The 57,671-nt window shown below is 53.1% G+C and carries 44 protein-coding genes and 6 pseudogenes (2 of these 50 only partly in view); 33 read left to right on the top strand and 17 right to left on the bottom strand.

All coding sequences use genetic code 11. The features are described from left to right. The 3 genes and pseudogenes from hydA to JI735_RS06865 form a co-directional block, all read left to right on the top strand. Positions 1–703, top strand: a pseudogene (gene hydA / locus JI735_RS06875) (dihydropyrimidinase); it begins 724 nt to the left of the window's first position. Further along, positions 704–946 (top strand): hypothetical protein, encoded by a 243-nt coding sequence (locus JI735_RS06870; protein WP_051052254.1) that lies wholly within the window; start codon positions 704–706, stop codon positions 944–946. Between the two features lie 193 nt (positions 947–1,139). Continuing rightward, the gene (locus JI735_RS06865) at positions 1,140–1,853 is read left to right on the top strand and encodes a TVP38/TMEM64 family protein (RefSeq protein WP_411830066.1); all 714 of its coding nucleotides are present in this window, start codon (positions 1,140–1,142) and stop codon (positions 1,851–1,853) included. Here JI735_RS06865 and JI735_RS06860 read toward each other — a convergent pair. From JI735_RS06860 to JI735_RS06850, 3 genes and pseudogenes are all read right to left on the bottom strand, one after another. Continuing rightward, a pseudogene (locus JI735_RS06860) lies at positions 1,769–3,279 on the bottom strand (aminotransferase class V-fold PLP-dependent enzyme). The gene JI735_RS06865 and the pseudogene JI735_RS06860 overlap by 85 nt on opposite strands. A gap of 190 nt (positions 3,280–3,469) precedes the next feature. Next, positions 3,470–3,946, bottom strand: coding sequence for a DsrE/DsrF/DrsH-like family protein (locus tag JI735_RS06855; protein ID WP_020426973.1), 477 nt, complete (start codon positions 3,944–3,946; stop codon positions 3,470–3,472). A 670-nt stretch (positions 3,947–4,616) separates the two neighbouring features. Further along, positions 4,617–5,498, bottom strand: a complete 882-nt coding sequence (locus tag JI735_RS06850; protein WP_039838791.1) for a helix-turn-helix transcriptional regulator — start codon at positions 5,496–5,498, stop codon at positions 4,617–4,619. A gap of 264 nt (positions 5,499–5,762) precedes the next feature. Here JI735_RS06850 and JI735_RS06845 point away from each other — a divergent pair, with 264 nt between their 5' ends. Next, positions 5,763–6,212, top strand: coding sequence for a VOC family protein (locus tag JI735_RS06845; RefSeq protein WP_039838792.1), 450 nt, complete (start codon positions 5,763–5,765; stop codon positions 6,210–6,212). A 552-nt stretch (positions 6,213–6,764) separates the two neighbouring features. Here JI735_RS06845 and JI735_RS06840 read toward each other — a convergent pair. From JI735_RS06840 to JI735_RS06825, 4 genes are all read right to left on the bottom strand, one after another. Continuing rightward, positions 6,765–7,088, bottom strand: coding sequence for a hypothetical protein (locus JI735_RS06840; protein ID WP_039838793.1), 324 nt, complete (start codon positions 7,086–7,088; stop codon positions 6,765–6,767). Between the two features lie 123 nt (positions 7,089–7,211). Further along, complete coding sequence (locus JI735_RS06835) at positions 7,212–9,356, bottom strand: bifunctional diguanylate cyclase/phosphodiesterase (protein ID WP_202677218.1); 2,145 nt, start codon at positions 9,354–9,356, stop codon at positions 7,212–7,214. Positions 9,357–9,579: 223 nt separating this feature from the next. After that, the gene (locus tag JI735_RS06830) at positions 9,580–10,203 is read right to left on the bottom strand and encodes an acetate uptake transporter (RefSeq protein WP_039838794.1); all 624 of its coding nucleotides are present in this window, start codon (positions 10,201–10,203) and stop codon (positions 9,580–9,582) included. Positions 10,204–10,323: 120 nt separating this feature from the next. Continuing rightward, positions 10,324–12,690, bottom strand: coding sequence for an EAL domain-containing protein (locus JI735_RS06825; protein ID WP_202677216.1), 2,367 nt, complete (start codon positions 12,688–12,690; stop codon positions 10,324–10,326). A gap of 196 nt (positions 12,691–12,886) precedes the next feature. On the opposite strand from JI735_RS06825, the gene JI735_RS06820 reads away from it, so the two are divergent. After that, complete coding sequence (locus tag JI735_RS06820) at positions 12,887–13,840, top strand: 1,4-dihydroxy-2-naphthoate polyprenyltransferase (RefSeq protein ID WP_039838798.1); 954 nt, start codon at positions 12,887–12,889, stop codon at positions 13,838–13,840. Between the two features lie 94 nt (positions 13,841–13,934). Then, positions 13,935–14,936 (top strand): Gfo/Idh/MocA family protein, encoded by a 1,002-nt coding sequence (locus tag JI735_RS06815; protein ID WP_039838799.1) that lies wholly within the window; start codon positions 13,935–13,937, stop codon positions 14,934–14,936. A 529-nt stretch (positions 14,937–15,465) separates the two neighbouring features. On the opposite strand, the gene JI735_RS06810 is transcribed toward JI735_RS06815, so the two are convergent. Next, the gene (locus JI735_RS06810; protein ID WP_202677214.1) at positions 15,466–16,833 is read right to left on the bottom strand and encodes a dicarboxylate/amino acid:cation symporter; all 1,368 of its coding nucleotides are present in this window, start codon (positions 16,831–16,833) and stop codon (positions 15,466–15,468) included. Positions 16,834–17,096: 263 nt separating this feature from the next. On the opposite strand from JI735_RS06810, the pseudogene JI735_RS06805 reads away from it, so the two are divergent. From JI735_RS06805 to JI735_RS06795, 3 genes and pseudogenes are all read left to right on the top strand, one after another. After that, a pseudogene (locus JI735_RS06805) lies at positions 17,097–17,315 on the top strand (ATP-binding cassette domain-containing protein); the annotation flags it as partial. A 37-nt stretch (positions 17,316–17,352) separates the two neighbouring features. Next, a complete protein-coding gene (locus JI735_RS06800; RefSeq protein WP_039838801.1) occupies positions 17,353–17,901 on the top strand; it encodes a hypothetical protein in 549 nt (182 codons plus the stop codon). 230 nt (positions 17,902–18,131) lie between these two features. Further along, positions 18,132–20,141: a bifunctional diguanylate cyclase/phosphodiesterase gene (locus JI735_RS06795; RefSeq protein ID WP_202677213.1), complete on the top strand. Its 2,010-nt coding sequence runs from the start codon at positions 18,132–18,134 to the stop codon at positions 20,139–20,141. A gap of 220 nt (positions 20,142–20,361) precedes the next feature. Here JI735_RS06795 and JI735_RS06790 read toward each other — a convergent pair whose 3' ends face one another. Continuing rightward, a complete protein-coding gene (locus JI735_RS06790) occupies positions 20,362–21,684 on the bottom strand; it encodes a methyl-accepting chemotaxis protein (protein WP_233476286.1) in 1,323 nt (440 codons plus the stop codon). After that, positions 21,681–22,055, bottom strand: a complete 375-nt coding sequence (locus JI735_RS35395) for a hypothetical protein (RefSeq protein WP_233476285.1) — start codon at positions 22,053–22,055, stop codon at positions 21,681–21,683. Before JI735_RS35395 ends, JI735_RS06790 begins: the two co-directional genes overlap by 4 nt. A 210-nt stretch (positions 22,056–22,265) precedes the next feature. Here JI735_RS35395 and JI735_RS06785 point away from each other — a divergent pair, with 210 nt between their 5' ends. Then, positions 22,266–22,697, top strand: a complete 432-nt coding sequence (locus JI735_RS06785) for a MarR family winged helix-turn-helix transcriptional regulator (RefSeq protein ID WP_020425687.1) — start codon at positions 22,266–22,268, stop codon at positions 22,695–22,697. Positions 22,698–22,775: 78 nt separating this feature from the next. On the opposite strand, the gene JI735_RS06780 is transcribed toward JI735_RS06785, so the two are convergent. Beyond that, positions 22,776–24,662 (bottom strand): LTA synthase family protein, encoded by a 1,887-nt coding sequence (locus JI735_RS06780; protein ID WP_051052258.1) that lies wholly within the window; start codon positions 24,660–24,662, stop codon positions 22,776–22,778. Between the two features lie 256 nt (positions 24,663–24,918). Here JI735_RS06780 and JI735_RS06775 point away from each other — a divergent pair, with 256 nt between their 5' ends. Together JI735_RS06775 and JI735_RS06770 are read left to right on the top strand one after the other, a co-directional pair. Beyond that, positions 24,919–27,228 (top strand): ATP-dependent DNA helicase, encoded by a 2,310-nt coding sequence (locus tag JI735_RS06775; RefSeq protein WP_039838804.1) that lies wholly within the window; start codon positions 24,919–24,921, stop codon positions 27,226–27,228. Between the two features lie 53 nt (positions 27,229–27,281). Further along, complete coding sequence (locus tag JI735_RS06770; protein ID WP_039838805.1) at positions 27,282–28,250, top strand: Gfo/Idh/MocA family protein; 969 nt, start codon at positions 27,282–27,284, stop codon at positions 28,248–28,250. Between the two features lie 87 nt (positions 28,251–28,337). On the opposite strand, the gene JI735_RS06765 is transcribed toward JI735_RS06770, so the two are convergent. Continuing rightward, entirely contained in the window at positions 28,338–29,018 is a 681-nt protein-coding gene (locus JI735_RS06765) for a CidB/LrgB family autolysis modulator (protein WP_039838818.1), read from the bottom strand. Further along, positions 29,018–29,389 carry a CidA/LrgA family protein gene (locus JI735_RS06760; protein ID WP_039838806.1) on the bottom strand — a complete coding sequence of 124 codons (372 nt, stop codon included), beginning with the start codon at positions 29,387–29,389 and terminating at the stop codon, positions 29,018–29,020. Before JI735_RS06760 ends, JI735_RS06765 begins: the two co-directional genes overlap by 1 nt. Positions 29,390–29,586: 197 nt before the next feature. Here JI735_RS06760 and cidR point away from each other — a divergent pair, with 197 nt between their 5' ends. The 8 genes and pseudogenes from cidR to JI735_RS06720 all read left to right on the top strand — a co-directional run bounded on the left by cidR (position 29,587) and on the right by JI735_RS06720 (position 39,747). After that, a complete protein-coding gene (cidR, locus tag JI735_RS06755; RefSeq protein WP_020425693.1) occupies positions 29,587–30,510 on the top strand; it encodes a cidABC operon transcriptional activator CidR in 924 nt (307 codons plus the stop codon). A 110-nt stretch (positions 30,511–30,620) separates the two neighbouring features. After that, positions 30,621–30,908: an aspartyl-phosphate phosphatase Spo0E family protein gene (locus JI735_RS06750; protein ID WP_039838807.1), complete on the top strand. Its 288-nt coding sequence runs from the start codon at positions 30,621–30,623 to the stop codon at positions 30,906–30,908. A 134-nt stretch (positions 30,909–31,042) separates the two neighbouring features. Next, on the top strand, positions 31,043–32,443 hold the full coding sequence (locus JI735_RS06745) for a hypothetical protein (RefSeq protein WP_039838808.1): 1,401 nt from the start codon (positions 31,043–31,045) through the stop codon (positions 32,441–32,443). Between the two features lie 371 nt (positions 32,444–32,814). Further along, a complete protein-coding gene (locus JI735_RS06740; RefSeq protein ID WP_202677212.1) occupies positions 32,815–33,099 on the top strand; it encodes a MarR family winged helix-turn-helix transcriptional regulator in 285 nt (94 codons plus the stop codon). Continuing rightward, positions 33,096–33,251 carry a hypothetical protein gene (locus tag JI735_RS06735; protein WP_202677211.1) on the top strand — a complete coding sequence of 52 codons (156 nt, stop codon included), beginning with the start codon at positions 33,096–33,098 and terminating at the stop codon, positions 33,249–33,251. The genes JI735_RS06740 and JI735_RS06735 overlap by 4 nt, the downstream gene beginning before the upstream one ends. Further along, entirely contained in the window at positions 33,244–35,004 is a 1,761-nt protein-coding gene (locus JI735_RS06730) for an ABC transporter ATP-binding protein (RefSeq protein ID WP_039838810.1), read from the top strand. The genes JI735_RS06735 and JI735_RS06730 overlap by 8 nt, the downstream gene beginning before the upstream one ends. After that, a complete protein-coding gene (locus JI735_RS06725) occupies positions 35,001–36,905 on the top strand; it encodes an ABC transporter ATP-binding protein (protein WP_039838811.1) in 1,905 nt (634 codons plus the stop codon). Before JI735_RS06730 ends, JI735_RS06725 begins: the two co-directional genes overlap by 4 nt. A 617-nt stretch (positions 36,906–37,522) precedes the next feature. Then, positions 37,523–39,747, top strand: a pseudogene (locus tag JI735_RS06720) (MMPL family transporter). Between the two features lie 313 nt (positions 39,748–40,060). Here the strand turns inward: JI735_RS06720 and JI735_RS06715 are convergent. From JI735_RS06715 to JI735_RS06705, 3 genes are all read right to left on the bottom strand, one after another. After that, a complete protein-coding gene (locus tag JI735_RS06715) occupies positions 40,061–40,372 on the bottom strand; it encodes an antibiotic biosynthesis monooxygenase (RefSeq protein ID WP_039838812.1) in 312 nt (103 codons plus the stop codon). A gap of 82 nt (positions 40,373–40,454) precedes the next feature. Further along, a complete protein-coding gene (locus JI735_RS06710; RefSeq protein WP_202677210.1) occupies positions 40,455–41,186 on the bottom strand; it encodes a 3-ketoacyl-ACP reductase in 732 nt (243 codons plus the stop codon). A 105-nt stretch (positions 41,187–41,291) separates the two neighbouring features. Further along, the gene (locus JI735_RS06705) at positions 41,292–42,860 is read right to left on the bottom strand and encodes an FAD-dependent oxidoreductase (RefSeq protein ID WP_233476284.1); all 1,569 of its coding nucleotides are present in this window, start codon (positions 42,858–42,860) and stop codon (positions 41,292–41,294) included. A gap of 217 nt (positions 42,861–43,077) precedes the next feature. Between JI735_RS06705 and JI735_RS06700 the strand changes: the two genes are divergently transcribed. The 8 genes and pseudogenes from JI735_RS06700 to JI735_RS06665 all read left to right on the top strand — a co-directional run bounded on the left by JI735_RS06700 (position 43,078) and on the right by JI735_RS06665 (position 52,892). Further along, positions 43,078–43,479 carry a Fur family transcriptional regulator gene (locus JI735_RS06700; protein WP_039838814.1) on the top strand — a complete coding sequence of 134 codons (402 nt, stop codon included), beginning with the start codon at positions 43,078–43,080 and terminating at the stop codon, positions 43,477–43,479. A gap of 311 nt (positions 43,480–43,790) precedes the next feature. After that, complete coding sequence (locus JI735_RS06695; protein ID WP_233476283.1) at positions 43,791–45,746, top strand: methyl-accepting chemotaxis protein; 1,956 nt, start codon at positions 43,791–43,793, stop codon at positions 45,744–45,746. 92 nt (positions 45,747–45,838) lie between these two features. Next, positions 45,839–46,651, top strand: coding sequence for a uroporphyrinogen-III synthase (locus tag JI735_RS06690; RefSeq protein WP_039838822.1), 813 nt, complete (start codon positions 45,839–45,841; stop codon positions 46,649–46,651). A 130-nt stretch (positions 46,652–46,781) separates the two neighbouring features. After that, positions 46,782–47,413, top strand: a pseudogene (locus tag JI735_RS06685) (ThuA domain-containing protein). Between the two features lie 100 nt (positions 47,414–47,513). Next, a complete protein-coding gene (locus JI735_RS06680; RefSeq protein ID WP_039838824.1) occupies positions 47,514–47,852 on the top strand; it encodes a phasin family protein in 339 nt (112 codons plus the stop codon). After that, positions 47,853–49,523, top strand: a complete 1,671-nt coding sequence (locus JI735_RS06675; protein ID WP_039838825.1) for an ABC1 kinase family protein — start codon at positions 47,853–47,855, stop codon at positions 49,521–49,523. It abuts the gene before it with no gap. 349 nt (positions 49,524–49,872) lie between these two features. Further along, a complete protein-coding gene (locus tag JI735_RS06670) occupies positions 49,873–51,738 on the top strand; it encodes a DEAD/DEAH box helicase (RefSeq protein ID WP_202677208.1) in 1,866 nt (621 codons plus the stop codon). Between the two features lie 398 nt (positions 51,739–52,136). Continuing rightward, on the top strand, positions 52,137–52,892 hold the full coding sequence (locus JI735_RS06665; protein ID WP_233476282.1) for a M15 family metallopeptidase: 756 nt from the start codon (positions 52,137–52,139) through the stop codon (positions 52,890–52,892). A 323-nt stretch (positions 52,893–53,215) separates the two neighbouring features. Here JI735_RS06665 and JI735_RS06660 read toward each other — a convergent pair whose 3' ends face one another. After that, complete coding sequence (locus JI735_RS06660) at positions 53,216–53,353, bottom strand: hypothetical protein (protein ID WP_157771476.1); 138 nt, start codon at positions 53,351–53,353, stop codon at positions 53,216–53,218. Positions 53,354–53,553: 200 nt separating this feature from the next. Between JI735_RS06660 and JI735_RS06655 the strand changes: the two are divergent. The 5 genes and pseudogenes from JI735_RS06655 to JI735_RS06640 form a co-directional block, all read left to right on the top strand. Beyond that, positions 53,554–55,124: pseudogene (locus JI735_RS06655) on the top strand (FAD-dependent oxidoreductase). Between the two features lie 186 nt (positions 55,125–55,310). Beyond that, positions 55,311–55,649, top strand: a complete 339-nt coding sequence (locus JI735_RS06650) for a DUF3243 domain-containing protein (RefSeq protein ID WP_039838447.1) — start codon at positions 55,311–55,313, stop codon at positions 55,647–55,649. A gap of 195 nt (positions 55,650–55,844) precedes the next feature. Beyond that, complete coding sequence (locus JI735_RS06645) at positions 55,845–56,867, top strand: LLM class flavin-dependent oxidoreductase (RefSeq protein ID WP_083886911.1); 1,023 nt, start codon at positions 55,845–55,847, stop codon at positions 56,865–56,867. A gap of 8 nt (positions 56,868–56,875) precedes the next feature. After that, complete coding sequence (locus JI735_RS35390; RefSeq protein ID WP_233476281.1) at positions 56,876–57,013, top strand: hypothetical protein; 138 nt, start codon at positions 56,876–56,878, stop codon at positions 57,011–57,013. 268 nt (positions 57,014–57,281) lie between these two features. Continuing rightward, a protein-coding gene (locus JI735_RS06640; RefSeq protein WP_039838449.1) for a formate--tetrahydrofolate ligase crosses the window boundary here: on the top strand, positions 57,282–57,671 show its start. The gene runs 1,251 nt beyond the window's last position; the window shows 390 of its 1,641 coding nt (coding positions 1–390); it begins with the start codon at positions 57,282–57,284; its stop codon lies beyond the right edge, outside the window.

Here is a 57,671-nt window from a genome sequence, read left to right as displayed (position 1 = left end):
GTGCGGAAGCCGCCTGGAAGATCGCAGAAGCGCGCCGGAAAGGGCTGCGTGTCTACGGCGAGACCTGTCCGCAGTATCTGGTACTCGATCAGACGGCGCTGGAGAAGCCGGACTTCGAAGGTGCCAAATATGTCTGGTCCCCGCCGCTGCGCGAAGAGTGGAACCAGGCTGTGCTGTGGGATGCGCTCTGGAGCGGCGCGCTGCAGACAATCGGCTCCGACCAGTGTTCCTTTAATTTCAAGGGACAGAAGGACCTTGGGCTAGGCGATTTCTCGAAGATTCCGAACGGCGGACCGACCATTGAAGACCGGTTCAGTGTGCTCTACTCCGAAGGCGTGCAGAAAGGCCGCATTTCCCTGAATAAATTTGTTGATATTATTTCCACATCGAGCGCCAAGCTGTTTGGGCTTTTTCCTCAGAAGGGCACCATTGCGGTAGGCAGTGATGCAGATATCGTGATTTTCGATCCATCCGCCGAACGAACCCTTTCCGCTGAAACCCACCATATGAACGTAGACTACAATCCCTTCGAAGGCATGGAGGTCAAAGGCGAGCCGGTCTCCGTGCTTAGCCGGGGGGATTTGTCATTCGCGACAAGCAGTTTGTCGGCCAAGCGGGGTCCGGGAAATATCTGCACCGCAAACGGTTCGAAGCGGAAGCCCCGCGTCCCTTGCAAGCCAAAGTAAGCGGAGGGGTGGTCTGAATGTCTGCATATGCCGAGTTCGACAAGGAGCGGAAAGAGATTGACGCTCTGCTGCGGCAGGGCTACGTCGTCACGGGTATCCATGAGGACCTGGATGGAGCGAGAGTAAAATTCGCCAACAGCAAACCGGGTGTGAGTTCTGTAGAGCTGCTGCTGCTGACTGCAGATAGCCGCAAGTATGTGACTACGTTGGTTTTTGCCGCCGGAGTGAGGCCAGTCGCTCCAATAGAAACACATATATAAGCTGTCATAAGCAGTTGATTGATGTGAATTTTGGAGACCAAGCCTATTCCGTCTTTATACGGTATGGGCTTGGCCTTTTTTTGAATCTAGGGAAGTGGGATGTATGGGAAGGAACGCATCCGGAGAAAAGTATTGTATAATTGAGGCTCAGTGCCTGCAATTTCAACTTATGGATGAGGAGAGCGGATTTCCTATGTTTTTTTTAGATAGTATGTCATGGCTGACGGAGGAGCGTCTTCTGCAGCTGCTGGAGCAATACCGCTCACTGGGTCCTCTGCCCGGGATCGGGCTGACTTTCATGAAATCCTTCGTACCGCCGTTGCCGACGATTGCGATAGTAGGGCTTAACGGGGCGGTGTACGGGCTGTGGCTTGGTTTTTTGTATTCCTGGCTCGGGCTGGTTGCGGGCTGTGTGACCACGTTCCTGATTATCCGCCAAATCGCCTCGCACCCTTACTTGCGCAAGTGGGCGCTGCGGCCCAAAGTTGCGAGAGGTATGCAGTGGGTCCGCAATAGCGGCTTCAGCTATGTTTTTCTGCTTAGCCTGTTCCCGGTTGGACCCTTTGTTGTAATCAATATGGCTGCCGGGCTTGCGCAAATGCGGCTGCGCTCGTATCTGCTTGCATTGTGTGCGGGCAAAGCGATCATGGTGTTTGCGGTTTCCTATATTGGTAATGATGTGGACCGGTTCATCCGCCATCCCGTAGAAATCATCTATGTGCTGCTCTTTATCGGGGGTTCACTCTGGGGGTTAAGGCCATTGAGGCCCGGTTCACCCGGGCCGCGCAGGCGCGGGAGAAGCAGCTTCCGGCAGACGAATCGCTACAACGTAAATAATCCGCTGACAGCAGCCTTATTCCCGGCTGCATCGGCCGGGTGCACCCAGCTGTTCGTGCTGCAGTTATAACGGTAATCCTGTCTCCACACACTGATGTGGCGGACGATGCTGTGGACGGCGTGGATCATGAACTCAACCTCACTGTCGGTCATAATGGGATGCAGCGAAAGGCGGACCCACCCGGGCTTGAGGGACTGGTCACCGGCATGAATGGCCTGGATAAATTCCCGGGAGAGCTCCCGGTCCAGTCCGAGCAGATGATGGCCGTAAGGTCCTGCGCAGGAACAGCCGCCGCGCGCCTGAATGCCAAACCGGTCATTGAGCAGCCTGACCACGAGATTATAATGAATATCTTCAAGATTGAAAGATACAATGCCATGACGCCTGGTGTGTTCGCCCGCAAGTATCTTGCAGCCTGGAATGGAGTGAAGCCCGGTGAGCAGCCTGCCGCACAGCTGCTGATCTCTGGCAAGCATGAATCCGCCGTCCCCGTTCATCGCCTCCTTCAGCTTGAGGCACAGCGCTGTGCGGAAGGCCTGCAGAAATCCGGGAGTCCCGCTGTCCTCGCGTACTTCGACTGAATGAATATACCGGCGTCCGCCCCAGGCATCGACCCAGACCACAGTTCCGCCGCCCGGTTCATCCGGCAATTGGCCTCTGCTAAGGCCCAAATCGAAGACCAGCACTCCCCCTGTGCCGGGGCCGCCGAGAAATTTATGCGGTGAGAAAAAGATAGCATCCAGCTTCTCCAGCGGATCTGCCGGATGCATGTTGATAGATACATACGGGGCGCAGGCGGCAAAATCCACAAAGCAAACCCCGCCGTGGCGGTGCATGGCGGCGGCGAGCCTGTGATAGGGGGTATGGATGCCTGTAACATTGGAGCAGGCTGTGAAGGAACCGATTTTGAAGCGGCGGTTCCGGTAGAGTATCAGCAGGCGCTCCAGCTCCTTAAGATCAGCAGTTCCGTCCGCCCCGGCAGGGACGGTAACTACATCGCCGATGCCTTCCTGCCAGGGCAGCAGATTGGAGTGATGCTCCATGTGGCTGACAAAAATAACCGGACGTTCCTCCGGGACGCATAGATAATCCTCCTGGAGCCATTCGGGAAGCTTCAGGCCCATCAGCCGCTGCAGCTTGTTGATTGCGCCGGTGGTGCCGTTGCCGCAGAAGAGCAGAACATCATCCGGCCCGGCGTTCACATGGTCCCTGATAATCTTCCGCGCTTCATTATAGGCGAGGGTCATGGTCAGACCGGTTGTGTTCGATTCTGTATGCGGATTGCTGACATAAGGCCCGAAGCTCTCCTGGATTTTGCGTTCAATGGGTTCATACAGCCTCCCGCTGGCTGTCCAGTCAGCATACAGCAGCGGCTGACGGCCATAGGGAGTGGAGATCACATGCCGCCCCCAATAGTATGCTCGCGAAAAGCTGCGAAATGCTCCAGCAGTGAAACGGGCTCCTCTGCCGTAGAAGCGCGGTTGATACTCAGCACGGGTAATCCCTCCAGCCAGTAGTTACTTTAAAATATAGGGATAAATGGGTTCAAGTCATCAATCATCCTTATATTTTGCCGAAACAGATGCCGTCCTTTACTGGACGGCGAAGCTGTTTCTCCTTATGGCCCAGTATATGCCCGCCGGAGGAAATAGGTTAAAGCCCAGAAGCAGCCGTCCGCAAGCAGGCTAGATGAACAACTGCATATCGCTTTCCAGAGCGTCCTTCAGATAGGCGGCGGCATCAATAATCTCGACCTCGGGAAGGAGTTCCTCCGGCTTGAAGCCCATGATGTCGACGGAGAGCTTGCAGGCGTAGAACTTGATGTTTTTTTTGCGGGCCCCCTTCAAAAAATGAATCAGCTTCGGCGCTCCCTGATCTTCGATCATTTCCTCCAGCATCAGCTTCCCGAGACCGCTGAAATTCATCCGCGAGAGCGGCAGCTGCTCCGGTCCTTTCGGTGTAATAACGTCCATCAGCTTTTCATAGATCGTTTTGTCCTCCAGTGTCATTTTGTCCGGATCACGGACAAGGAATAATCCCCAGAACGAGAAGAACATCGTGACCTCCACGTCGATATCCCGGGCGGTATTGGCCAGAATCAGCGCCGCCATCGCCTTGTCATACTCCCCGCTGAACATCAGCAGATTCATTCGTTTACCCATCTTACTTATCCCTCCATTGAAACCCAGAATGTCATTAGTATGGTTGTGGAGGGAAGAAGTATGCTTCCGGTCACAGGATGTCCGCACATAAGAGGTGAATTGGCGGGAGGCGAAGGGATGGAGGGGGAGGGGCAAGTGGCGAAGAGGTGGAGGGGCAAAGTGGCGAGGGCAAAGTGACGAGGGGCGAAATGTCGAAGGGCAAAGTAGTGAAAGGGCGAAGTGTCGAAGTGGTGAGGTTTCGAAGGGGTGAAGTGGCGAGGAGCGAAGTGTCGAAGGGCGAAGTGGTGAAGGGACGAAAGGGCGAAAAGACTAAAGGCCAGCCGGTTGGCCTCAGTTTGCGGGGAAGCTAGTTGTGTCAGTTGGCGTATTCGTTGATCAAGTTCAGCGCATCTGTTGTATTTTGTACAGCGGATTACGGCTCCAAACGCCAGTTTTGGCAATTCTAATGTATTTTGTGCAGCAGATTTTCGATTTTTTGCTCTATTTGGGCGATAGCTGCAATTTCTGTTGCACAGAATACAGCAGAATCCCGTTTCGGGATACCTTACTCCCTAATCTGCTGCACAGAATACAATTGAAATGAACTGGCCTCCACTTCAGGAATAACGGGAGAGCCCACAAATAGGATTGGCCTCCCTCGCCTGCAATACCAGCCTTTCCGGGGAAATGTTCAGAAAAAAAGCCGGCTGTAATTCAAGCTGCCGCTGCCGGAGCGGAAAGAGCCGGGAGTCTGTCCCGTCAGTTTTTGGAAGACCTTAATGAAATAGCTGCCGCTGGAATACCCTACCTGGGATGCAATGGCTTCAATACTCAAGTCAGTGGCAGTCAGAAGTTCTATAGCACGTTCAATTCGGGTCCGGTTCAGGTATTCATTTGGGGTTAGGCCAACGTATTTGCTGAAGGTGCGCAGCAGGTGGAATTTGGAGAGTCCCATTTGTTCGGCAAGCTGCTCCTGGCCGATCATGGAACTGTACCGCTCTTCGATGAATTGGACGGAATCCCTTACTGCCGTTGGCCATTCTGCTGCGTCCCTTGGTCCGCTGGAGGAGAGCCTCCCCAGTTCCATCATGAACTGGTGCAGCAGGGAGGAGGCGATGTAGGGATCGGAAATTCTGCCTGAATATGCTTCATGGACAATATCGCGCAGGATACGGATCGGTCTGCTGCCGGGGACAATGGCTGGAGCGGTCCCAAGCTTGGCTTTGATGTCCTCCCACAGGGGGAGCAGCGGCTGCGGCCGGAAGAGCAGGAAATAAAATTCCCACGGCACTGCATCGCCGGGATGATAATAGCGGTGGCTGCCGGGGATCTCAGCCAGAAATGCCCGCCCGGTGCCGATGCGGAACGTCTCCTGCTCCGTTTCGAATATTCCGCTGCCTTCTGCTGTGTACTGAAACAGCAGCAGAGGCCCATCTGTACGGTCCATGCCATTCCAGTGATAAGAAGCATCCGTCACAACTTCATGTCCGACCGCGAAAAGGTTGCAGAGCGGCAGGTGGTCCGGCTCGCTGAAACGGAAGCCATAGACCCCGTGGCTGCTTGGGTTGTTCACAGAATCCCTCCTTGCAGATTTCCTTTATAGTATCAAAAAAGCCCCCACAGGGGGAGCTTATCTAAAAATATGGCTAGGTTAAACTTTGTTGTTGATATTTGATATGAATGAACTAATGTTCTGTAATTAGGGTAATGTCACTGTTCGGACGTATCCGAAAACCACATTTTACATTTCACTATACTGTGACTTATCTTTGTTATCATGAACTGTGAATATGAAGATGATCAGGTAATAAATTTGTACACTTAAGGAGATAAAACTATGGCAAAAAACAAATTACTAAGAATGGACAATGTTGGCATCGTTGTAGAATCCCTTGATGACGCAATCTCTTTCTTCGGGGAGATTGGCTTGAGGCTCGAAGGGCGGGCTACTGTCGAAGGTGAATGGGCTGGCCGCGTAACCGGGCTGGGTTCACAATGTGTAGAGATTGCTATGATGGTTACCCCAGATGGCCACAGCCGGCTTGAACTTTCGCGATTTCTCACCCCGCCTACTATATCAGATCACCGAACTGCTCCTGTAAATGCACTCGGTTATCTACGCGTCATGTTCGCCGTTGAAGACATTGACGAAATGGTAGCCAGACTCACTAAGCATGGTGCTCAGCTCGTTGGCGAAGTGGTCCAGTACGGGGACTCGTACCGGCTCTGCTACATTCGTGGAATTGAAGGACTTCTAATCGGTTTGGCGGAACAACTCGGTAACTGAAATATACATTATATAAATTAAACTTGTGACTTTTCTATTTGGGATTGGTCGCGACTCCAGAGAATGTTCGGACTTCCGGCCGCTGTTGTCTACAGATTTCTTGATTGTAACCCGCTGTTCGCGGTTGAAATCCGCAGACAAAGGCGGACGCTACCGCTCCTACAGTTCCAAACTTCTCCTCCGCCACTTTTCCCTTATTTGTAATATTTTCAAGTTCAATTTATATAGAAGGGTTGGGCTCCATCCGCAGACTGAAGCGGACAGAGGAGCCCTTATTTTGCCAAAAATCTTACTTTTTCAGCAGTTACGGACCCAGGAGCCGTTATATCGTTCGATGGAGCCTGGAACAAAGGGGAAAGGGGACAAATAGAGTCATCTCAGTCCGTTGCCCTGCGGAATAGACGAATCTTCTATCCATAACGGCTTTCCTGTCCGTAACGGCTGCGGATCGATCGCGAAGGAATAGGGCGATCCGTCTTCAGCATGTCCCCGTTAATTTTGGAGCGGTTGGGAATCCCTGCGGCTTTATCGCCAAAAATACAAGAAAACCGGCTATTTTTTGCCTGTTTCCTGATCTGCCGGGTCTGCGGCCTCAGGACGGCGCAGGTCATAATAACGGGCGGCCAGCCAAACGCTGCCCGTGAACAGCACAATCAGGCCAAGGATGATGCCAAATCGCCAGTCCCCTGCCTTGAAATTGAGCTGGAGAACCGCAAGCACAAGCGCAACCTGCGTCCAGACTAAGGTTCTCTTGCGGAAAGCTGTAATATTTCCGGCCATATTCGGCATGCTGCGGATTACGCGGTAGGCGATGATTGCCAGAATCAGCGCGAAGGCAAGCGTAGCAGTCCATTCGGGTGTTGATAGCGTATTCATTATTCTCAGAATCCTTTCGGCTTAACTTCAAAGCTGCTGCCGTCCTAAAAAGGACGGCACAGTTTTTATTATACTGACCCGGAGAGCTTTTACCAAGCGGAAGAACCGGAGGGCTGCAATTCTTCAGGAGGCCAGCTTATGGATGTCTTCGGCAGGCAGCGGCGGAAAGAATAAGAAGCCTTGAATATGCGGACAGTTATGCTTAATCAGGAAATCAAGCTGTTCCTGGGTCTCCACGCCTTCCGCAATCAGATCATACCCGAGCTGCGAGGCGACGTATACGATGGATTTAATAATCGTCTCGTCAATGGAGCTGACGCCGATGCCGGTGATGAAGGTGCGGTCGATTTTGATTTTGTTGACGGGAAAATGCTTCAGGTAATTCAGTGAAGAATACTTGGTGCCGAAGTCATCGATGGAGACGACGATGCCATGATCGCGCATCTGCTGCAGCAGAGGATAATGCTCTTCCAGAAGCGCGGTGCTCTCCGTAATTTCGAACTCCAGCATACTGGTCTCCAGTCCATATTGGTCCAGCACCGCAAGCAGGTTCTCGATCAGGTTGCGGTTGTAGAACCAGCTGTTGGAGATATTGATCGAGGTCCGAAGCAGCGGCAGGCCCATCGTTCTCCATTCACAGAGCTGGCGGCAGACCTCACGGAGCACCCAGTCCGTAAGCTGAATCATCAGCCCGGCTTCCTCTACGGCGGTAATGAAGGTGCCGGGGCCGATCAGGCCCTTTTCGGGATGGTTCCAGCGGACAAGCGCCTCCATGCCGATCATTTTACCGGTAACGGCGTTGATCTGCGGCTGGTAGTGAAGCACAAATTCTTCGCGCTCCAGTGCGGAATGCAGATATTTGGCGATCATCGTCTTCTGCTCCAGCTTCTCGCGCAGCCCCCAATCAAAGATGAAGTAATTGGCATCCTCCTGGCTTTTAGCCTGATACATCGACATGTCCGCGAACTTCAGCAGATCATCCTTGTTCAGCGAGTGCTCCGGATACAGCGAGACGCCTATACTGGTCGATAAGCTCAGATGCGCGCCGGAAATCAGCAGCGTTTCCGAAATCAGTCCGCTGATGTGTTCGGCGATAGCGGGGATATGCTCCCGGGGCAGGTCGGGGAATACCATCACGAACTCATCGCCGCCGGTGCGTGCGAACAGCTTGAAGGGCACTTTGCCATTTTTCAGCCGATTGGCAAGTGTCTTGATGACCTGGTCCCCGATGGAGTGACCCAGTGTATCATTGATTTCCTTGAAACGGTTGAGATCGAAAAAGAACAGTGTGTAGGTCTGGGTCGGCTCTGCCGATTGCAGAAGGCGTTCGAACTCGTCCATAAAATACAGCCGGTTGGGTATTCCCGTCAGGCTGTCGTAATGCGCGAGCTTTTCATAGAGACGCTTGGACACGCGGAGATCACGTGTGCGGATGCTGACCACCCGCTCCAGTTCACGGTTGAAGCGGCTCTGATGCCAGAAAATGTAGAGGATAAAGGCAATGATAAGCAGGATGGCCATATCGATCCAGAGAACGCTGCGCAGCATCTCCCATTTCTTATGCGAAGGCATGGGGATGCCCATCAGCCAGTGCTGATTGTAGACGGTAACGGGAACTATTAACTGCTTGTCTTCCTGATCGGCAGGGGTGCCGAATAGAAAAGTATGGTCTTCTGTTTTCACAAAAATTCGGGTGTCCTTCAGCAAAAGCTGGTCCACAATATTCTCAATCTTCAGTGTTACAGAAACGATGCCTGTAAAGGAATTGTTATGGTAGATGGCTTGTCTGATCACCATGCCGTATTCACCCTGGGCGAGAGTCCGGGGCCCGTCTATTGTAATGCCGCCGGAGCGGATGGTTTCTTGGACCATGCCGGGTGAGGACAGTGCTGAATCCAGCAGCAGGCTTTTGCCCAGAATCGCTGTGTTGCCTGAGAGAGGATATAAGTAACGGATGAGGCCGTCCGGAGCGATCATGATATTCATAACGTTGCTTGAATTATTGTTGTATGCGGTGTGCAGATACTCATTAATCAGGTTTGGATCAGCATCAAAGCCGACCGTTTGTATAAAGGAACTGACGCCTTTGACAATCGAGACTCTCTCTTCAATGTTTGAGGTTAGCATGACTGCTTGTGAGGACAGGTCGGCTTTTTCAGCCCGGTACTCCCGGTCTACTGATAAAGAGTAATAGTAAAATAGAGAGAGCTGAAGAACGACGACAAAGCCGAGGATGATCGTTAAAGGCTTTTTATTAATGAAAGCCATGGAGTGCCTCCGATATCAAAAAAATTCAACATTATTTTTACCATTCATTTCGAAGCGGTTCCCGCCCACAGGAAAATGTCGATATATGTCGTAGATGTCTCTATAGCATGTCATCTTTATCGCCTTTGCGCAAGGGAAAAGCTTACAGTGGTCCTACAAAATTAAAAAAAGGATAAACACGTCCCGCCGGAAGGCGGCTGTATTTATCCGTTGCAGTTGAAAGCTATTTTTTGAAGATCCCGAGCGGAGCCCCGACCGGAAGGAACTGGCGTCCAAAATGAGCGTTGAGCACTGACGCGCCACAGCCGTAAAGAGAAACGATGCCAATGGCCAGTTCTGAGCAGGCAGCCAGCTTATGGAAAAACTCAGCGGCGACTCCAAAGGAATCCATCGTAAGCCCGAGGAACAGGAAATCAATTAATACAAAGATGACTAGCAGCACCCGGTTTGCTTCTACAGCGCCGAGGGTCATGAAGAGGGTGAAGACCAGATATCCCAGAAAAACAAATCCCAGCTGTTTGGGGTCTACGCCTTCCGCCAAAGCTGTTCCGAATACCCCGAGCTTGATCAGCCAGCTTGCCGCCATGCCGAACCAGAAGAACGCATAAGCGCCGAAGGCGGTCATTCCGAAGGTATTGTTGTGTTTGGCATCCTGAATGGATGCGAACAGCTGGGCAAAGGCTCCGAGGAAAATAGCCCAAGGTATGCAGTAGCTGAGACCTGTTGTAATTTCAAGCTTTTGTGAAGAAGCGACCAGGGTGACGATAGCCAATCCGAACAGGCCGATGGCGCTAGGGTCGGCGGTGACGATTTTGACGGATTGGGTGTTTGGCGATTGCGCTGACATAACAATAAATGCCTCCAATTTTCATAAGTGTTCGCATAGGATAACAGCACCCGGAGCGGGTGCTGTTATCAGCTTGCCTATCATATCATATCGCCTGAACCTTGCCTATAAAGGAACTGTTCATTTTTCGCCCAAAAACGATTTTTTCCGGGATAAAAAGGAGCGGATTTCGCCGGCTCTAACCGGTTTGCTGATGTAGAATCCCTGCAACTCGTCGCTGCCCAGGCTGCGGAGCATATCGAACTGCTCCTGCAGCTCGATACCCTCGGACACTACACTCAGCCCGAGATTGTGGCTGAGCTCGATAATGGCTTTGACCAGCATATCACCCTGCGGGTGAGGGGTCATTTCAGAGACGAAGGAGCGGTCAATTTTGATTACATCGACAGGGAACCGCCGCAGATAGCTCAAAGAAGAAAAGCCGGTGCCGAAGTCGTCCAGTGAAATGCGGAATCCGTGTGCTCTAAGCTGCTGCAGCGACTCCAATATGCTGTCTCCGTTGACCAGCACGCTCTCCGTAATCTCAAGTTCCAGGCTGGAGGGCGGCAGTTCATATTCATGCAGCAGCTTGAGCAACAGCTCCAGCAGGCCAGGCTGCATCAGCTGCAGCGCTGAAATATTGACCGCAGCGGTAAGAAATAATCCGCTCTCCCGAAACCTCCGCATATCCGCGCAGACTTGCCGCAGCACCCAGCCCCCGATACTTACAATGGAGCCGCTGGTCTCCGCGAGCGGAATGAACTCTGCCGGAGATACAGGCCCGTAGATAGGGCTGGTCCAGCGCAAAAGCGCTTCCACCTTATGCACCTGCAGCCGCTCAGCATTGAGAATTGGCTGGTAATGCACTTCAAACTCAGCATTGGCTGCCGCAGAGAGCAGCTGCTGTGACAACACCTTTTTGCGCCGGATGCTCTCTTCCAGGTCCTCGGAATATTGAAAGATATTGTTTCGTCCCGTCCCTTTGACATGGAGCATCGCCAGATCGGCTTGTTTGACCAGATAGTCGGCGTCATCCCCGTTCTGGGGATAAATGCTGATGCCTATGCTGGCCGTGCAATAGAAGAGATGCCCCTGGATTTGATGCGGCATGGAGAGAGCGTCCTGAATGCTTGACAGCCGGGCCGAAATCGCGGCGGAATCGGGGATGTCGGAGAGCAGAATGGTGAATTCATCGCCGCCAAGGCGTGACACTACATCATGTGTCCCGACGGCCTGTGTGAGCCGGAAGGCAATTTCTTGGAGCATGGCATCGCCGAAATCATGGCCCAGCGTATCATTGACAGTCTTGAAGTGATCCAGATCGATGAAGACAAGGGCAATCTGCCGGTTGCTGCCCTTGGCTGCGCCAATCGCTGCATTGAGCTTTGCGAAAAAGAGCGAGCGGTTAGGCAGCTGAGTCAGCGGATCAAGCATGGATTGCTGCTGAAGCTCCTCCTGGGCCTGCTCCAGGGAATTGATCATCCGGTTGAATTCATGCTCCACATCACTGAACTCATCCCTTCCGGTACTGATGATGCGAATGGATAAATCCTTGCTGCTGCCGATAGCCCGGATATTTTTGATTAAGGAAGACATTCTTCCCAGGATGGAGCGGTTCACAAAGAGCATGCTTCCTATGCAGCTCAATATGGTGACAGTAAAGAAGACTAACCGGAAGCTGTAGACCGATTCCTGCCCGCTCTCATAGATCTGCCGGGGCTGCTTCACGGTGAAAACGACGCCGGGGTTGCCGAACAGATCGTTCACAACGGTGTGAACCGACATCATGCTGCCGGAGACTGGACTCATCCAGCGATCCTTCCCGCCGCTCTGTGCCAGCATTTCTGAGGTGGCTCTGGTGATTTGGATACTGGCGGGGCCGTCCTCCCGGACATGGGTGACTTCCTCCTGCTGAAGCATTCTTCCGGCAACGGCGGTGCCGATCACCGGCTTGTCTGTGCTGCTGCCGGCAATAGGCGTGAGCGTAATCAGCATCGGACCCCGATCGAGAAGCACAATCCCGGTTTGGCTGTCATTTGCACTTGAAAAGGCAGGCAGCCTGCTGTTCATCAGCTTGAACAGTGTATACAGCTCCGGTGTCAGCGGGGACATGCTCCTGCGGGCAGTATCATATGTCCCGCCATATAGAGGCTGCCCCGATTTGTCCAGCAGAGCCATCATATCCAGATGATTGACTTCAAAGGTTGCTCTATTAAAGGTGCTGCGGATAAACCCGTCATCTGCAGCAGGGGGACGATCTGCTGAGCGGCTTGCCTCTACGAACCGGTAGGTTTCGTCCCGGAGCGAGTAGTTCAGCATTCCGGTCCTCATATCCAGCAGTTCCTCCTGATAGGAAGTGAGCGCATCGTCCAGACTGTGTTTCAGCGCGGCTTCATCCAGCTTCTCAAAACGGTTCAGCATGATGAGATGCAGAAGCAGGTAGTTGATCCCCAAGGTAACCAGGGCAACAACACAGGTGAAGATGATCATTTTTTTGCGCAGCTTCATGATGCTCCCCTTTTATAAATTTCATATGAATAGGAAATAAGTACCATACTATAGAGTGTACCACGAATAGGGAATATTTTGCAGGGCTTTTCTCCACAATGTGTCGAAATTTGATGTATAATAATTCAATCCCCGATCACCATCGCCACTGCCGGCACGTAAGCACGCTTTATTTGACAGATAAGGATGAATGCCCGTGAATGTAAAAAGCTTTTTGCAATTTGTCGAGCTGCCGACAAAGGTGGCGAGCATGCTGCCTTTTCTACTGGGGACATTGTATGCCCTGTACCGGTTCGAGGATTTCTATGTTCTGCGTTTTGCCTTGATGTTCGTGTCCCTGCTGAGCTTTGACATGGCGACAACGGCGATCAACAACTATTATGATTATAAAAAAGCGGCCAAAACCCACGGCTACGGCTATGAAACGCATAATGCCATTGTTCACTACAAGCTGAAGGAGAGTACGGTGGTGGCTGTTATTGCTGTCCTGCTCGCGCTTGCCGTGGGCGGCGGGATTGCGCTTGTTGCCGAGACGGGGCTGCTGGTGTTTCTGCTGGGCGGCTTGTCCTTCCTGATCGGCATTCTGTACTCGTTCGGTCCGATACCGATTTCACGGATGCCGCTCGGCGAGCTGTTTTCCGGGCTGTTTATGGGGTTTGTCATCATCTTTATCTCAGCGTATATTCACTCGGACCAGACTGTGGTGACGCTGCTGTTCTCCGAAGGCTGGGCCAGCCTGCATATCCATATCTCTGAGGTGCTGTATCTCTTCTGGTTTTCCGTGCCGGCGATTCTTGGAATTGCCGGAATTATGCTGGCCAACAATATCTGCGACATCGAGGATGACATGGACAACCGGCGGTATACACTGCCAGTGTATATAGGACGGAAGAATGCTTTGCTGCTGTTCAGGCTGCTGTATTATGTCTCTTTTGCCGATCTTGCCGTGCTGCTGCTGCTGGGAGTAAACCCTGTGCTGGCGGCGCTGCTGCTGTTGATACTGATTCCGCTCCGCCGCAATATCGCCCGCTTTGAGGAGAAGCAGGAGAAGGCGACCACCTTCATTCTGTCCGTCAAAAATTTCATGCTGATGAGCGTGGCCCGGATTGCGGTGCTGGGTGCGGCTATCCTGCTGAAGGTTCTGCTATGATTGCAGCTTCCATTCATAGAGATATGCCGGATTCTGTGATATTGTTTCAATGAGAGACAGCCAGGAAATCTATGACAAGGGAAGGTGTACACCGATGACACAAAAGCTGCGTTGGGGAATTATGGGCTGTGCGCAAATCGCAACAGGCTCGGTTATGCCGGCCATCCAGGAATCGGAGACGGGAATCATTCAGGCGGTGGCGAGCCGGGGGCTGGACAAGAGCAGCGCCGTCGCTGAGGAATTCGGCGTGGCACAGGCCTACGGCAGCTATGAGGAGCTGCTGGCTGATCCGGATGTTGATGCGGTATATATTCCGCTACCGAACCATCTGCACCGCGAATGGGTCATCCGCGCGGCAGAAGCAGGTAAGCATGTGCTGTGTGAAAAGCCGATTGCCCTGAACAGCCAGGAGGCGGCAGAGATGGTGGAAGCCTGCCGGAAGGCGGGCGTGCATCTGGCCGAAGCTTATATGTACCGGCATCACCCGCGGATTGCCGAAGTGCAGGAGATTATCGCCAGCGGCGAGATCGGCGATCTGCGGTCCATCCGGGGGACTTTTACATATAACGATGCCGGAGATACGTCTAACATCCGCTTCAAATCGGCTTGGGGCGGAGGCTCCCTGTACGATGTCGGCTGTTACCCGCTCAGTGCGGCGCGGCTGTTGTTCGGAACGGAGCCGGAAGCGGCAACCGTACAGGCGATCTTTTCCCCTGAGCATGACAATGTGGATATGATGGCCTCCGGACTGGTTGAGTTTCCCGGCGGTGTCAGCCTGATCTTCGACTGCGGCATGTGGGCCTACAACCGGCAGCTGCTGGAGGTGCTCGGGACGGAAGGGCGGATTGAGCTTCCGATGCCGTTTAACGCCAGATTCGATGATGCCGAATTTTTTGTATATTCCGGCGGGGAAGTCAGACGCGCCCGGGCAACGGGAGCCAATCCGTATGTCTGCCAGGCGGATAATTTCGCCGCCGCTGTCTTCGGCGCAGCACCTGTGGTTGCTGCGGAGGACCCGGTGCTGAACATGGCGCTGATTGAGACCTGCCTGGCATCGGCACGGACACGGCAGCGAATCAGCCTGAAGCAGGGATGACAAGGAGTCGGGAATAAGGGATTAGGTGGAAAAAGGGAACCTATTTCCCTCCAAAATCAACAATCGTGAGATTTAGGTGGAAAAAGGGAACTTAATTGGGTCATTTTACCCTGTCAGGAGCGAAATGAGCTGGATTAGTGATCCTTTTTCCACTTCACTTCCGGATAGCATGGTGTTAGAGCAAATTAGTGATCCTTTTTCCACTTGAAGCTGCCGCAGGGTTCATGGAGCATCCTCCAGGCACCGCGGAACTGAAATGCAGAACGGCTGCGTTGTCCAGTGATGGATGGCGCAGCCGTTTTCTGCTTGAAATATAAGAATTTATATGCTTCACGTAATAAATTATCCTTATATTTCTCGCTGAAACGATACCGTCCTGTAAAAGGACGGCGTAGTCGTTTCTACTTGTATACACGCATACCGCATTTTTGTTGCCTGCCAGGCTCCAAATTTGGGTACATAACTTACTTTACGCCATTAGGAAATGCTGTCGCTGCTTAATTGGAACATAAGGGAGCCGGCATTCCAGTTACACAGCATTCAGCAGGATTTCTTCATCATCATCTCCCCGGTTGAAGGCCTCGCGGTCAAATTCACCTTCCGAGTTGGCCACCAGAAGTGCGGTGACGGTTGTTCCTGTCGCATTTACAGCAGTACGCCCCATATCAATGAGAGCTTCTACCCCCGCCACAATGGCAATGCCTTCAAGAGGCAGTCCCAGTGCGGTCAATACAACTGTTGTAGAAATAACTGCCGGACCGGGTACACCCGCCACACCTATGGAAGAAATGATGCTCACCAGTACAAGGGTCACATAGTCGGTTACGGTCAAGTGGATGCCAAACACCTGGGCTGTAAAAACAGCCACGATCGCAGGCCAGATTCCGCCGCAGCCATTAAAGTTGACAGAAGCCCCCAGAGGCGCGACAAAGCTGGCAATGCGCGGGGAGACATGCAGCCGCTTCGTGATGACCTCCAGGTTAACCGGCAGCGTTGCATAGCTGCTTCTGGTGGTGAAGGCCACGGTGAGGGTAGGATATATCTTGCGGAAAAAGCGCAAGGGATTGACTTTGGCAACAAGCAGCACCAGCCCTCCAAAAATGAGGACAAAATGAATGATAAGCGCAACATAGGAGGTGATGATGACGCTGCCCAACTCCTGCAGGGTCTCCCAGCCATACCGTGCTGTAATTCCCGCGATCAGCGCAAAGACTCCATATGGAGTCAGGCGGATGACAAACTTGACTACCTGATGCAGGACAGTGGTCAATGATTCAATGAGATCGCGGACCGGCTTGACGGCCTCCGGTTTTTTGGAGCCGACCTTGATAATCGCTACAGCCAGGAAGATAGCAAAGATCAGAAGGGGGACGACCTTGCCGGTTGCGGCCTCATTGACGGGATTAGAGGGCACCAGATCCAGTATGACCTGTGAGAAGGTAGGGATTTCACGGGCCTTGAACCCTTCCGGCACCGCTTGCTGAATGCCCTTCCCGGGATTGAACAGCAGGGCTACCGACAAGCCGATAATCGAAGCGACACCGGTTGTCCCCAGGAACCAGGCGAAGGTTTTTATACCTATTTTGCGCAAATACTCCAGATTGGTTAAAGATGAAATACTGTTCAGGACCAGGATGAATACCAGGGGAATCACGAGCATCCGGATCAAACTGACATAAATGCTGCCAAACGTCTTAATGGCCTCAGTCTCCAAATCAAAATATTGAAAGAAAATGCCGGCTATCAGACCGATGCCGAGACCCAGAAGAACACGGGTACCAAATCCGATCCGTTTACGCGCCAATAGAAATAGAATGCCAAACACAAAAATGGAAATCACGAAACCTTGCCAGTTCGTCTCAATAGCAGACAACAGGTTGTTATCAATATTGTTCATTGGCTTTGCAAAACCTCCCTAAACCTACTTATTTGGTGTGAATAATGAGAATAATGTACAGAGTATGTTTATGATTGTCAATATAAGAATATGTTACAAAATTTAGCCGTGAATTGTTCAGCAATCCATTGGACCGCATTTGTGTACAACCGGACATGGGCATTTCTAATAGGTTGTTGATCTATAATTTGGTAGAACAGGAGTTGAATTTGGAATTACATAAAATTGGGATTGCCTAGCGGATTTCTGAGAGGGAACGGGTTATGGGACTCACAGAAGAACCGGTCATTTCAATATCAGGACTATGGATGAATTACAGTGACCGGATGGTGCTGCGGGGCATCGACCTCGAAGTATACAGGGGAAAGATTATCGGCTACATTGGCCCGAATGGGGCAGGCAAGAGCACTACGGTAAAAATTATGCTGGGGCTGGTGGAAGGCTACACGGGTACGGTACGGATTTTTGGCAGGGATATCGCCGGCGAGTTTGTCGCTGTACTTGGAGAAGGTGCTCCGCATGAATGATTTTTGGGTATTGAAGCTGCTTGACCGGCTTCAGGGCGGATTCCGGAGGGCCGGGGTGGATTATAAGATGCTGCGCAGCATTCTGCAGGTGAAGCTCACGATGGATGGAAGGCGGATACCGACAGTGCTTGGAACACAGAAGGGCAGCCGGGGAACCGAGGGCTCGCCGCTGCGGGTACAGTGGATCTATCTATTGCTTGGACTGATGCTGATCCTCTTTGTTGGGCGTATACTTCCCGGTCTGGCTGCAGTAATGCTTGCCTTGCCGCTGTATGCGGTCATCTGTTTCCGGGTGCTGCCGCGGGCCCTGCCTTTTTCAGAGAAGTATGAAGCGGCGAAGCAGAGGGATTTCTCGGTGAGCGGGTTTGTGCTGCTCTTTATCCTGATGGGACTGGCGGGTCTGCATTACATAGTTTCTCTGTTCCCGTCCGGCACTTACATCTATTTGGTAATTTTGGCAGCGGCAAATGTCTGGGCTTGGCGTGCGGCCTTTTCGCATGAAGGTTCACGGCCCGGGCAAATTCCAACCCTCGGCGCATGAGGCTGACACGCAAATGTGGACATTTTTTGCCGACACTAAAAAAGGGTCTGAGTTCCAGTATTTACTTAGACAGTGTACTAAATACAGGTTAGAATACAGCTAAAGTTTACTTTCAGGGATGGCCTATAATCTTTATGCACTCTTCCATTTATCTGATATTCGTATATTGATTTTGACTTAGCAAATGTACTGCGGCGACGATGATAATTATATTGGTGAAGAGGTCAACTATGGATCAAATGGGAATCCACTATAACCTATGGATTGTTTTACTGTCTTTTGCGCTTGCTGCCACCGCAGCTTATTCAGCGCTTAATTTAATTTTACAGGTTTTCCATTCTGCTGGAAGGGTAAGACGCTTATGGCTGTTGTCCAGCGCCTGTGTGCTGGGCAGCGGAATATGGGCTATGCACTTCGTGGGAGTTATGGCGAGCTATCTGCCTTTTAAGGTAAGCTATCATCCGGGAATAGCCGGTTGCTCACTGCTGATCAGCATGTGTGCGTGTTATCTATCGTTATGGGTCGCTACAATATCTCCCCTGAGAACAGGGCGTCTGCTGCTCAGCGGCCTGATTCTCGGCAGCGGGATTTCCATGATGCATTATATGGGCATGTACTCCATGAAGCTGCAGGCGGAGATTCATTATGAGACGCTGACCCAGGGGCTGTCCGTTGTCGTCGCTTGTGTGGCTTCGTATGCCGCCGTATTTCTTTTTCACAAATTCAAGGACTATGCCGGTTTCAGCCGCTGGAAGCTGTACTCCGCGGTGTTCATTGGGCTTGCAGTTACCGGAATGCACTATATCAGCCTGCGGGCCAGCATTTTGGAGGTTGACAACTGGACTGGCACGAGACCTCTTCTAATGGAGAGTGATGTGGTTCTGCTGACGGGAGTTTCTCTTGTCACTCTGTTTATGCTTGCGGTATCTTGCGGCGCGGTATTTCTGGACCGGCATGTGCTGGAGCGTATGGCCTATCATGATCCCCTGACAGAGCTGCCGAACCGGCACGGGCTGGAACGTTACTTCAAAGGCGAATTTTTTGGCGGGCACTCGGGTGCGGTGTTTTTTGTCGATCTGGACCGGTTCAAATCGATTAATGATACCTTGGGACATGATATCGGGGACATGCTGCTCCAGGAAGTTGCGGGGAGATTGCGGTGTGTGATCAGCGCCAAGGGCAAAGTTTTCCGGCTGGGCGGGGATGAATTTCTGATTGCCCTGCCGGTCTGCACCATGGAAGATGCCCGGGAGGAAGCACAGCATATTCTGCGGGAATTGAAGAAGGCCTACAGCATTGAGGGCAATGAACTGTATGTTACAGCGAGTGTCGGCATCAGTATGACTCCGCTGCACGGAACAGACCGCTCTGCGCTGATGAAGGCGGCGGACACCGCGCTGTATACCTCCAAGGACTCCGGCAAAAATAAATTCAGTGTGTTCGATCAGGAAATGAACCGCCACCAGCTCCGGCGGATGTCGCTGGAGAAGGATCTGCGGAAGGCGCTGGCCCGTTCAGAATTCATGGTCGTCTACCAGCCGAAATGGGATTCGCTCATGAATGTAACCGTCGGGCTGGAGGCGCTGCTGCGCTGGAGGCATCCGGAACATGGCATTATTTCGCCTGCCGAATTCATTCCCATCGCCGAGGAGACCGGACTTATTGTCCCGATCACGTATTGGATGCTGCATGATGTATGCGGCCAGAATAAGCTCTGGCACAAAGCCTGCGTAGCCAACGTTGCCGTCTCCATTAACATGTCGGCCCGGATGTTTGAGGGCGGCAGCCTCTATGATGTGGTCGAAGAGGCGCTGGTCCGCTCCGGCCTGGAGCCGCATTTCCTGGAGCTGGAGATTACGGAGTCCATCGCCATGAACAATATGGAAGAGACGGTAGCGCAGCTCTCCAAGCTGCGGAATCTCGGAGTCAGGGTATCGCTGGACGACTTCGGCACCGGCTTCTCCTCCCTCGGGAACCTGGATGAAATTCCGGTGAACACGCTGAAGATTGACCAGGTATTCATCCGCAAGAGCAAGATGCATTCCAAGAAGGCCATCATCAGCAATATTATTGCCATCGCCAGCAACCTCAACATGGAGGTTGTCGCCGAAGGTGTAGAAACACCTGAGCAGATTGAACTGTTGCAGTCCCTGGGCTGCCGGGTAATGCAGGGCTTTTATTACGGGAGGCCCATGCCTGTCAGTGAGCTGGGGCAGTGGTTCATAGAGAATACGGCGTGATGAACTAGATAGGGTATATAACCTGTCTCAATATAACCTGCCTCAGGCAGCAAACAGCGCAGAACCTCCCAAGAGATTCTGCGCTGTTTGCTTACATTAAAGCCTATATAGATTGAACTTGAAAATGAAAAAAAGGGGAAAGTGACGGAGGGGAAGTTTGGAACTGCAGGAGCGAACGCGTCCGCCTTTGTCTGCGGATTTCCACCGTGATCCGTGCCCCCTACACCTTGAACCTCTCGACCAGAACCTGCAGCTTCTCTGCCAGAGATGAGAGGAACCCCGCTGAGGATTGTACTTCTTCCATCGCTGCCAGCTGCTCCTGGGAAGTGGCAGAGAGGGTCATGGCGCCTTCTGCCGTATAATTGGACACAGTGACGATTTTCTGAATCGACTCCACAAGTCCGCCTGCTATCAGGCCCAGTTCACGGACGGTCTCGGAGATCTGCTGGCTCTGTGAAGACATGTCGGAGACGGAGGTTTCGATCTCGGAGAAGGAGCGTCCGGCGGACAGGATCAGCTCCTTGCCCTGCTCCATCTCTTCCGTTGAACGTTTCATGGTTTCACCGGCGTTGTCCATCTGACTGATGATCAGGCTGACCAGCTCGCCAATCTGGCCGGCTGATGCGGCTGAACGCTCGGCAAGTTTGCGGACAGAGCCGGCAACGACGGCGAAGCCCCGGCCCTCTTCTCCGGCACGTGCAGCTTCTATCGCCGCATTCAAGGCCAGCAGATTGGTTTCTTCAGCGATGCTGGAAATCGTACCTACGATGTTCTCAATCTCTTTGGAGTGGCTGCCCAGCGTAGCGATAATGTCCGAAAGGTCATGGATGCTTTCGCTCACAATCCCGATCTGGGAGGTCGTAGAGTCCAGCGATTGCCGGCCGAGGCGGGCCTTTTGGGCGTTATTTGCAGCGGTATCCTTCGCGCTGTCGGCATTCCCGGCAATCTCGGTAATGAAGCGGGACATGTCCTGCACAGCCTGATAGCTTCCTTCCAGGTCCTTCAGCTGGGTACCCGCACCCTCAGCCAGCTCAATGGTAACATTCGCGCTATGCTCTCCGGCACGGTTCGTCTCCTGGGCACTTGCAGACAGCTCTTGGGAGGAAGAGGCGACCAGCATGGAGGTGTCATTCACCTGGGTGATAATGTCGCGCAGATTCAGGGTCATGTCATTGAAGTCGCGGGCCAGTGTCCCGATTTCATCTTTGCTGTTGAAGAGCAGCGGTTCATGGGTAAGGTCGCCTCTCGCAATAGTGTTTACCGAGGCGGACAGCTTGGTGAGCGGGCTTACCATACGGCGGATCATCAGGTAGGCGGCGAGTATGGCTACGATCAGAATGGAGCCGCCGATGATGAAAGGCTGAACAATAATATCCATCGTCCGTTCTTGAATTAAGGGTCCGTCAAAATTGATAGCCATCAGGGCAATAATAGGTTTGGTGGGATCATGATCCTGATAAATGGGGCCATACCCGGTTTTGAGCGAGGTTCCTTGATATGTATAAACTTTGGAGTATGCGGAATGCTTCATGGTAGTAATCATGGCTTTATCTTCTTCTGTAAAATAGAAGTCATCACCGGCTTTATAGCCTCTTTTTTCAAGCTGGCGTCGGCAGCGAGTATTTTACCGTCCAGTGACAGGATGAATGCTTCCTTGAAAATGGGTTTGTGTGCCACAATCCAGCCGATCCGTTCTTCAATGGCAGGCACTTTGCTGCTATCCCCGTTGACAAGTGCTGTGATGTCGGCGGGATCAATCAGGCCGGTTGTAATATTGGCGCAGCCCACCAGCTCAATTCCCGCAGCCTCATCTACCTGATGATAGGCGGCACGGTAACCAAAGAATCCGATGGAGGACCCTACAAGGAGCAATACAATAAGGATCATCCAAGTTAATTTTGTAGCCAATTTCATTTTTTAGTACCACCAACCCTGCTTCTAATGTTTTCAGTAATACCGTTGTATCACTGCTACGATTATAGCGCATCAATGCCAGCGCAAATATAATATTTTTGTGTCGGAACATGACGTATTATGTAAAAATGTATCCAGATAAAAGCATTGAATCAAGGCCCGTGATAATGTTACGCTTGAATCAGGACAAACGGACTGGAGCTGAAAGAAATGTCGCAACAAATCGATCCGCTGGTAGAACGTTTAGGGTTATCCATGTGGAAGGTACAGCGCAAAATTGCCTCACAAATGTCCCTGCACCGGGAAATCGGACTTACCGTGCCGCAATTCGGCCTGCTTCGTATGATCGCCCAGGAGCAGAATGCGCGGGTGATCCAGCTTGCGGACAAAATGGAGGTCAAATCCAGTGCGGTAACGGTGATGCTGGACCGACTGGAGCTGCTGGGGCTAAGCGCGCGCGAGCAGGATGAACACGACCGCAGAGCCGTCATTGTAACCCTTACCGACAAGGGGGAGAAGCTGCTTGAAGAAGGGAAAAACCGCTTCCTGCTTCTGCTTAGTGAATATTTGGCCATCCTGCAACCGGAAGAGCTGCAAAATTTCGCTGACTATTATCAGATGCTGGACCAGCAGGAACGTTAACGATTAATATATGTACTCGCACAAAGCCGCGCTCCGGTAACCGGAAGCGCGGCTTTGTTTGTCTGCTATGGGGGTTAGTTATTCTGCATCTTTCACTTTATCCGGGAGCTGCGTTACGTAGCTGTCTGAGAGCTGGCGCAAACGCAGCGCGCGGTTGTACTCATCCTCAGTTCCGGCAGGCGCCTTGCCTCCCGATGCCAGAGTGAACTGTGTGTTATCCTCGAAGCTGTTGCCGGGGATCAGCAGACCGGAGCTGGCAATAAAGGACCCGGTAGGCAGATAATAACGCTGTGGCAGCAGGTTGTATGACTGGCTTGTCAGGTCCTGGCCGAAGTGAATGTTGTTATCCATCGAAACGCCCAGCAGGCTGGCCGCCGTTGGCATAATATCCACTTCACCGCCGACATGATCAAGGGTTTGCGTCCCGATCTTGCCTTCCGCGTGAATGATCAGCGGGATATTAAGCATATCGGCATATTCATATTCATGACCGTAGATTTCCTTCATCAATGCCTTGTCGTCATGATCCAGGGAATAGATCGGCAGTCCCATATGGTCTCCATAGACCATGATCAGGCTGTTGTCCCATACCCCGTTTGCCTTAAGCTCATCTACGAATTGTCCAAACGCATAGTCGGCATAATTCTGCGACCGGATATAATCACCGACAAAAGTTCCCTCATACCGTTCCGGCAGCTTCATCTTGTATTTTTCTTCAGGAATGGTGAACGGATGATGGGCAGACATCGAAATGACCTGGGCGTAGAATGGTTTGCCGTCCGCTTCCATTTCCTTCAGCTTATCTGAAGTCTTGCGGTAGAGCGCCTCGTCGGAAGGCCCGAAGAAAAAGGTATCCTCGTCCCCGAAAAACTTATGGTCGTAATAATGATCCCAGCCGAGAGAGCTGTACAGCTCCCCGCGGTTCCAGAACTCCACATCATTGGTATGGAAGGTAGCTGTCTGGTAGCCGTTTTCCTTCAAAAGACGCGGCAGGCTGGGCAGCTCCTTGTCGACATACGCCATGGTAGCCGCACCCTGCGGCGGAATGTAGAAGGAAGAGTTGACCACGAACTCGGCATCGGATGTGTTCCCCTGACCAACCATTTGATAAAAATTAGGGAGATACAGACTGCTCTCCATCAAATGGTTCAGATTGGGCGTAATCTCGTGGCCGTCTACCTTAAGTCCAAGCAGGAAGCTTTGGAATGATTCCAATTGAATAATGATCAGATTCTTGCCCTTGGCTGCTCCCTGAAGCGGCGAGACCGCAGCAGGATCGATTCCCTTGAGCTTGTTGATGGCATCCTGCGTGATTTCGCTGGCATTCACAAGCTCAGGTTTGTCTTTGGCAAAAATCGTGTACGCCTCATAATTCAGGATGCCCATCTCCTGCGCCTTCTTGATTTCGTTCATGCTGGCCTTGTTGGGCAGGATATTGAACAGGCAAAGGGCCAGTGAGACTGCAAACAGAAGACTGTGCGAGAGTTTTCCGCCGCGGTGATTAATGTTATCCTTCTTGTAGGCCCGGCCCTTCTTATTGAAAAAGAAGTAGATGCCGAGGACGATAATGTCGGCAAAAATCAGCAGATAATACGGGTCCATCAGGGAGAATACGCTGTTGCGTACTGCGGTAACCTGATTCACCTGCTCTGCCGCATGGTAAGTGACGATAACCCCATAATATTTAAAGTACATAATGGCGGCAAAAAAGATTGCGGTGACGAGCAGATTGACTGTCATGTAATAGCCAAGCTTCCGTTTGGAAGCAAAGCGTTCGATAAGGGCGAACAAGGCCCAGACAAAAGGAATCTCCGTTAATAGTGTTTTCCAGGAGAGGAGATCTCCAAAAATTACGCCCCAGGCGAGAAAACTCTTCAGGACAAAAAGAATAGAGAAAAATACGAATGGTTTGATCAGCCATCGTTTTACATTTAAGGATGACACAGCTTCGCCTTCTTTCTGCATAATAAAAACCAATTCCCGGCTAGCAGGAAGCAGCGCAAGACACAACAATACCATTATCAATAGTCCTTATTATGCAGCGCTGGGTGACGATTGTCAAAAGTCAGAAATGCCGTATACCCACCCGGTAAAGCGCAATTTGAAATGCTGCCTTGTGAGGCCGGGAATATCAACTCTTAATGAGGCTAAACCGGGGAAAAGGACGGAAATGGCCTCTTCAGGCAAAAAAAGGCGCGGGCAATGGGAAGGAGGACGAAGCATGGACAATGCAGAGATATTTCTTTCGGTAAGAACGCTGGTGGAGTATGCCTTCAGCAGCGGCAGTCTGGAGCCGGGGTTCCGGAGCGGGGCGGCGATGGCGGAAGGCACGCGTATTCATCAGCATATCCAGAAGCAATATAAAGAAGGGGACCGCAAGGAGGTCTACCTCAAGGCAGAAATGCCGTATGAGGGACTTCTCTTTATCATCGACGGACGCTGTGACGGTTTGCTGGCCGGAGAGGATGGCAGGCTGATTGTAGAGGAAATCAAGTCCATAGCCGGGCCCCTGGATTCCACGATGGAAGGGAAAGAGGTCCATTGGGCGCAGGCGCTTATGTATGCCTATATGATCGTAATCGATCAGGAGCTTCCTTCTATTGAAGTTAAGCTGACGTATGTGCTGAGGGGCAGTGATGAGCAGCACAGCCTGTACAGGACAGCCGGGCGGGAGGAGCTTGAGGCCTTTGCCTCCGAAACGGTGGCCCGGTATGCGCCCTTTGCGAAGTTGAAGGTACGTCATAAGGCCCGGAGGGAAGAGAGTATCCGGAGTCTGGACTTTCCGTTCCGGGATTACCGGCAGGGCCAGCGGCATTTTGCCGCTGCTGTGTACAAAACAACGGTTGAAGGTGTTAATCTGTTCGCCCAAGCCCCTACAGGCATCGGCAAAACAATGTCGACCCTGTTCCCGGCGGTAAAAGCACTGGGCGAAGGGGTAGTCGCAGGGATCTTCTATTTGACCGCCAAGACAGTTACCCGGTATGCGGCGCAGGAAGCGGTTCTGCTGCTGCTTGCAGGCGGGCTTCATCTCCATGCCATCACGCTGACGGCTAAGGAGAAGGCCTGCTTCCGTGAGGAGGGGCTCTGCGGCAAGGAGGGCTGCCCTTACGCCGAGGGCTATTATGACCGGGTGAATGCTGCTGTGCTGGACATGCTGGAGCATGAAACATTGATGACGCAGGAGATTATCGCCGTCTATGCCCGGCGGCATGAGGTGTGTCCATTTGAATTCTCGCTGGACGCCGCCTATGCCTGCGACATGGTCATTTGTGATTACAACTATATCTATGACCCCCGGATCAGTCTGAAACGGCTGCCGGAGGAACGCAAAAAGAAGACGGTGCTGCTGGTGGATGAGGCCCATAACCTGGTGGACCGGGGCAGGGAAATGTTCTCTGCCTCGCTGACCAAGGCGCCGTTCCTGAACCTGCAGCGGCAGTATAAGACGGTTAACCGCAAGCTTGGCGCCGCGGCCAAAGCGGTGAATGCTTTTTTCATCGCGTTGCGCAAAAGCTGTAATGAGGACGGTGAAGGACATTGGGCTGAATATCCCGGGGAATTGCCGCAGCTGCTGGAGGCTTTTGCCGCCGAAGCGGAACTGGAGCTGTCAAGTCCGTCCTCCGCTCTCATTACTCTGGCCGGGGATGGGGAAGACGGCCTGCTGGATACCTATTATGCGGTCCAGGGTATGCTGCGCACCATCAAAACCTATGATGAACGGTATGTCACCTACGCAGAGGTACGGCGCGGCGATGTGTTCCTGAAGCTGTTCAATCTGGACCCCTCGCATCTGCTGCAGCAGATGGCCAAAGGCTTCCGCAGCCAGATTCTCTTCTCAGCGACTCTCTCGCCGATGTCCTATTACCGGGACATGATTGGTGCAGCAGAAGAGGATTACAGCCTGCGTGTAGCTTCTCCGTTCCACAAAGAGCAGTGGGAGGTGTCCGTGCTTCCGGTATCCACCCGTTATCGTGACCGTGCCGATTCCCTGATCCCCTTGAGCGACGCGCTGCGCGGGATGGTTGCAAGGAAAGGGAATTATCTTGTGTTTTTCCCTTCCTACGCTTATTTGCAGAGTGTCTTCGAGGTATTCACGGACAAGTATCCGGAGATCACAACCCTGGTGCAGGGCAGCGGAATGGGTGAGCAGGCGCGGGAGGAGTTCCTCGCTTCCTTCCGTCCGGACAATCCGCAGACGCTGCTTGGCTTCGCGGTGCTTGGCGGGATTTTTTCGGAGGGGGTTGATTTGCCCGGGGACCGCTTGAATGGTGTGATGATTGTTGGTGTCGGTCTGCCGCAGGTGGGATTGGAGCGCAATCTGCTGCGCGGATATTTTGGGTCCCAGGGCAAGAACGGCTTTGATTATGCCTATGTCTATCCGGGCATGTGCAAAGTGCAGCAGGCGGGCGGAAGGCTGATCCGCAGTGAGAGTGACAGCGGAATCATTGTGCTGGCCGATGACCGTTTTTTACAGCAGCCTTATGCGGGCCTGCTCCCTGAGGAATGGCGGGACTACCTTATCCGGACCTAAGCGGGTATAATCTTTGAAAAGGTATACAATCGAGAACTCCAGGAGGTAAGAGGATGACACTCAATATAGGAATTGTAGGAACCGGCTGGTTTTCCAAGGTGCATGCCGATTTGCTGGCGGGAATGGAGGATGTGAAGCTCCAGGCGGTCTGCGGCAGCAGCAAGCAAAAGGGTGAAGACATGGCTAGTCCCTACGGCGCTGAAGGGTATGGGGACATTACAGAGATGCTGGATGCCCGCAAGCTGGATGCCGTATATATTTGTGTGCCTCCGCAGTCGCATGGGGCAATTGAGCGGGCGCTGATCCGCAGGGAGATCCCCTTTTTCGTGGAGAAGCCGCTGGGTTCAAGCACGGAGATCCCGGCAAGCCTGCTGCAGGATATCAAGGAGCATGGGCTCCTGACCTCGGTTGGCTACCACTTCCGGTATCAGGAGAATATCGCACGCCTGAAGAAATTACTCAGCGGAGACAAGGTAGGCATGATCGTGGGACAGTGGATGGGCAGCATGCCGGGCGTTGCCTGGTGGCGTGATCAGGAGCAGTCCGGCGGACAATTTACCGAACAGACCACCCATATCGTCGATCTGCTGCGTTATCTGGGCGGTGAGGTCACGGAGGTGTACGGCATGTTCGGCAACCGGGTTGTGCATGAGCAGCATGAAGGTGTAACGGTAGCTGATGTGGGCACGGTCTCGCTCAAGCTGGACAATGGCATTGTGGCGAATATCTCAAATACTTGTGTGCTGCCGGGAGAGGTTGGACAAGTGGGTCTTAGCTTCTATAATGACAAAGGGCTGCTGGATTGGAATCCGGACCGGCTGATGGAGGTGCGCAGCGGCGACAGCAAGGAATACGTCAATTCCGGCAATCCTTATGCAGCCGAGAGCGAGGCTTTCCTGTATGCAGTGCGGACCGGTGACCGTTCGCGCATTCTCAGCGACTACGAAGACGGCTATAAGACGCTGAAGGTAACCTGTGCTGCCTATGAATCCGCGAAAAGCGGATTGCCGGTGAAGCTATAGGGACAACGAATCAGCAAGGGTCATATGCGAAAAAGAGACCTGACCGCTCTGCTGAGCGGTCAGGTCTCTGGCCCAAGCCGGGACGGCCTAGTGGAGGAAAACCGCGAGAAGTGCCGGCGCAAGCCCAATAGAGAGCAGGGCCGTCAGAATCATCGCGATACTGGAGATGGTGCCGGTCAGCGAACTCAGCTCGAAGGCTTTGGAGGTGCCCGTACCGTGCGCGGCGGTTCCCAGCGATACACCGCGCGCAATTTCGTTGTCAATGCGGAAGAGGCGCAGCACAGAAGGCCCCATCAGCGTACCGAGCACTCCGGTCAGAATTACGAATACTGCCGTAATGCTCGGAACGCCCCCAATGCTTTGCGAGATGCTCATGGCGATCGGTGTGGTGACCGAACGAGGTACCAGGCTGGTTGCCAGATCGCCGCTCAGATGCAGCCATTTGGCCAGCAGCATCGAGGAGAGTACAGCCATAACCGTCCCTGACAGTACGCCTGCCGCAATTTCGGCAGCATGTTTTTTCAGTACCTTGAAGTTTTTATGAAGAGGGATTGCAAAGGCAATGGTTGCCGGCTGCAGCAAATCCGTAAGCCATTTGCCTCCCGCATTGTAGGATTCATAAGGAATTCCCGTTAAGAGCAGAAAACTGATAATCAGCAGCGGTGTAATGATAAGCGGTGAAGCATACATCTTGCTGCTGGAAGCATAGATTCGCTTGGCCAGCAGATACACAGCAACAGTCAGTACAAGCAGCAACAGTCCAGTCATCATGATTCTCTACGCTCCTTTGCTTTTGATATAGCTCCCGTAAGCAGCCCTGAGCTGGCCATTACAGCGAAGGTGCCGACAATCACAACTGCCAGCACTTGAAGGCCGTCTGATTCGAGCAGCTTGGAATATTTCATAACACCTATAGCTGAAGGGATAAAGAACAGCAGCAGTTCGGCGAGCAGCCAGGAAGCTCCGGCTTCAACCCAGTTCAGACGGATGATTCCGGATTCCAGCAGCAGGAACAAAAGGATCATGCCGATGATGCTTCCGGGAATGGGAATATGAAGGAATGGGGTCAATACATTAATGAGCATCGAGAACACGGTGAGTCCAGCTACCTGCAGCAAGCCTAGACCTAGCTTTTTCATAAGGCTTCGTTCCTTTCATGAAATAGAAGAACACTTCCGTTGACCTTCTATTTTTGAAAAAACGGAAGCCGCCTTCTTGCAAAGGACGGCGCTGCCGTTTTTCTTATTACTGAAAGTTTACATCCTTTTCTTTCATAGGTAAAATGAATAGATCGAATATGTGACATTCTATTCATCTATACATGGAGGCGAGAAAATTGGATATCCGGCAGCTGCAGTATTTCGTCCAGGTGGCCAGGCTGAACAGCTTTTCCAGAGCGGCGGAATCCCTGTACATCTCCCAGCCTACCATCAGCAAAATGATCCGCAATTTGGAGGTTGAGCTGGGGGCTGACCTCTTTTACCGTGAAGGAAAAAGCATCCGGCTGACAGATGCCGGAGAGATTCTGCTGACCAAAGCACAGAATATTGTGGAATCTTTCGTGAGCCTGTCTTCGGAGCTGGACAGTCTGCGCAATCTGAAGCAGGGGCATATCCGCATCGGGCTGCCGCCCATGGTGGGGGCAAGCTTCTTCCCGGCAGTCATCGGCGAATTTCACCGCCGCTACCCGGATGTGACCATCCGTCTGCACGAAGACGGGGCCAAAAAGGTGGAGGATGACGTGGAAACCGGACTGCTCGATATCGGGGCCATCGTCCTGCCGGTGAATACAGCCATATTCCATTGCTTCACCTTTGTGGAAGAGAAGCTTGAGCTTCTGGTGCCGGCAGGCCACCGTCTGGCGGGCCGGGCCTCCGTACCGCTGAGGGAGCTGGCTGAAGAGGAGTTCGTGTTGTTCCGGGAGGATTTTGCGCTGCATGACCGGATTATTACGGAGTGTGTCAAGACGGGATTTCAGCCGAAGGTCGTATATGAGAGCTCGCAGTGGGATTTAATCAGCCGGATGGTGGAGGCGGGAATGGGGATTGCCCTGCTTCCGGAGACCATCTGCCGGGACATTGACCGCACGCGGATATCCGTGGTTTCGCTGACTGAGCCTGTAATCCCCTGGCAGCTGGGCATGATCTGGCGCAGAGACCGCTATTTGTCTTTTGCCGCACGTGAGTGGATTCATTTTGCCATGGGGGTGCTGGGCGAGCGTTACCTCCCGTCCGGCGAGGCCGGACAGCCTGAATTGTGAAAATGGGTTTGGATGATGATCGACATTTTTTTCTTTTTTTTCAAAATATGTTTTTTGGCATCATGACTTATGATAGGGGAGAAGTTGATCAGGAGAGAAGGTGAGTAACCGTGAGCCTGTACCAGAATTCATCCGCTGAACTTGGAAAAGAGTATAGAGAAGATGAGCTGTACGTAACTATAGAGAGTCTTAGATGTGAACTGTTGGAGGTTGCACAGGAGCGCAGTCTCAGCGACCATGCGGTCCTGGAGCTCAGTCAGCGGCTGGACGGTTATATCGTGCTCGCCCAGAACAAAATGATGGAAAGTCTGCGCAGCCGCAAGAACGCTGCGGCGGCCGCTTACGGAAAGAAAACCAAGAGCCAGAGAATTCGCAATAATGCTGCGCTGCAGCAGTAGCCTATCCTCGGACATAAACTTGTTACAAATAAAGGCCCCACTTTGTGGGGTCATTTTGTTGTACTTTCTATAGTCATCACCTATAATGTCAATTAATAGAAGGTTAAGCTTGAAATTAACGGAGGAGGTGCCGGGTGGAGGCAAAGTTGACAACCATACGCTCAGAAATTGAGAAGCATCTGTCCCGCTCGGGCCATAATCTCGCTTCGTTTGCCAAGGTTTCCGGTCTGAACCGCGGCAGTCTCAGTGCGATTCTCCACGGGAATCCGCCTAAACCAATGTCTTTGGGACAACTGGATGCGGTCACCAGAGCCTTCGGGTTTCCGGAAGGATGGCTGTATCCGCTGTATGTGGATGAATGCTTCAGCGAGGAGCGGATCTCCCGCCGGAGGATTGAACCATTTTTGATCCGCTGTGCCGAAATCGGCAAGCAGCATTGCATAGAAGATGTCCTGAACCGGATCATGGAGTACCCGAAGCCGCTGGGGATCTTGTATTCGGTGGCGGAGAAGCTTTTTGTAAACGGAAAGATTCAGGAATCGCTGGTATTTTATAAAATTATTGTGGACAACGAAATGGACAGCTATTCTGAACGCATGGCGATTTGCCAATACCGTATCTTCAAGTCGCTGGAATCGTTGGTGGACAAGGAAGAGCAGCTGCGCGCAGTCATAACCTTTGAGCCCTATCGCGGCCGTCTTCCGGAGAACATGCAGCTGGATGGCCTGCTTAAGCTGGCTAATGTCTGCTTCACACTGCAGAGGTGGAAGGATATGGGCAAGTACGCAGATGAGCTTAGGGCTTTGGCTAACGCCATCTACCGGCAGGAGCTGCGCAGGAAGAATAACCGCAGGGATGAAGAATTAGACTTGTCCCGGCCGTTGGTTCTATATTATGCACAAGGTTATTTACTCAAGGCAACTGCGCTTACCAAGTTAGAAAGATATGAGGAAGCGAAGAAATACACTGCTGGATATGCCGATCTGAACTGGTTTGAGATTTTGGATGAAGAGGGAAGGGAGGTTGTAAAAGACTTCAGTCTTTTTGCGGTAGCCAACGGTTTTACGCTTGAGATGCTGATGGGCAACAAAGCAGCGCTTCCGGCATATTCCGCCTTCTTGGCCAACAATCCCGGTGAAATCCTGCCAGGGCTGGTAGTTATTGTTGAGTCCGCCAACCGCTATGGTTTCTCTGTCGATAAGGTGTTAGCGCAGTTCTCCCGCGAAATGGTCCGTTTTGAACAATTCATGGACCCTATCAATATTGACCGGTTATACCGCCTGCGCTACCAGATTTCAATGTACCTTCTGGACCGGGGGCAGTATAATCAAGGAGTAGAGACTATTCTGCAGTCTCTGCAATTGGCCATTCGGCTGAATGGTGCGGGCAACATCATTGATTGTGTGACGCTTTTTGAGACGTACAGGCATTTTGCAACCGAGCAGCAACAGAAGAAATATGGGGAAACCCTAAAGGAGCTGAGGAAAAATGAAGAAAACCCTGTTAACGGCATTCAGCGCTCTGGCATTATTTAGCTTTATTCTGATCGGCCCGAGAGTACCTGCAGAAAACTCCGGATCAGCTGGTGGATCTTTTACGACAATGGAGCATGGAATAGGTTACTAAGATCCGGTGCAAGGTGGACGAGCCCCATGGCAAGCCACACCAAAAACCCCGCTTACTGGCGGGGTTTTTGTGTTTCCGGCACGGTTAGGCAGTGTTCTTCATTCCGTAATAATTGATAACGGATTCAAGAATTGACAAAGCATCAGGCCGGAAATATAATTAGGTATCCTAATTAATATAGTATTTAATAATTTGTATACCTAAATAAAATCGAGGTGGAAGCATTGGGATAAATCATGAAAATCCAGTCGCGCACAAGCTTTTTGCCGCACTCCGGCAGTTGCGTAAAACACACTGGCAGCATACGGTGGAGGGCCATAAGCCTAGTGAGATGACTTTATTAATAACGATCGCAAGACGATCACGTGAGGGGGAGGAAGGGCTGAAGGTTTCCGAAATCAGCCGTTTCATGGGACTCACGCCTCCAACCGTTACCCAGCTTATTAACAGTCTTGAAGCCAAGCAAATGGTGGAAAGACTGCCGGATGCAAACGACCGTAGGGTCGTGCGTATCAGGCTGACAGAGCAGGGGGGATTATTACCCGCAGGGCAAAAGAACATATGAATGCATCGCTTAACAAATTGGTGGAGTATCTGGGTGAAGCCGAGAGCGACCAGCTGGCTGAACTGCTGCTGAAGGTGCACAGATTTGTAGAAGATAATCCGCCGCCTAATTTGGACCGGTTACAAATGAACGGAGATGAGAATCGTGATTAAACTAATGAAACAATTGAAGCCCTTTAAGCTGGCTATTGCAGCCGTACTGATCCTCGTATTTCTGCAGTCCATGGGCGACCTGTATCTTCCTACCCTGATGAGCGACATTGTCGACAAAGGGATTGTCCAGGGAGACCGCAGTTATATCTGGAGAATCGGCGGATTCATGCTGCTGGTTGCCGCCGGAGGAGCCTTATGTTCAATTATAGCCAGCTACCTGTCGGCCAAAATTGCCGCCGGCTTCGGCAAGAATACCCGGTCCCGGATGTTCAATCATGTAGAGAATTTCACCCTGCATGAATTCGACAAGCTGGGAACAGCATCGCTGATTACACGTACCACCAACGATATTACACAAGTACAAACCGTGCTTACAATGATGCTGCGCATGATGATCGGAGCGCCGATGATGATGATCGGCGGTATTATTATGGCTATATCGGAGGATGCCAAGCTTTCCCTGATTTTTGTTGTGGTGATTCCGCTGCTGGTGGGCGCGATTCTCTTCATCGGGATGAAGGGCCTCCCGTTGTTCAAGGCGATTCAGGTCAAGCTGGACAAATTGAACCGTGTGCTGCGCGAGCATCTGACGGGTATTCGCGTCATCCGTTCCTTCAACCGGATCAGCCATGAGAATGAACGGTTTACCGAAGCCAACAAAGATCTCACGGATACAGCCATCAAGGTCAACAAGATTATGGCCGGTCTGATGCCGCTGATGATGATTGTTATGAACTTTTCGATGATTGCCATTCTGTATTACGGCGGCATCCGGATCGGCGACGGGGATTTGCAGGTCGGCTCGCTGATGGCTTTTATTCAATATGCAATGCAGATTATGTTCTCCCTGATCATGGTATCCATGATGTTCGTATTGATTCCCCGGGCCTCCGCCTCCGCGCTGCGGATTAATGAGGTGCTGGACATGCAGCCTGAAATTACAGATCCAACCGCCGGACAGCTCCAGACTACAGCTGCAGCGACCCGTAAGGACGGCCGCGGCAATATGCACGGGTTCGTCGAATTCGATAATGTGTCCTTCTCCTATCCCGGTGCAGAACAGCCTGCATTGGCAGGAATCAGCTTCAGTGCCAAGCCCGGTGAGATCACAGCGATTATCGGCGGTACAGGTTCAGGCAAATCCACTCTGCTCAGCATGATTCCGCGATTCTATGATGTCAGCGAAGGTGCTGTGCGTGTAGACGGAGTCGATGTGCGGGAGATGACACAGGAAAAGCTGCGGAGCAAGATTGGCTATATTCCGCAAAAAGCCGTGCTGTTCACGGGTACAATCAATGAGAATATCCGCTACGGCAAAGAAGAGGCCACGGAAGAAGAAGTCATCCATGCGGCCAAGATTGCCCAGGCTTACGATTTCGTCACCGCCATGAAAGACGGCTTCAATTCAGAAATCTCCCAGGGCGGGGGCAATGTCTCCGGCGGCCAGAAGCAGCGTCTTTCGATTGCCCGTGCGCTGGTAAGAAAACCGGAGGTCTATTTGTTCGACGACAGCTTCTCTGCCCTGGACTTCAAGACCGACGCCAAGCTGCGGGCTGCACTTAAGGGCGAAACTACGGAATCGACTGTAATCATTGTAGCCCAGCGGGTCAGTACCGTTATGGATGCCGACCGGATTATTGTGCTTGATGAAGGACAGATTGCCGGAATGGGCACCCACCGCGAGTTGATGGACAACAGTGAAGTGTACCGCGAGATCGTATCCTCGCAGCTGTCAGAGGAGGAAATAGCATGAGTGAACAGAATAATGCAGGTAAATCGGCTCCCCGCCGCCAAGGCGGATTTGGAGGCGGCCGCGGACCCGGTGGTCCGGGCATGGGCCTGCCCCCTGAGAAGGCCAAGGATTTTAAAGGCACGCTGCGCCGTCTGATCCGCTATCTGCGGCCGCGCCAGATGCAGCTCATTATTGTTTTTATTATGGCAATTGCCAGTACCGTATTCAGTATCTTCAGCCCTAAGATTATGGGTAAAGCAACTACCAAGTTGTTCGAGGGCGCTTTTGGCATAATGAAGGGTGTGCCTGGCGCTGCGATTGATTTTGGCTATATTAATGATATTTTAATTATTCTGGGCGCTCTGTACCTGCTCAGCTCATTGTTCAGTTATGTGCAGCAGTATGTAATGTCCGGTGTTGCGCAGAAGGTTGTTTTTGATATGCGTGAGCAGATCAACAGCAAGCTGGAGCGGCTGCCGCTGAAATATTTTGACTCCCGGACCCATGGAGAAATCCTCAGCCGGGCCACCAATGATGTGGACAATATCAGCACTACGCTGCAGCAGAGTTTGACACAGCTCATAACTTCCATCGTGACCATTATCGGTGTGATTATCATGATGCTGACCATTAGCCCTTGGCTTACTCTGATCACGATTATTACACTGCCGCTGAGCTTTGTGGTCATTATGGGGATCACCAAACGTTCCCAGACTTATTTCATCGGGCAGCAGAAATCTTTGGGCCAGTTGAACGGGCATGTTGAAGAAATGTACACCGGTCACCGCATTGTCAAAGCTTTTGGCCGCGAAAAGCACTCGCTGGGCGAGTTTGATAAAATCAATGACTCGCTTTACGATTCCGGCTGGCGGGCGCAGTTCATTTCCGGTATCATCATGCCGCTGATGATGTTCATCGGGAACCTGGGTTATGTGCTGGTCTGTGTGGTTGGCGGTATTTTCGTCACCAAAAAAATTATTGATGTCGGGGACATTCAGGCTTTTATCCAGTATTCGCGCCAGTTCACTATGCCGATTACGCAAACGGCCAATATTGCCAACATCATTCAATCGACGATTGCTTCGGCAGAACGTGTATTTGAGCTTTTGGATGAAGAAGAGGAAGTTCCTGAAGTCAGTACGTCCCTGGCCAAACGCCCAGTGGATGCAGAAGAAGGTTCGGTTGAATTCCGTCATGTGAAATTCGGCTACAAGGAAGATGCTATTCTGATTGAAGACATGAACATTGAGGTCAGCCCCGGACAGACCATTGCCATTGTAGGGCCAACCGGTGCCGGCAAAACGACGCTGATCAACCTGCTGATGCGCTTCTATGAAATCAGCGGCGGGGAGATTATCATCGACGGTGTCAATATTACCGATATGAAGCGCAGCGAGCTGCGCAGCAAATTCGGCATGGTGCTTCAGGATACCTGGCTGTTCAACGGAACCATCCGTGACAATATCGCCTATGGCCGCGAGGGCGCTACAGAAGCCGATGTGGTGCGGGCCGCCAAAGCTGCTCATGCCGATCACTTTATCCGCACACTGCCGCTTGGCTATAACACGATTCTGAACGAGGAAGCCTCCAATATTTCGCAGGGGCAGAAGCAGCTGCTTACTATTGCCCGGGCAATTCTGGCCGATCCTACCATTCTGATTCTGGATGAAGCGACAAGCAGCGTCGATACACGGACTGAAGTCCAAATCCAGAAGGCGATGAACACGCTGATGAATGGCAGAACAAGCTTTGTTATCGCCCACCGTTTATCCACCATCCGGGACGCCGATTTGATTCTCGTGATGAACAAGGGCAGCGTCATTGAAAAAGGCACCCACGAGGAACTGCTGGAAGCTGGCGGATTCTATGCGGATCTGTACAACAGCCAGTTCTCCGATGGGGATCTGCCGGATGTAGGCTAAAAGAATATAATGAATCCCAATGGATAGTTATTCCATGCGGCATATCGCCGCTTAAATAGTCCCCCTGTTCACAGCAGTCCGTACATGCTGTGGACAGGGGGCTTTTTTCAAAATATAAGAATTTATATGCTTCACGCTATAAATTATCCTTTCTCGCTGAAACGGGTACCGTCCCAATAAGGACGGCGTAGCCGTTTCTACTTGTATAAGCCCCTTCGGTTTCCCGCCGCTTAGAATAAAGTCCGCAAGCAAACTGAAGCTGTTGCCTTGGAGTAGACTGCCCTGGAAGCTGCGGTGAAACAAAATCTGATGCAGTTTGTGCAGCAGATTCTGTGAAAAATGGGCTTTTGGCCCCTAGTTGCACAAATCAATTGCACCAAATACAGCAGAATGCGATTTTGCCGTGTGCCTCATATTGAACATGTTCCAGCCAAACAAATTTCAGCGTTATGGTGTATTGCATAAGAATCTGCACTAACCCTAAGATCTTCGGCATATAAACCTATGGATATCACGATCTTTTGTAAAAAAGGTTTGATTAAAATTTTTAGGGTATATATGATAAGAGTATGAAAATGACCCACGGTTCATTTTGGGCCGAAGGGTACGAAGAGAGGATGAACGGAATGTCAGGCTACGGAAATTGGGTGGCAGGCAGTAAAACAAAGTGGGTTACCCTAATCGTCTGGATAGCAGTTGTGGGAGCGCTCACCATGTTATGGCCTTCAGTGAATTCGCAGGAGCTGAACAATGCATCCAACCTCCCTGAAGATTCGCAGTCGGTCCGGGCTTCAGCCGTTGCTGAAAGGGAGTTTCCGGCTGGCAGCGGCGTCCCTGCCTTGCTCGTATGGCATAGGGAAGGCGGAATGTCCGGGGAGGATCTGGCACACATCATCGCTGTGTACAGCAAGCTGGAGCAGCAGCCATTGGCACATCAGAACTATGTTCCCCCGCTCGGGAAGCCGCCGCCGCAGGCGCTTCAGGCTTCGTTGTCGGGGGATGGCAGCACACTGGTTACCCCGGTGCTTTTTGACAAGACGGCGGACAGCAGCCAGCTCGGCGAAGCATTAACGGAAATGAAAAAAATAATAAAAACGGAGACAGGCGGCGACCCTTCCGCAGCGAAGACAGAGAGTAATGATCTGAGCCTTCGGGTATCCGGGCCGGTAGGGATTTCCGTTGATGCCACCGGACTGTTCCAGAATGCGGATGTCTCCCTGCTGATCGCAACAGTTGTGCTGGTGCTTGTGTTCCTGCTGTTGATCTACCGCTCGCCGATTCTGGCTTTGATTCCACTGGCAGCGGTAGGTTTTGCCTATGGTGTTACCAGCCCTGTGCTCGGAAAAATGGCCCAGGAAGGCTGGATCACCGTAGACTCCCAGGCCATTTCCATTATGACCGTGCTGCTGTTCGGTGCGGGTACGGACTATTGTCTGTTCCTGATTTCCCGGTTCCGTCAGATGCTGAAGGTGGAGAAGCATAAGGGGCACGCATTATTGCTAGCAATCACACATTCTTCCGGTGCTATTGCCATGAGCGGATTTACAGTTGTATTGGCGTTGTTTGCGCTGCTGCTGGCCAAATACGGTGCGTACCACCGTTTCGCCGTTCCGTTCAGTGTCTCGATTCTGATTATGGGGATCGCCAGCTTGACGCTGGTGCCTGCGCTGCTGGCGATTTTTGGCCGCACCTCCTTTTTCCCGTTCATTCCGCGTACTCCGCAGATGGAAGCCGACCGGGCCAAAGCGAAGGGCAAACCGGCACCGCAGCCTAAACCCGTACACAAAAAAGGAATCGGTGATTTCGTGGTAGCCCGCCCTTGGGCGATTGTAGGTATTACGGTGGTTCTTCTCGGTGTGCTCGCCTCCTTTTCCGGCGGGATCAAATTTACTTATGATATTCTCTCGTCCTTTCCGGAGGACATGGAGTCGCGCGAGGGCTTTGACCTTATCGGCACCCAATTCTCTCCAGGCGGGCTGGCTCCGGCCAAGCTGATGATTGATACACAGGGTAAGGTGAACGGGGAGGATATCAAGGTAGTTCTCAGCGGAATTTCTTATATTGATACGGTGTCTGATCCCCAGCAGGGTGCGGTCAGCCATAATATCCTCGGGTATGATGTAGAATTCAAAAGCAATCCATATTCTCTGGAGGCCATGAATCACATTCCAGCGCTTCAGGCAACCGTAGAACAGGCGCTGGCAGAATCGGGCCTGGACAACGTCAAGGATAGTGTGTGGATCAGCGGACAGACTGCGGCCCAGTACGATACCAAGGAGCTCGGGAGAGAGATACGGCTCTGATTATTCCGGTCGTTATCGGGTTGATTACCGTGCTGCTGCTGATTTATCTGCGTTCTGTGGTAGCGACGGTTTATCTGGTGGCAACCGTAATCCTGTCGTTCTTTTCAGCGCTTGGGCTGGGTTGGATTATTATTCATTATCTTATGGGAGCAGACGCCATTCAGGGCGCTATTCCGCTGTATTCCTTCGTGTTCCTGGTTGCTCTTGGGGAGGACTACAACATCTTCATGATCTCGAACATCTGGAAAAAACGCAAAGTTATGCCGCTGAAGCAGGCCATTGCTGAGGGGGTAAATGAGACTGGCTCGGTCATCACCTCCGCCGGGCTCATACTGGCCGGAACCTTCGCGGTGCTGGCCAGCCTGCCGATTCAAGTGCTGGTGCAGTTCGGCATTATCACCGCCATTGGGGTGCTGCTGGACACCTTCGTAGTCCGCCCTTTCCTGGTGCCGGCAATTACCGTACTCTTGGGCCGCTGGTCCTTCTGGCCGGGTAAGCATCAGGAGCAGGAGCGAGCGCTGTTAGTGAGCGAGGATTAATTGGGGAGAGGGCCAATACAATAAAGAGGTGCGGACGGGCTGGGCGAGAACATGAGGAGTATTGAGCAGGGAGCTTCACGACGCCCCCGTTGCTGTATTATGCGGCTGCCCAGTAATATAACAACAGGGATGCCTCGCTGTGCCGCATAGGTCAGCAGGGCATCCCTGTTTAGGTTAGTAAAGCAATCAACGGCAGTAATGCCGCAATAAGCGGGCTACTTGGCGAAATGAAAGGTAAAAATACCTTTTGCCTATACAAAGCGAACTTGAAAAAGTAACAAAAGGGGAAAGGTCACAACCTGCGCCTGATAGCCTACTCCCCTGGCGTACGGCTGACAAGCAGTTCATACTTGTCCAGCGACGCGCCAAGAATCGCTTCATTCCCGCCTGCGCCGCGATGTGACTGACGGAAGGCGTCGCTGGAAGTCCAGCCCTTAAAAGCTTCCTCATTCTCCCATACGGTGCAAATTTTCAGTTCCTCTGCACCGTCCTTGGGACTGCCGTGCCATACCTCCATACGGACGAAGCCGGGCATGTCCTGTACCCCGTTCGATGCTCCGAAACGCTGGGCTATGGCCTCAGCATGGCCTTCCTTGATCTTGATAGTATTGGTAACTACAAGCATTCCAAAGACCTCCTTCATGCTAGAGTATCCTATCCGTACCCGTTCTGTAAGGCCGCCGCAGAGGGGCGGCGGCCTTAACCGCTTATTGCGGATTGGTTGTCCAGATACCTGCAGTTTTCAGGAAGACGCGGTCGGGAAGCTTCAGGGCGGCCAGGGCCAGCTCAGCCACATCCTCAGGCTGCATCATCCGGTCCTCATCGCCAATCTTCAGGCCGGCATTCTCCGCAAGGCCGGTGTTGACGGTGCTCGGTGTCAGTGCGACCACGCGGATGTTGTGCTTGCGGACTTCCTGCGCCAGCGCCTCGGTCATGCCCATCAGCGCGAACTTGGAAGCGCAGTAAGCAGAGCCGGTGGCAAAGCCCCTTTCTCCGGCTGTAGAAGAAATATTGATAATATTGCCGCTGCTGCGCTCAATCATTGCAGGCAAGGCTGCCCGGGTGACATAGTAGGTCCCGAACAAATTGATCTGCATATGGCGTTCCCAATCCGCAGGGTCCATTTCCAGAAAAGTGCCGAATTTGGCGATTCCGGCATTGTTAATCAACGCGTCGAACGCGCCGAGGTCCTTCTGCAGGGAAACGACGGCCCGTTCAGCGTCCTCGCGGACAGCAATATCCGCCACCGCGATGCTTACCTTGATATCGTACACTTCGGTCAGCGCCGACTTGAGCGCCTCCAGATCAGCCGCTGTTCTGGAGATCAGCCCCAGATTTGCACCTTCCTTGGCCAGCGCCATGGCCAGAGCTTTGCCGATCCCTTTGCCGGCACCGGTGATGACAATACTTTTCCTCTCAAATCCATAACCTAACGTCACGCTCCTTTTTACAAATGCTTAGTAATGAGGCTGCTATTCAGCTCCCATTATACCTGAGCGGGAAAAGAGAAGCACGCGAAGGGAAGGAGAGTTCAGCTTCCTGTCTTATTCTTTAACTTCCAGCTTGGTCAGCGGAACAGTTGCCGGACCCTCCAGCACCTCTCCATCAAAAGAATAACGGGAGCCGTGGCAAGGGCAGTCCCAGGAGCGTTCACCATTGTTCCACTCGGTTTCGCAGCCCATATGGGTGCAGGTTCTGTCCACCAGATGCAGCTTTCCTTCGGGATCGCGGTAGGCTCCAACGCGCTGGCCGTCGTGGAAGACCACCGCCCCTTGATCCGGCTCCAGTTCATGCGTCCTCTTATGCACAATCTCCAGCTTGCCTGCAACCAGTTCTTTTGCAACGTTGGCGTTTTGGGCAATGAAGGTTTTAATCGCAGGCACGGTTTTGAAGCGTGAAGGGTCATAAAGCTCCGTATAAGGATTGCTGCGCCGCTGGATGCCATCCGCTATCATGTGTGCTGCCAGGGTTCCGTTCGTCATGCCCCATTTGCGAAAGCCGGTGGCGATATAAATTTCCTCATCCTCGGCTGTTTTGGCGATGTAAGGAACACGGTCCAGAGTAATGAGGTCCTGGGTCGACCACCGGAAGGGAATGCCCCGAATGCCCAGCAGTTCCCCGGCGAATTTCTCCAGATTCTCATAATGGCCATGGGTGCAGATGCCTTGCCCCGTCTTATGGTTGTCCCCTCCGACAATGACCAGCTTCTTGCCGTTCCATTCCACGGCCCGCAGCGAACGGGTAGGGTCACCCGCACTTAAATACATTCCGCCCTCATAATCGGTTTCCGGGTCAATGGCCAGACAATAGGAACGCTCCGCATGCAGACGGGCGAAATATAAGGCACCGCCGTCATAAAAAGGATAGTGGGAAGCCGATACCGCATGCCGGCAGCTGATTTTATGTTTGCTCTGCTCTGTATACAGGGTGAGTACGCCACTGTCCTTGTCGACTTGTTCTCCAATCATGGTATGCTCGTAGATTATCCCGCCTTTATCCAAAATAACATCCAGCAGTCCCTTAAGGTACTGGAGCGGATGGAAACGGGCTTGTCCCGGCAGCTTAATGGCACCGTCAATCCGCAGCGGAAGCGAAATATGGTCTTGCCACTCCCCCGGAAGCCCGATTTTGCCATAGGCCTTGAACTCATCTTCAAGCTGCTTCAGCGTCTGCTCATCCCCCTCATCTGCGTAGAGATAAGCCGCTTCGCGTGTGAGGCCACAGGATAACTTCAGTTCTTCTGCCGTCTGCACTATCCACTTCAATGCCTCGTTGTTTGACTGATAGTAGAGCCGGGCTGCTTCTTCTCCGAAGTCCTTGACCAAATCGTGGTAGATCAGGCCATGCTGTACGGTGATTTTGGCGGTAGTAAATCCGGTAGTGCCGGCAAAAAGTTCCCCTGCTTCCAGCAGCGTTACCTTGTACCCCGCCTGGGTCAGCAGATAGGCTGTCGTAATCCCGGTAATCCCGCCGCCAACAATCGCGACATCAGTAGAATGGTCTTCCGCAAGTGCCGGAAAGGACGGAACTTCAGTACTGGCTCTCCATAACGATTTCGGGAATTGCGGAAGGCTCTGCGGGAACTGGGGGCGGTTCATCCTGTTTTCCTTCATATTTATCTCCTCCATCACTGTAAAGACTCATTTCAGTTATTACCACACTCCCGCCAAAAGAAACCCGTCAGACGCCAGTAGTGCATGAAATAGATACAGCCATGCCACAATAAGGGGCAGTTGCCGTTAAAACGGATTACGAGCCGGGCCTTCCTCATTGACGCTGTGGCTATCTGGATTTATACTTGATCTAAAAACAAATCAGAGGATGATAAAGATGAAGACCCTGAATCTGACCTCCCAGCGTCAAGCTGTGTATGACATTGTCCGGAGTTCACATGACCACCCCACTGCAGCAGAGGTAATGAACCGGCTGGTAGAACAAGGGCACAACCTCGCTTATGGAACCGTATATAATTCTTTGCGTTATCTTTCGGACAAACAAATGATCCGTGAGCTCAAATTGGGGGAAGCCGCCAGCCGCTATGACGCCCGTCTTGATGAACATCAGCATATCCTGTGCGAGGTGTGCGGGGCCGTGGATGAGGTAATGACCCAGGTGCCTCAGGAGTGGACTGACCAGGTGAGCGGGGAGACAGGCTATTTGATTACCCATGCGCATGTTGTGTTTGGAGGAGTGTGCCCGAATTGCAGAAGCAAAGGGGCCAAGCAGCTCTGAACGTTGGCAGTCCGGTCCAAAACCAACTGATCCATAACTGAAGACTGCCGGATTTCCAGTTCAGCTATATAGTCCCGGAAAACTATATACAGATATAAGAAAAGACCGTTTTCATTAAACGGTCTTTTTGCTGCGGTTATATGAAAATTCTCCAAAGAAGTATGAGAATACTGAAGAGTTGCTGGGCAAAAGAGGTTTTTCAGGACTGATATATAATTATATATTAGACTGCACACAAGTCGGACTTAAGACTCATAAGAAAGCGAGAGTGAGCAAAGAGGATGAAACATAAAACGAATATAACCATCCGTATGAAGCTAATTCTTACATATCTGGTTGTCCTCCTGGTGCCAAGCATCATCATAGGCTGGCAAACTTACGAATCGGCCAGCAGCAAAGTGGAAGGCCAGCTTCTGAATAATGCCGCTGAAAGCGTCGCTGCGGTAAACGAAATCATTAACGTGAATATGCAATCCAAAATCAATGATATTCAGTATTTTGCCCAGCAGTTCTCTTCCTCGGCTGTTCATGGACAAGCGGCAGGAGGCGGCGGTGCTGCGGTACAGGCCAGATTGAAGGAGTATGCTGCGCTTCATCCGGATGTTCTGGATATTTATGTGGCAACCAGCCGGGCAGAGATGGTACATGCCGCGGATTCGAAACTTCCGGAAAACTATGACCCGCGGAAGGAGAACGCTTATGTCAGTGCACTGAAGCACGGGAAAGGGGCGGTGGTCTCACCGGCCTTCCAGACCGTTAATGGGGAAACAGCCGTTGCGGTTTCCGCAGTGCTTGAAGATGGGGGCGGAGTGGTTGCTCTGAACCTCAACCTGGAGGAAATGGCCAACCTGATTAACATAAAGGTCGGGAAGGAAGGATATATTTTTTTGGCTGACAGCAGCAAAAAATTTCTTGTACATCCTATTGAACCCATTGGCCAAGAATCATCGCTTGATTTCATTAAGCAAATGTTTAACGGAGAACACGGTTCGTTTGATTATACCTACAACAACTCTCCCCAAAAGCTGACGTATCTGGTGAACGGGCTCACCGGCTGGAGAATCGGGGGCACAATCAGCAAAAGTGAGGTGACGGCAGCCACACAAGGGATCCGTGATACGGCTCTGATTGTCATTGCCGTCTCTGTGCTGCTTGCGCTTGTGCTGGTGTATTTCAACGTGGCTTCGATCCTTAAGCCCCTCACCCGTCTGCGCAAAGCTACAGAGGTCATTGCCAGCGGCGACCTGTCAGAGGATATCGGCCGCTTCCGGAGAGATGAAATCGGATTTCTTGCCGACAATTTCCGTTCAATGGTTGCCAATCTGCGGGGCATGATTACAGGTGTGAAGGAGATGACCGGCAATGTGTCCGCTTCTGCAGAAGAGCTCACAGCCGGGGCGGAACAGACCACAAAGGCTATTGAGCATGTAACGATAGCAATTCAGGAGGTAGCGGCGGGCACAAAGCGGCAGGTGCACAGTGTGCAGAGAGGGACGGAAAGTACGGCGGCAACCGCAGGCGAAGTTGAGCATATCTCCGGATTCATGGAGCAGGTGTCGGCAATGATGGAGAAGACCTCGCTGTCCGCTGCCGAGGGCAATGATTCGGTGATCCGCGTGGTGGACAAAATTAACGGCATTCACGAAACAGTGGAGGAACTAAGCAGTGTAATCGGCAAGCTGAATGACCGCACAGGCCAGATTCACGGGATTGCCGGTGTAATTACGGGAATTGCCCGGCAGACCAACCTGCTGGCGCTCAATGCTTCGATTGAGGCGGCTAGAGCCGGTGAGCAGGGCAGGGGCTTCGCGGTTGTTGCTGCTGAAGTCCGCAAGCTGGCTGAGGAATCAGAGAGCTCCGCGCACAGGATCGCGGATCAGATTGCTTCCATTAACACGGAGATGCAGCAGGCAACGGCGACGATGGAGGATGCCCGCAGCAAGGTGTCGGAAGGCATAATGGCGGTGGATACCACCGGGCGCTCCTTCTCCCGCATCCGCAGAGCGGTTAAGGGGGCGGCCGAGAAGATTGAAGCCATGGTGGAAGCGGTTGGCACACTGACGGCTGAAGCTGTCAGCATGAAGGCTGCGATCCATGAGATTCAAGCGATCTCTCAAGAGGCTGCCGGCAATACGGAGACGATATCGGCCGCTGCCCGGGAGCAGCTGGCTTCGGTAGAGGAGATTGCATCCTCCTCAGCGGATCTAAGCCATCTTGCCGAGGAACTGCAGGAGCTTGTGGGACGTTTCAAACTGTCGGAGAAATAGGCGGGAATTGCTTTTCATCTTTTCTTTTTCGGCCCAATGCAAGTATACTGATAAACAATAAGTTTGTGGGCTGATGAGGGGGAGAAAAGGATATGGCAGAGCAATTGCAAGGCATTACCGTCGCCCTGGCCGGTCCGCGCAAGGCGGAAGAAATGGCCAAGCTGGTGCAGAACATGGGAGGAACGGCGCTGCACCGGCCTGCGCAGGGGACGGTGTTTCTGGATGATCAGGCGCTGCGGGAAGGAATTGCTGCCTGGATAGCCCATCCGCCCGATCTGGCTATTCTGACGACAGGGATGGGGCTGGAGGCGCTGTTTGAAATGGCGGCGGAGATGGAACTGGAGGCGCGTTTTCTGGAGGTTCTCTCGGCTTCGCCAATTGCCGCACGCGGCTACAAGACGGTTAATGCGCTGAAGAAGCGGGGACTCCGGCCTGAAGTCCGCGATGATGACGGGAGCACAGCCGGGCTGCTTCGGGGTCTGAAAGACTGGGATCTGCGCGGCAAATCGGTTGTTCTGCAGCTCCATGGCGATCCTGCTCCTCAGCTGGCGGCCTGGCTGAAGGAGGCGGGGGCATCTGTCCTTCAAGTGGAGCCGTACCGCCATACGCCGCCGGAGCCCGGGGCGCTGGCCCGGCTGTATGAAGAGATTGCAGAAGGCAGAGTCGATGCAGTAGCCTTCACGAGCGCTCCACAATTCCGTTTTCTGGCTCAGTATGCCCGGGAGCAGGGCAAGCTGAAGGAGCTGGTGGAGGCCTTTGAGCACAAGGTGCTGGCGGTTTCTGTAGGAAGGATCACCTCGGAATCCCTGAAGGAGGAAGGAATAACGCGGATCGTGATGCCCGAGCATGAACGGATGGGCAGCATGTTCGTGGAGCTTGGGAAATATATCGCGTCCCGCCGCTGACGGTCTGCCAGGCCGAAGTTTCATAGGCACGGACATTTATTGCCGGCCATGGACAACCTCAGCCATTTTACTTAGAATATAGGCAACTAAAAAGACAAATATAGATATAGAAAAAAGGAGGAGGTCCCCTATGGACAAAAGAAAATGTCTGCTTTTGGGTGACTATACCCACCCCCGTTTTCATCCGCTGCAGGGCGTGGACAAACAAATCAGCGAAATCCTGAATGATCTGCTGATTGTGCAGTGTTCGGAGAATAAAAAGCTGCTGCTCAGCGAGCACTTGTCAGGATATGATCTGTGCATTGCATACAATGAGCTATGGAATGAGACGGTGTCCCCCAGCAGACTGCGGGTCTGCTGAGCTATGTGAGCGGCGGCGGCGGACTGATCGTACTGCATACCGGAATCTCGCTGGCCAAACGCTATGAGCTGGCCCATCTGATCGGCGGCAGATTTACCGGACATCCGCCGTATACTCCGCTGAACTTCAAGGTCCTGGAGCATGACATTACCGAGGGCATCGAAGATTTCCAGCTGGATGAGGAGCCGTACACGTTCGAATTCGATCCTTTTACAGAGAAGACCATTTTATTGGAGTATGAAGCAGAGGGTGAAATGCGTCCGGCCGCCTGGTGTCACAGCTACGGGCTGGGACGGGTGGTATTTCTGATGCCAGGCCATCACGAACCTTCCTTCACGCATCCGGCGGTTCGCCAGCTGATCCTGCGGGCGGCTACCTGGGCGGCGCGGATCCCTAGATAATCTATATAGTGCGGCTGCTTTGCGCAGGCTTGAATTTTGTGAAATGGCCCGCAAAAGGGTATACTCTATCCATAACCGGAATCATTGGGAGGAAAGTGCCATGAGTGATTTGTTCAAGAAAGCAATCTCTTTAGGAGTCGGCCTCACCATTGTCAGCAAGGAAAAGGTAGTTGAAGAGCTGGTGAAGCGGGGCGAGCTTGCCCCCTCGGAATCCAAGGCACTCGTTGACCGGCTGGTGGAGCGTGGCGAGGAAGAACGCGGAGTGTTCAAATCTGCAGTTCATGAACAGGTGGAGCGCGTGCTGAAGGAGCTTAAAATCCCTGTTCAGAGTGATGTTGCCGGGCTGGAAGCGCGGATTGCTGTCCTGGAGCGCCGTGTGGCGGAGCTGGAGGGAACTCCTTCGACGGAGGAAGCCCTGCCGGAACAGCGTACGGACTAAATGGCTGTACGTATAAGACATGCCGGGCGGTACCGGACTATTGCCATGGCGCTGATGCGTCATGGCTTCGGCTATATGGTGGAGGAACTTGGCCTCTACCATCTGTTGTCCCTTCCGCGCCGGATGATTACCCAGGAGGTTCACGAGAGTCTGACGCTGGGGGAGCGGATCCGCCGGGTGCTGGAGGATTTGGGGCCAACCTTTGTGAAGCTGGGCCAATTGGCCAGTACCCGTTCCGATCTGCTGCCCGATTCCATTATTCAGGAACTGGTGAAGCTTCAGGACAGTGTCCCTCCGTTCTCGGCGGAAACGGCGCGCAATATTTTGGAGCAGGAGCTTGACCAGCCGATTGATGAAATGTTCAGCTATTTTGAGAATGCCCCGCTTGCCGCAGCCTCCATTGGTCAAGTCCACCGGGCTGTACTGCATGGCGGGCAAAGTGTGGCGGTCAAAATCCAGCGCCCCGGTGTGATGCGGACGATGACCCGGGATCTGGAAATTTTGCAGGATCTAAGCGCCCTGGCCGAGAGGAAGCTGGACTGGGCGAAGCAATACGGGCTGACCCGGATGGTAGAGGAATTCTCCCGGGCGCTGCTGGCGGAGCTGGATTACGGCCAGGAGGGGCGCAATGCGGAACGGATCGCCGGGCAGCTTACGGAACACGATCAGGTCTATATCCCGGCGATTTATTGGGATTACAGCTCCACCCGTGTGCTGACCATGGAATATGTCGAAGGCATCACATTGAACCACCGCGAGGAGCTGCTCCTGAAGGGCGTGAAGCTGAAGACGCTAGCCCAGCAGCTGGTGGAGATGATGCTGAACCAGATCTTTATTCATGGTTTTTTTCATGCTGATCCTCATCCCGGCAATGTTATGCTGCTGGATGACGGGAAACTGGCGTTAATTGATTTCGGCATGGTTGGCCGGCTGAGCGAAGAGATGAAGGACAGCCTGTCTGCGCTTGTCATCGCTCTAATGCGCAAGAATACTGATTCCATGGTGCGGGCTATTTTACGGCTGGGCGTCATTCCCGAGGAAGCTGACCGGATGGCGCTTCATGATGATATGGACAGGCTTCGCGAGGCATACTATGATATCCCTTTCAAGCAGGTCAGCATCGGCAAAGCGCTGAATGATCTGTTCGGCATCGCCCGCAAGCACAGGCTGGTCATTCCCCCGGACCTGGCGATGCTCGGCAAAACCATGCTGACGCTGGAGGGGGTTGTCGGCAACCTTGACCCGTCCTTCAGCATTGTGCAGATGGCCGAACCCTTCGGCAGGCGGCTCGTAAGGCAGCGCTTCAGCGGCAGCCGCCTGCAGCGCAAAATTCTCGGCGGCGTTGCTGACCTGGCCGAAAGCCTGGTTGAGCTTCCGGCACAGGCGCGGCAGCTGTCTGCGCTCGTTGGCAAAGGCAAGCTGAAGGTGGAGGTCGTGCTGCCTGAGCTGAAGGGAATTGAACACAAGGTTAGCCGGGTGGGTAACCGCCTCTCGTTCAGCATTGTGCTGCTGGCCTTCAGTATTATTATGGCCGGGCTGATCATTGCCTCTTCGCTGCGGGGAGAGCCTTCCATGCTCTGGGACTTCCCGATTGTCGAAATCGGCTCTGTGATCGCTCTTCTGATGATTCTATGGCTGCTGTACTCCATTTTTAAATCAGGACGGTTTTAGCCGTAATAAATATTCTTGGGGAGTTGCACACAAACGGCACGGGATCAAGTACAATGTAAAGGTTAACTTCTTAATCCTAAATAAGAAGCTTGGATATAGAGTGTAATGGAACGCAAATGGAGTGCCGTCTGAATGTCCGGTGGATCGCTGCTGCCCTTGAAACCGAACTTTGGACCGCGCATCTGCAGGGCTGAGGGCGGCTAGTGAGACGGAAGGGCTCCGGAGACGGGGTTCCTTCCGCTTTTGTTTTGAATATGCGGCAACGGCATCCTGCCTACATTACTCCAGGAACTGGATATCTATAGTGATATGTATTGAACAAATTACAGAAAAATGTGAGGTGGAGACTTTGCCGGGTTTTAAGGAACTGGGAGTATCTGAATTATTGAACGGCCTGCTTCAGGGTCAGGGGATTGCTAAGCCTACACCGGTGCAGGAGGAAGCCATTCCTCCGCTGGTGCAGGGATTGGACGTTATCGCAAGGGCCAAGACGGGAACAGGTAAAACACTGGCCTTCCTGCTGCCGATTATGGACAAGATCCGTGTGGAGCAGGCGTATCCGCAGGCGCTTATCATGGCACCGACCCGCGAGCTGGCTTTGCAGATTACCGAGGAGGCCCGCAAGCTGGCGCGCCATACCGGAGTGAAAATTCTGGCCGTATATGGCGGCCAGGATGTGGAAAAGCAGCTGCGCAAGCTGGAAGGCGGCCGGCATCTGATTATCGGGACGCCGGGCCGGCTGCTGGATCATATACGCCGGGGAACGCTGGATCTCGGCGGGGTCAAGATGCTGGTGCTGGATGAAGCGGACCAAATGCTGCATATGGGCTTCCTGGAGGATGTGGAAGCCATTATTACGGCTGTGCCTTACCGCCGCCAGACGATGCTGTTCTCCGCGACCATGCCGGACCCGATCAAGCGGCTGGCCAGCAACTACATGAAAGAGCCGCTGGATATCGTTATTAAAAGCGGTTCCCCTATTCCGCTGGAGAATATCCGCCAGCAGGTGGTGGAATGCTCGGACCGCAACAAGGAAGAAGCCTTGATCGCGCTGATCGAGCGGGACCGTCCTTACCTGGCGATGATCTTCTGCCGGACGAAACGCCGTGTGTCCAAGCTGAATGAAGCGCTCCAGGCCGCCGGCTATGATTGCGACGAGCTGCACGGCGACTTGTCGCAGAGCAAACGCGAAGCGGTGATGAAACGGTTCCGCGAGGCGAAGCTGCAGCTGCTGGTGGCCACGGATGTGGCTGCCCGCGGTCTGGACGTCGAGGGCATCACGCATGTCTTCAACTATGATCTGCCGCTGGATGCGGACAGCTACATTCACCGGATCGGCCGGACCGGCCGCGCAGGCGGCAAGGGACTGGCGATCACGTTCGCTTCGCCGCGCGAACGCGCCGGGCTCGAGCTGATCGAGCACGGCATCTCCCAGCGGCTGGACCGCCGCCGGTACGAGAAGGATGAATTCGGCGCAGGCGAATTCACCTCCGTGCAGGGCGGCGGCTCGCCGCGCGGCGGACGCCAAAACGCCGTGCCGGAAGGCGCCCGCAATGGACGCGGCGGGCGCGCCCAGGGGCGCAGCGGCGGAGCTCCGCGCGCCGAAGCCGGGGCGCGGCCGGGCGCGGGCGGACGCGGCCGCGGCAAGGAAGCAGGCGGCTGGGGCGCGCCTGCAGAAGGGCGCAGCCGCAGCGAAGCGGCTGGCGGCAAACGCAGCGGCTGGGGCACCGCTGCGCCAAGAGGCGGCGGGCACGCCGGCAAAAGCGCGGCGAAGCCAAGAACGGGCGGCGGCTACGGCAGCTACGACGCCCGCAGCAGCAGCCCGGCTGCAGGCTATGCAGCCGGAGGAAGCGCGGCCGGCCAGCGCGGCGGCAAAGGAGCCGCCGGTTCCAAAGGCGGCCCGGGCAGCGGCTACAGTGCCAACGTTTCCCGTGGCGCGGAAGCCGGAGGCTTCAGCTACGGAGCCTCTAAAGGTGCGGGCCCGGGCGGTGGATATAACCCGGGCGGCGCACGCAGCGGCTCCAAAGGCGGCAAAGGCGGCTACGGCCCGGGGGGCGCAGCAGCGGGGGCAAAGCTTCATCACGCGGCGGCCGGGGCAACGGCTCCGGGGGCACGCGCGGCGGCCGAGGCTCCTCCAGATAAAGGCGCTGGATTCCATTTTATGAAACTTGTTACCATAGGACGGTCAGCCGCTCAGGCTGGCGTTCTGTGGTAACATTTTTTTTGCCTTTGTGTATCTTTAAAGTTTTGAAACATTTTGGACGCAAAGCTTGTCTATAATATAACTTGAACTTCAGATATCATAGAGTATTGCCTATAGCGAAAAGAGTGCAGGTGTTTCGGGTTCTAAGCTGGTATTCGAAGCGGGAGCAAAATTTCCGTCTGTGCAATTATCGGCTCTTGTCTGGAGCATTCATTAACTTTCTGGGAGGAAACACAGGATATGTCTAAGACTGCCAAAATCGTCATTTTACTCATTATTGTAGTTGCTGTAGGCTGGGGGATAGGCAAATATAACTCGCCTTCGCCTTCGGCTTCACAGGAGGAGGGAGCCTCCGCAAGCACGGGGAGGAGCTTCAGGGACAGCCAAGCTCCGCACCGGAGCCTTCAGCCGTGGCCAGCAGCGCTCCGGAGGGGTCAGACACGGCCACAGGGGATGGGCCTTCTGCCGAGCCGGATAATTCCGGGAATGAGGCTGCCGTGAAGCCTTCGCCAACACCGGCGGATAAGCCCTCTGATCCGGACAGCTCCGGTTCAGCCGATCCGGCAGCAGAGCTTACCGCTGCTGAACCAGATAGTGTGGCTGCTATGATCAATAAGCAGTACAAGCTGCCGGATGGCTATAAGCCGGCTGATCTGGTCTATCCCGATGTGCCGTTTATTTTCTCCGAAAAGATTGAGAAGCGGATGCTGCGGAAGACTGCTGCAGATGCACTGGAGAAAATGTTCGCAGGTGCATTAAAAGACGGCGTACATCTGGCCGGGGTTTCCGGCTACCGTTCCGAGGCTACTCAGACCCGGCTGTTTAATAACTATGTCAAAAGAGATGGTGAAGAGAAAGCCCGTACCTATAGCGCCGTGCCTGGACACAGCGAGCATCAGACAGGTCTGGCGATCGACCTGTCCGGCACGGATGGCAAATGCGCGGCAGAAAGCTGCTTTGCCGGAACAGAGGAAGCCAACTGGCTGGCAGCTCACGCGGCTGAGTATGGCTTCATTATCCGCTACCCTGAGGGCAAACAGGCGATCACCGGGTATATGTATGAGCCTTGGCATGTCCGCTATGTAGGAAAAGATATTGCTGCCTCCATCGCGGAGCGGGGCATTACGCTGGAAGAGTACTATGACGCTGTTCCGGTATCCAAATAATAAGTCTGCTGAATCATTAAAGCACTGCAATTCCCCGCAAGGTGGAGGGCAGTGCTTTTTTATTGTATTAGGAAATTATACAGTGTAAAAAAGTGTGGATATCTTGGCAGCCTCACAGGATATAAGCGATGCAGCAGGATTGGGCTCCATCCACGGACTGAAGCGGACAGAGGGACAGAGGAGCCCTTATTTTGCCAAAAATCTTACTTTTTCAGCAGTTACGGACTCAGGAGCCGTTAGATCGTTCGATGGAGCCTGGAATAAAGGGGAAAGGGACAAATAAAGGCAACTGAGTCCGCTGTCCTGCGGAATAGATGAATCTTCTATCCATAACGGCTTTCCGGTCCGTAACGGCTGCGGATCAATCGCGAAGGAATGGGGCGATTCGTCTTCAGCATGCCCCCGTTGATTTTGGAGCGGTGGGGAATCCCTGCGGCCAAAAGCCCCGTGTTGCTATTCACCCGCCAGGGTGATTTTGTTCTTGTATAGCGAGGGTAACTAAGTGAAATGAGAGGTAAAAGTTCCTTTTTTTCGGTTACCTGAGAATTTTAAGTTGTAAAATCATCTCTAAAAATTACATATAAGTAAAGGCAGGGGGAAGCAGTGCTTATTTTGTTCAGTTGCAGTACTTATTTTGTTCAATTATGGAGGAGATAATGAAATGACGAAACAGATTCAGGCAGATGTAATCATTATCGGCGGTGGAACCGGAGGCTGTGCGGCTGCTCTTGGTGCTGCAAGGTCAGGACGGTCGGTGGTGATGACCGAGGCCTATGAATGGATTGGCGGACAGCTCACCAGCCAGGTAGTGCCTCCTGATGAGAACCGCTGGATTGAACAGTTTGGCTGTACGGCAAGCTACCGGACTTACCGGAATGCAGTACGCGATTATTACCGCAGATTCTTCCCGCTCACAGAGCAGGCGCGCGCCCGGGCGGGGTTCAATCCCGGAAATGCCTGGGTCAGCCGTCTATCTCATGAACCGCGCACCGCGCTGGCGGTGCTCCGGGATATGCTGGCCCCTATGTGCACAGCGGGCGGCTGCAGATATGGACCGGATACAAACCCGTGCAGGCCGAGACAGACGGGGACGAGGTGATTTCAGTAACGGTGTGCGGGCAGGATGGAGATAGGCTGGTGCTGACAGGCAGCTATTTTTTGGATGCAACCGAGGAAGGGGATGTGCTGCCGCTTGCAGGCGTGGAGTACGTAACCGGCGCAGAATCCGTTGCCGAGACCGGGGAGAGGCACGCCCTTGCGGGTCCGGCGGATCCCCGGGATATCCAGGCGTTCACGCATTGTCTGGCGCTCGACTATAACGAGGGTGAAGATTATACGATTGCCAAGCCGCGTGAATATGACTTCTGGAAGAACTATCAGGCTGATTTCTGGCCGGCTCCACAGCTGAGCTGGACCGTTCCTTCCCCCTCAACGCTTGTGCCTGTGACCTATGTGCTTTTGCCGGAGGAGGGGGTAAATCCGCTGTTTACTTACCGGAGACTGGCGGATCGCAATAATTTTCAGCCCGGGACCTACAAGACGGACCTCAGCGTGGTTAACTGGCCGCAGAATGACTACTGGCTCGGACCGATTGTTGACGTTACTCCGGAGGAAAGGCACTGCCATCTGGAGAGAGCGAAGCAGCTCAGTCTTTCCTTGTTGTATTGGATGCAGACAGAGGCTCCCCGCAAAGATGGCGGCATAGGTTACCCTGGCCTTCGTCCACGGCCGGATGCGACGGGAGCGCCGCATGGACTTGCACAGGCTCCGTATATTCGTGAAGGACGCCGTATCCGCGCGGAATATACGATTCTGGAGCAGCATCTCAGCCCGGCCGACCGTCCCGGAGGCAAAGCCGAAAAATACCCCGATACTATTGGCATCGGCAGCTACCGGATTGATCTTCATCCCAGCACGGCGCTGCGGACCTTTATCGACATTCCTTCGCTGCCGTTCCAGATCCCGCTGGGGGCGCTGATCCCGGTTCGGGTGAACAACCTGATCGCTGCTGCCAAAAACATTGGGACCACGCATATCACCAATGGCTGCTACCGGCTTCACCCGGTGGAATGGAACATTGGAGAGGCTGCAGGCATGCTGGCAGCTTACTGTCTGGATAACGGGACTACTCCCCGCGGGGTGCGGAATTCCCCGCAACAGCTGAGCAGCTTCCAGACCCGCCTGCGCAATAACGGGTTTGAGCTGGAATGGCCGTCTATTGGTGCGGTCTAGGCAGAATCAGGGCGTGCATAATCAGTATTATGAATTAGGATACCAAAGAGATCATCTGCGGGCAGATTCCGGCAGTCCGTGCAGGTGTGTCTTACAGCTGTAGCCGCCGGTTCTAATGGTTCATCTCCCCGGCCCCTGGTTAAGTAGTGGGAAACCATGAAATTACCAGTGAAAGGGGAGCTTCAGATGTCCGAACATAATCATGTGGTGAACAAGGACGGTAATGTGACGATGGCTAAAGTGAGCGACGCCCTTGACCGGATAGAGTCCGAACAAAAAGACGTTATCCTGAAGAATTTCGAAGATTTCAGATCTTATCTGGGAAAGCGCATCCAATTGGCGCAAAAGATTGGGTTGGGCGAAGAACAGCTGGCCGCAGCGGCGGAGAAAATCGCCGACTATCTGGCTGCACATGAAGAACCGCGCAACAGCGAGGAGAAGCTGCTGCTGGAGCTGTGGAAGGTCGGCAGCAAGGAAGAGCGCCACCGGCTGGCACATATGCTGGTTAAGCTGGCCCGGAATTGATAGAGCTGTTACGCTAGCGCTTATCTAAAGTGCATAGGCTGGACAAAGATCCTTCTTCGGGTGACCGGGGGAGGATTTTTTGCCGTAAAGAAGGCGGAGCAGGAAACGTCAGATACCCGAATGCTATAATGGGGAGAAAATTGGATTCAAATGGGGTACTTCCATTCTGAAATCTCATGACTTGGAGATGCGCTGATGATGAAATTAAGCATACTGGATCAATCGCCGGTCTCGGAGGGCAGCACGCCGGCCGAGGCTTTGGCTGAAACCGCAAGGCTAGCCATAGAGGCGGACCGGCTGGGCTATCACCGCTTCTGGGTCTCCGAGCATCATGCGGCACGCGGGCTGGCCGGTTCGAGCCCTGAGGTGCTTATGGCACATCTGGCTGCGGTAACCTCAAGAATCCGTATCGGTTCGGGAGCTGTGCTGCTTCCCCATTACAGCGCGTATAAAGTGGCCGAGAACTTTCGCGTCCTCGAAGCCCTGTACCCCGGCCGGATTGATCTTGGGCTGGGCAGAGCTGCAGGAGGCGGGGCGCTCGCCGCAAGAGCGCTCCAGGAGAACCGGACCGGCGGCGCTGAGCTGTACGAATTACAGATCCAAGATCTGCTCAGCTATCTGTATGGCGCTCCGGATCAGTCGCACCGCTTTGCCGGGCTGGAGACCAGCCCGCAGGTCAGCACTGCCCCGGAGCTCTGGCTGCTCGGGTCCAGCAGGGAAAGTGCAGCTCTTGCCGCCAGGCTGGGGACCGGCTATGCATACGCCAGATTTATAAACAGTGCAGGGGGCAGCATGGCGGTCCGCTCCTTCCGGAACAGCTTCCGCCCGTCTCCTGCAGCTTCTGCACCCCAGGCACTGGTGTCGGTGTTTGCTGTATGCGCCGAGACTTCCGCGGAAGCGGACCGGCTGGCTGCCAGTATGGATTTGTCCCTGGTTCAGCTGGAGAAGGGCCATGTCTCGACAGGCACGCCTTCTGTGGAGACGGCACTGGGCTACAAGTATACGCCGTATGACCGGTTCCGGATCGAGGATAACCGCAGGCGAATGGTACTTGGATCACCGGACGAAGTGCGGCAGCAGTTGACAGCACTCATGGAGGAATACCAATGCGAGGAAATTATGTTCGCTACGCTTATGCACCGCTATGAGGACAAGCTGAGATCCCTGCGGCTGATAGCCGATGTCTGCGGGTTACGCGGAGGGGCCGGGGCGAATTAGCTTACTCCATGGGCCCTGAATTTTGTATTCTGCGGCAACGTGGTAGCCCGTGTGGAACCAAAGGAATCACCTGGGAGCATGATGGAACAGAAAGCAGCATTGCTGTAGAACAAAACGGCTTTATTGCTGAAATTTATAATTTATAAGCATAGCGCTTTGCTCTATACGTTTTGTATAGGAGACGGCGAAGCCATTTCTGTGTGCTGGAATTAGTGTGCTGGACTTAACTTGAGTTTTCCTCCCGAATGGCGGCCTTTGCCGGGTTTGGGGGGATTTTCATTTGGGGATCTATGAAAATTATCCTTGACGCTTTTCAGGGACACTGTATCCTTTGAAGAGGAATGTAGATCTTGGAGAAGTGCATAGAGTTAGTGGTGAAGCAGGATAATAACGGCAGGAGGGTTTTATAACGGCATGAGGTTAATTACAGAGGTGGCATCGGCAGCAGGAATTCATGAGGAGCATCTGGAGCTGTACGGCAAGTATAAAAGCAAGCTGTCGCCATCCCTTTGGGATGAGCTTAAGCACAAGCAGGACGGGAAGCTGGTGCTGGTCACCGCGATGAATCCGACTCCGGCAGGCGAAGGCAAAACGCTGACGACCATCGGACTGTCCCAGGCGCTGAATGCAGCGGGGGTTAGGACCGTAGCGGCGCTGCGCGAGCCTTCGCTTGGTCCGACCTTAGGAATGAAAGGCGGAGCCACCGGCGGTGGCAAGGCGCAGATTGTTCCGGCGGATGAGATCAACCTGCATTTTACAGGCGATATACATGCGGTAACCTCGGCGCATAATCTGCTGTCGGCT

The sequence above is a fragment of the Paenibacillus sonchi genome (genome assembly GCF_016772475.1).
GTDB lineage: Bacteria > Bacillota > Bacilli > Paenibacillales > Paenibacillaceae > Paenibacillus_AQ > Paenibacillus_AQ sonchi.
The sequence above is the reverse complement of the archived record's forward strand: the minus strand, read 5'-3'. Positions and strand labels throughout refer to the sequence as shown.

What these genes read in the sequence shown, in the direction of transcription:
- JI735_RS06780 (WP_051052258.1), bottom strand. Translation starts at nt 24,662, where the DNA reads ATGCAGAAAGAAGGCGAAGCTGTGTCATCCTTAAATGTAAAACGATGG.
- JI735_RS06795 (WP_202677213.1), top strand. Translation starts at nt 18,132, where the DNA reads ATGGATCAAATGGGAATCCACTATAACCTATGGATTGTTTTACTGTCT.
- JI735_RS06675 (WP_039838825.1), top strand. Translation starts at nt 47,853, where the DNA reads ATGGCTGTACGTATAAGACATGCCGGGCGGTACCGGACTATTGCCATG.
- JI735_RS06715 (WP_039838812.1), bottom strand. Translation starts at nt 40,372, where the DNA reads ATGCTTGTAGTTACCAATACTATCAAGATCAAGGAAGGCCATGCTGAG.
- JI735_RS06865 (WP_411830066.1), top strand. Translation starts at nt 1,140, where the DNA reads ATGTTTTTTTTAGATAGTATGTCATGGCTGACGGAGGAGCGTCTTCTG.
- JI735_RS06775 (WP_039838804.1), top strand. Translation starts at nt 24,919, where the DNA reads ATGGACAATGCAGAGATATTTCTTTCGGTAAGAACGCTGGTGGAGTAT.
- JI735_RS06825 (WP_202677216.1), bottom strand. Translation starts at nt 12,690, where the DNA reads ATGAAGCTGCGCAAAAAAATGATCATCTTCACCTGTGTTGTTGCCCTG.
- JI735_RS06790 (WP_233476286.1), bottom strand. Translation starts at nt 21,684, where the DNA reads ATGATTACTACCATGAAGCATTCCGCATACTCCAAAGTTTATACATAT.
- JI735_RS06695 (WP_233476283.1), top strand. Translation starts at nt 43,791, where the DNA reads ATGAAGCTAATTCTTACATATCTGGTTGTCCTCCTGGTGCCAAGCATC.
- JI735_RS06765 (WP_039838818.1), bottom strand. Translation starts at nt 29,018, where the DNA reads ATGACTGGACTGTTGCTGCTTGTACTGACTGTTGCTGTGTATCTGCTG.
- JI735_RS06835 (WP_202677218.1), bottom strand. Translation starts at nt 9,356, where the DNA reads ATGGCTTTCATTAATAAAAAGCCTTTAACGATCATCCTCGGCTTTGTC.
- JI735_RS06830 (WP_039838794.1), bottom strand. Translation starts at nt 10,203, where the DNA reads ATGTCAGCGCAATCGCCAAACACCCAATCCGTCAAAATCGTCACCGCC.
- JI735_RS06700 (WP_039838814.1), top strand. Translation starts at nt 43,078, where the DNA reads ATGAAGACCCTGAATCTGACCTCCCAGCGTCAAGCTGTGTATGACATT.
- JI735_RS06770 (WP_039838805.1), top strand. Translation starts at nt 27,282, where the DNA reads ATGACACTCAATATAGGAATTGTAGGAACCGGCTGGTTTTCCAAGGTG.
- JI735_RS06810 (WP_202677214.1), bottom strand. Translation starts at nt 16,833, where the DNA reads ATGAACAATATTGATAACAACCTGTTGTCTGCTATTGAGACGAACTGG.
- JI735_RS06735 (WP_202677211.1), top strand. Translation starts at nt 33,096, where the DNA reads ATGAATGCATCGCTTAACAAATTGGTGGAGTATCTGGGTGAAGCCGAG.
- JI735_RS06785 (WP_020425687.1), top strand. Translation starts at nt 22,266, where the DNA reads ATGTCGCAACAAATCGATCCGCTGGTAGAACGTTTAGGGTTATCCATG.
- JI735_RS06690 (WP_039838822.1), top strand. Translation starts at nt 45,839, where the DNA reads ATGGCAGAGCAATTGCAAGGCATTACCGTCGCCCTGGCCGGTCCGCGC.
- JI735_RS06815 (WP_039838799.1), top strand. Translation starts at nt 13,935, where the DNA reads ATGACACAAAAGCTGCGTTGGGGAATTATGGGCTGTGCGCAAATCGCA.
- JI735_RS06845 (WP_039838792.1), top strand. Translation starts at nt 5,763, where the DNA reads ATGGCAAAAAACAAATTACTAAGAATGGACAATGTTGGCATCGTTGTA.
- JI735_RS06650 (WP_039838447.1), top strand. Translation starts at nt 55,311, where the DNA reads ATGTCCGAACATAATCATGTGGTGAACAAGGACGGTAATGTGACGATG.
- JI735_RS06645 (WP_083886911.1), top strand. Translation starts at nt 55,845, where the DNA reads ATGATGAAATTAAGCATACTGGATCAATCGCCGGTCTCGGAGGGCAGC.
- JI735_RS06855 (WP_020426973.1), bottom strand. Translation starts at nt 3,946, where the DNA reads ATGGGTAAACGAATGAATCTGCTGATGTTCAGCGGGGAGTATGACAAG.
- JI735_RS06705 (WP_233476284.1), bottom strand. Translation starts at nt 42,860, where the DNA reads ATGAAGGAAAACAGGATGAACCGCCCCCAGTTCCCGCAGAGCCTTCCG.
- JI735_RS06725 (WP_039838811.1), top strand. Translation starts at nt 35,001, where the DNA reads ATGAGTGAACAGAATAATGCAGGTAAATCGGCTCCCCGCCGCCAAGGC.
- JI735_RS06760 (WP_039838806.1), bottom strand. Translation starts at nt 29,389, where the DNA reads ATGAAAAAGCTAGGTCTAGGCTTGCTGCAGGTAGCTGGACTCACCGTG.
- JI735_RS06870 (WP_051052254.1), top strand. Translation starts at nt 704, where the DNA reads ATGTCTGCATATGCCGAGTTCGACAAGGAGCGGAAAGAGATTGACGCT.
- JI735_RS35390 (WP_233476281.1), top strand. Translation starts at nt 56,876, where the DNA reads ATGGGCCCTGAATTTTGTATTCTGCGGCAACGTGGTAGCCCGTGTGGA.
- JI735_RS35395 (WP_233476285.1), bottom strand. Translation starts at nt 22,055, where the DNA reads ATGAAATTGGCTACAAAATTAACTTGGATGATCCTTATTGTATTGCTC.
- JI735_RS06680 (WP_039838824.1), top strand. Translation starts at nt 47,514, where the DNA reads ATGAGTGATTTGTTCAAGAAAGCAATCTCTTTAGGAGTCGGCCTCACC.
- JI735_RS06800 (WP_039838801.1), top strand. Translation starts at nt 17,353, where the DNA reads ATGAATGATTTTTGGGTATTGAAGCTGCTTGACCGGCTTCAGGGCGGA.
- JI735_RS06840 (WP_039838793.1), bottom strand. Translation starts at nt 7,088, where the DNA reads ATGAATACGCTATCAACACCCGAATGGACTGCTACGCTTGCCTTCGCG.